Source organism: Actinoplanes sp. NPDC051470 (assembly GCF_040682035.1).
Lineage (GTDB): Bacteria > Actinomycetota > Actinomycetes > Mycobacteriales > Micromonosporaceae > Actinoplanes.
Genome location: NZ_JBFBAA010000001.1, coordinates 439,385 through 494,203, shown reverse-complemented (window position 1 = coordinate 494,203; position 54,819 = coordinate 439,385). Strand labels below are relative to the sequence as shown.

Genomic DNA, 54,819 nt, shown 5'->3' with positions numbered 1-54,819 from the left:
AGCGGCTGCGGCTGATCGGGCCGGGCGGCGCGGCGGTGGACCGGCCCCTGCCCCGGCCGGCGCACACCGTGCCGCGCCTGGTCTTCGACGAGCGGCTGGTGCGGGCGGCGGTGGCGGCGGGCGTCGAGTTCCGCCGGCACACCGTGCGTGAGCTGCGGCGGGAGGGCGGCCGCACGGTGCTCGACGGGCTGATAACGGCCGGGACGGTGATCGGGGCGGACGGCGCCGGCTCGACCGTGCGGCGGCTGTGCGGGCGGCGGCCCAACCCGCCGGGACACGTGGCGTTCGCGATCCGCGGCTACGCGCCGGCGACCGGCGCCGAACAGGTGATCATGACCACGGAGGCGCGCTGGCCGGCGTACGCGTGGTCGTTCCCGATCGGCGACGGCACCGCCAACGTCGGGTACGGCGAGGTCCTGCGCGGGGCGCCGCTCAGCCGCGCGTACCTCCTGGACCGCCTGGCGACGATGCTCGGCGTGACCGGAGCACAGCACGTGCGCGCCCACCACCTGCCGCTGTCGACCCATCGGCCGCCGCCCGCCGACGGCCGGGTGCTGCTGGCCGGCGACGCCCTCTCGCTGATCAACCCGCTGACCGGCGAGGGCATCTTCTACGCCGTGCTCTCCGGCGCGCTGGCCGGCGCGGCCGCCACCACCGCCGACCCGGGCCGCGCCTACACCCGCGCCCTGCGCGCCCGGCTCGGCCGTCACCTGCGTCACTCCGGCTTCGCGACCTTCCTCACCCGGCGGCCGTCGATGGTCGACGCGGCGGTCCGGGCGGCGGCCAAGGACCAGGCGGTCTTCGCCCGGATGACCGATCTGGGACTCGCTGACGGTCTTTTCGACTTTCGCACGATCGGTCGGATCGGCCGGGAACTGTACCGCCCCACTTGAGCGCTGGCGCGGGATGACTAGGCTTTGGGGCGATGAATCTGCGGTCCCTCATCTACTCGTTCTACGAACGGCGGCTGGCCAGGAAGCTGGCAGGCATGCCGGTGCCGCAGCATGTCGGCGTCATGTGCGACGGCAACCGTCGCTGGGCCCGCGAGATGGGCTTCGTCGACCCCAACGACGGCCACCGGGTCGGCGCGTCCCGCATCAAGGAGCTGCTCGCGTGGTGTGACCAGGCGACCATCAAGCACGTCACGCTCTACCTGCTCGCCACCGACAACATGCGCCGGCCGGCGGCCGAGCTCGACCCGCTGCTGACCATCATCGAAGACCTCGCCACCGAGCTGGCCGAAGAGGGCAACCCCTGGCGGTTGCGGATGGTGGGGGCGCTCGACGTGCTGCCCGCCACCACGGCCGCGGCGATGAAGGCGGCGCAGGAGAAGACCCGCAAGCGCACCGGCGGCGTCGAGGTGAACATGGCGGTCGGCTACGGCGGCCGGCGCGAGATCGCCGACGCCGTGCGGTCGCTGCTGCACGAGCAGGCGGCGGCCGGCCGGACCATCGAGGAGATGGCCGAGATCCTCGACGTCGAACACATCGCCGAACACCTCTACACCCGCGGTCAGCCCGACCCTGACCTGGTCATCCGCACCAGCGGCGAGCAGCGGTTGTCCGGCTTCCTGCTCTGGCAGTCGGCGCACTCGGAGTTCTACTTCCACGACGCCAACTGGCCCGACTTCCGCCGCATCGACTTCCTGCGGGCCCTGCGGTCCTACGGCACCCGCCAGCGCCGCTACGGCGCTTAGCCCGATCTAGAAGTGCCGCAGGCCCTCGCGGAGGAAGTCGGCCACCGCGACCGGTGACTCCAGCGTCAGGTCGGCCGCGCTGGACACCTCGGCGCCCGTCTCGGGGTTGGCCACGGCCACACACATGCCGAAGAAGCCGGGGTCGACCGCCTCGCGCGCGCGCAGCGCGTCGAACGCCTTGATGTCGCTCATGTCGTCGCCGAAATACCAGGCGCAGCCGGCCGCCTTGACACCCTCGCTGATCACCATGCCCTTGTCCTGGTCGACCGGGGGCTTCAGCTCGGACACCATGCGCCCGCCCTGGATCCGCAGGCCCAGCGCCTCGGCCTGCTCGTGGGCCCAGCGCCCGACCGCGGTCGCGAGCTGGGGCGCCGTGCGGTAATGCAGGGCGACCGAGAGCCGCTTGTACTCGACCAGGATCTGCGCCGGAAGCTCGGTTCGCGCGCGCTCGGCCAGGTCGGACATGGCCGGCACCCAGGGCAGGGCGGCCGGCTCGGTGACCACCTCGCCCTCGTGCCACACCTCGAGCCCGTAGAGCCCGTAGAGGTCGACCCGAGCCAGCCGCTCGAAGCGGGACCGCAGGAAGCTCACCGGGCGGGCGGACACGATGGCCACCCGGTCGACCACCCCGGCCAGGTCGTCGAGCACCGCCAGGACGGAGGGGACCGGCTGGGAGGCGTCGGGGTCGTCGGTGACGGGGGAGAGGACACCGTCGAAGTCGAAGAAGAAGGTGGAGTCCTTGGCGCGCTCGGCGGTGAAGCGCCAGGCATCGTCGGGGGCTGGTGGATGAGAGGGACGTGCGGTCTCTGCCACGACCCTCAGACTACCCGTACAGCCGGGTGGTTCATGCACGTGAAGTTCTCAACATCCACCGTCCGGCGCGGCGTGTGATCGTGCCACTACCGCGTTGCGCGGATGGACGCTAGCGTTTCAGGTATGGCCGGGGGTCAACCCCAGCCAGCCGGCCGCCCGGACCTGCGACAGAGAGCGCCACGGGGCCCGCATCCCGACCCCGTGCTTAGGCGATGGGCGCCGGAGGTGGCGGACCGCGGGCGTACCGGGTTGCACGCCCGCTGGAGCAGGCCTGTGACATCTCGCCGTACTGACGCCGGGAGCCCCTCCCTCGACCCGGCCGCCAAAGTCTCCGGCACTCGAGCCGCATCGGGCCGACGTAGGGCCCGTGACCGGCACACCGACCAGGAACCCGCCCCCACCGGGCGGGTTTTTGTGCTGGACACCTCGGTCCTGCTGTCCGACCCGGCGGCGTTCCGCCGGTTCACCGACCACGAGGTGGTCATCCCGCTCGTGGTGATCTCCGAACTGGAGGACAAACGGCACCACCCCGAGCTCGGCTGGTTCGCCCGTCAGTCCCTGCGCATGCTGGACGAGCTGCGCATCAAGCACGGCCGGCTCGACCAGCCGGTCCTCTGCAACGACGAGGGCGGCACGCTGCGCGTCGAGCTCAACCACGCCGACCAGAGCGTGCTCCCGCTGGGGTTCCGCAACGACTCGAACGACACCCGGATCCTCTCGGTGGCGCTCGGGCTGGCCGCCGAGGGCCGCGAGGTCACGCTGGTCAGCAAGGACATGCCGCTGCGGGTGAAGGCCGCCTCGGTGGGCCTGACCGCGGACGAGTACCGGCACGGGCAGGCGAGTGACCCGACCTGGACCGGCATGGCCGACCTGAAGCTGGCCGAGGACGACGTGAGCCGGCTCTACGGCGGCGACGAGCTCCAGCTGGAGGAGGCGGAGAACCTCCCGTGCCACACCGGCCTGGTCATCCACTCGTCCAAGGGGTCGGCGCTGGCCCGGGTCAACCCCGACAAGACCGTCAAGCTGGTACGCGGTGACCGCGAGGCGTTCGGCCTCCGTGGCCGCTCGGCCGAGCAGCGCATCGCGCTCGACCTGCTGCTGGACGAGTCGATCGGGATCGTGTCGCTGGGCGGCCGGGCCGGCACCGGCAAGTCGGCGCTGGCGCTCTGCGCCGGCCTGGAGGCGACGATGGAGCGCAACCGCCACAAGAAGGTGGTCGTGTTCCGCCCGCTCTACGCGGTCGGCGGCCAGGAGCTCGGCTATCTGCCGGGCAGCGAGGCCGAGAAGATGTCGCCGTGGGCGCAGGCGGTCTTCGACACCCTGGGCGCGGTGGTACACGCCAACGTGATGGAAGAGGTCATGGCCCGCGGGATGCTCGAGGTGCTGCCGCTGACCCACATCCGCGGCCGGAGCCTGCACGACGCCTTCGTCATCGTGGACGAGGCGCAGTCGCTCGAGCGGAACGTGCTGCTGACCGTGCTCTCCCGGATCGGCCAGGGGTCACGCGTCGTGCTCACCCATGACGTGGCGCAGCGGGACAATCTGCGGGTCGGCCGGCACGACGGTGTGACCGCGGTCATCGAGGCGCTCAAGGGCCACCCGATCTTCGCCCACGTGACGCTGACCCGATCGGAGCGTTCGCCGATCGCCGAGGTGGTCACCGATCTGTTGGAGGACATCCCTCAGTAGGCGGGTCTGTGCTCTCGGTAGTGACCCTCGAATGGGGGAATCTGCCCGCTTTTGATGCGTAACGACCTGTGAGCTACTTCACAAGAGCGCGCCGTCGTTTCACATCGACTTCACCTTGGGCCATGGTGTCTGGCGAGCGCCATCGCGTGGCCCACCTGGTTGAGATCGACTTCGTGGCCACCGCCTCGATCGACCCTGGTCGAGGCGACGGCCCTGGAGGGGGTCGCGGTGCTCGCGGCACGGTCCGCCACCGACGTGCGTCGTCGGTGACTCTCCGTGTCGCGCCATTGCCCCCTACGAAGGGATCCACTTCGTGAATCGGCTCTGGAGCCGGGTCGGAGTTCGCGTCATCTCGGTCGGACTGCTCGTCCTGGGCATCGTCGGCGGCGTGTACTTCGGGCAGAACCGGGTCACCCAGCAGCAGGGTTCGAAGGCGCGCCTCGTCGTCCAGGCGACCGTGGACGAAGAGCACCTGCTGAAGCAACGCCAGTCCCAGCACGCCGCCGCCCGCGCGTGGCAGCGCCAGGCCGAGAGCGACGCCGCCGCCAAGGCCGCCGCCGAGGCCAAGATCGCCGCCGGCAAGGCGCGGACGCTGGAGAAGAAGGCGATCGACAAGAAGGCGGCCGACAAGAAGGCCGACGAGGAGAAGGCCGCCGAGAAGGAGTCGTCGTCGTCCGGCGGCAGCGGCAAGGAAGTGCCGTTCACCGGCGACATCCCCGCTTCCTGTGACGAGTTCTCCGGCAACCGCGCGATCGGCTGCGCGCTGATGCTCGACAAGGGCTTCAAGATCGACCAGTTCCCCTGCCTGAACAAGCTGTGGCAGAAGGAGAGCGGCTGGAGCGTCAAGGCCTACAACTCGAGCTCCGGCGCCACGGGCATCCCGCAGGCGCTGCCGGGCAACAAGATGGCCTCCGAGGGCGCGGACTGGAAGACCAACGCGGCGACCCAGATCAAGTGGGGCCTCGGCTACATCAAGGGCCGCTGGAACACCCCGTGCGGCGCCTGGTCCCACTCGCAGAGCGCGGGCTGGTACTAAACACTCGACACGGAGAGGGAGGTACGCGGGCGCGTACCTCCCTCGTTTCTGCCCGGACTTTGGTCAAATGTCCACATGGTCCGGAAATTGATGGTGCTCCTGGTCGCCCTGCTCCTCGCCCCCGCCCCGGCGTCGGCCGCCGATGTGGTCGTCGGTGGTGACGCCGCGCCGCAGGGCAGATTCCCGTGGATGGTCCGGCTCTCGATGGGCTGCGGCGGCGCCCTGATCGCGCGGCAGGTGGTGCTCACCGCCGGGCACTGCGTCACCGGCAGTGGGCCGAACACCGACATCAAGGTCACCGCGGGCGCCACCGACCTCAAGTCGTCCAAGGCGGTCACCGCGCGATCGGTCCGGGTGATCCGCGCGGCCGGCTTCAAGGGCGAGACCAAGGGCGACGACTGGGCCGTGATCAAGCTGGACCGGGCGCTCGACCTGCCGACGCTCGAGCTGGCCGGCGTGGCGACGCCGGACGGACCGTACACGGTCATGGGCTGGGGTCTGACCAGCGAGGACGCCGACAAGCAGCAGCGGAAGCTGCGCTATGCGACCGTGCCGTTCATCTCGGACGACGCGTGTGCCAAGGCGTACCAGAAGGCCGACGTCGACCTGGTCAAGGACGAGTCGATCTGCGCCGGGCGCAAGGGCGTCGACACCTGTCAGGGTGATTCCGGCGGTCCGATGGTCGCCAAGTCCGGCGGCAAGTGGGTCCAGGTCGGCATCGTGAGCTGGGGCTACGGCTGCGCCCGCGAGGGCTATCCGGGCGTCTACACCCAGGTCGGAACCTTCCGTGCCGCGATCGGCGCGGCCGTCCACAAGCTGGGCTGAGCGGTGGCCGTCCGTGCGACGGCCTGTCACCATGGGCGACATGGCTATCGGGTGGGGCGACACGACCGACGACGCCGCCGCGACCAGATTCGGCACGGTGGCGTTCTACGCGTCGCTGGGCCGCGCGTTCGTGACGATGTGCGGGGTGATCCCGTTCCTGTTCCTGGTCGAGGTGCTCGACATCGGCATGGGCGGCCAGCTCGACGTGGCCGGCGGCATCATCCCGCACCAGATCGAGGGCCTCGACGGCGTGCTGTTCAGCCCGTTCCTGCACGCGGGCTGGGACCACCTGTACGGCAACGCGGTCCCGCTCATCCTGGTCGGCACGTTCGCGCTGGCCGGCGGGGCCAAGCGGTTCATCTGGTCGACGTTCCTGATCATGCTGATCAGCGGGCTGGGCGTGTGGTTCATCGGCGACCCCGACAGCGTGGTGGTCGGGGCCAGCGGCGTGATCTTCGGCTACCTGGGCCTGCTGGTCGCCCGCGGCTTCGTCGAGCGCAGCTGGTGGAACCTCGGCGTGGCCGCGTTCATCGGGTTACTCTACTGGTACCAGCTCTACAACGTGTTGCCGACCGACCAGCCGATCTCCTGGCAAGGACACCTGCTCGGCCTGCTCGGCGGCGCGATCGCGGCCGTCGTCTTCCGCCGCCGTCGCCCCCGGGCGGCCCAGCCGCTCCTGCCCGGCCCCAACCTCTACGGCGACTGACTCTCCACAGTCCCGCGATCGGGGTGTGATCTGAACCACGGATCGTGAACCTCGTGAATACACGGGGGAATCGTCTCTGGTCGTGGCTGGGGCATCCGGCCACGCTGATCGCCTTATTGGTGCTGGTCGTCAACGACCATCTGCTCAAGGGCCTCTGGCCCGGCCCGGTCACCGGCAAGCTCAGCGACGCCGCCGGCCTGGTCCTGGCGCCGCCGCTGCTCGCCCTGCTGGTCCGGCGCCCGGCCGCCGCGCTGTGGTCCGTCGGGGTGGGCTTCTTCCTGGTCAAGACTTTCCCGTACGGTGCCGAGCTCGCCTCCGCGGCCTGGAGCCTGGCGCACGGGCCGTCGATCGTCCGGGCCGACCCCACCGACCTGCTGACGCTGCCGTTCCTGGGGGTGGCGTGGTGGGCGTACCGGACAGCCGTTCCGGCCGCGCCCCGATGGCTGCGCGCCTTCCGCGTCGCGGTCGTCCTGCCGCTCGCCCTGGTCGGGGTGGCCGCCACCAGCGCGGTGCAGTGGCCCGAGGCCACGCGGGTGACCAGCGACCCGGACGGCATCCACCTCTACACCGAGGAGACCGTGCCGGCCGAGGTGGTCAGCCGCGATAACGGCCTGACCTGGACGGAAGTGGTTCGCCCGGCGGCCTCGCCGGTGCTCGCCCCGGTCACGCCACCGGTGCGGCAGACGCAGAACTGCTCCGGCGCCGAGCCGCTGGTCTGCTACCGGGTGGTGCCGAAGGCGCTGGGGGTCGAGCGCAGCGTGGACGGCGGCCGCACCTGGTCTACCGACTGGTTGGTAACCAAGGACGACCGCGCCCTGCTGGCCCGGCACTACCCGGACCTCGGCCGCCTCGACGACGAGCTGGCGTCGGTGGCGCTCGCGGTGCACGACCGCCGGTCGGGCGGGCACGTGGTGCTGGTGGCCGACGGACGCGACGGCTTCGCGATGCGTGAGCCGGGTGGTCGCTGGCAGCGGATCGGGTTCCCGGCGTCGTCGGCCGACCCGCCGCCGGCCCTGGGCGAGAAGACCGGATCCCAGCGGGTCTTCGAGCTCGGCACCATGATCGCGGTGATCGTCCTGCTCGGCGGCCTGGTGATCCTGACCGGCGGAGCGGTCGCGGCCGGCCGCGGCTCGAACGGCCGCAGCGTCTGGTGGCTGGCGCCGGGACTGGTCGCCGGCGGAGCGGTGATCATGATCGCCTTCGCCTACGCCGGCCTCGAGGAGTGGCCCCTGTCGATCTTCCTGGTGGTCGGCCCGGCGGTGACCGGCGTGGTCACGATCGGCCTGGCGATCACGGTGACGGCCCAGGTGAACGGCCGCGGCCCGGACCGTGGCCGCTGGACGCTGATCACCTGGGCGGCCGGCCTGCTCACGGCCCTGCTGGCGCTGGGGGTGTGGCTGGCGCCGGGATCGGTCGGGTCGCACCTGCTCGTCTCGGCGCTGTGCTGCCTGCCGGGCGCGGTGCTCGCGGTGCTGGCGGCTCGCCGGATCAAACCCGGTCCGCCGATGACCTCGAGCCCGATGCCGTACGGCGAATGGTCGTCCTCCCACTTCAAGGTATAGCGGAGTGCCCGTCTTGCGGCAAGACCCCGGGTTTGGCGCACAATCTCCCGCGTGACCAGCGAAATCATGGATCTGACGGACATCGGCTCGAACCAGATCGCCCGGGCCGGCGGCAAGGGAGCACACCTGGGGGAGCTTTCCCGGATCGAAGGCGTCCGGGTGCCGCCCGGCTTCTGCGTGACCACCGCCGCCTTCGAACGGATCGTCACGCCGCTGATCGGGGAGCAGGCGGGCGCGGAGATCCGCCGGATCGTCGAGGCGGTGGAACTCCCGGACGACCTGGTCGCGGCGATCACCGACCGGCTCTTCGCGCTGGGCGACAAGGCCGCCTGTGCCGTCCGGTCCAGCGCGACCGCCGAGGACCTGCCGACCGCCTCCTTCGCCGGTCAGCACGACTCGTACCTGAACGTGATCGGGGCCGACGCGGTCCTCGACGCCGTCCGGCGGTGCTGGGCCTCCCTGTTCACCGACCGGGCGATCAGCTACCGCGAGCACCAGGGCATCGACCACCGGACCGTGCGGATGGCCGTCGTGGTGCAGCGGATGGTCGTCCCGCGGGCGGCCGGCATCCTGTTCACCGCCGACCCGGTGACCTCGAACCGGACCATCGCCACGGTGGACGCCGCCTTCGGCCTCGGCGAGGCGCTGGTCTCGGGCATCGTGAACGCGGACGTCTACCGGGTGCGGTCCGGCGAGATCATCGCCCGGACGGTGTCGGCCAAGCGACTGGCCGTCCAGGCCCGGCCCGAGGGCGGTACGGAGGAACGGGCGGTCGAGCCGGAGCGTCAGGAACAGCCGGCGTTGACCGACGCCGAGGTGCTCCGACTCGTCCGGCTGGGCCGGCACATCGAAGCGCACTTCGGCCGGCCCCAGGACATCGAGTGGTGCCTGGCCGGTGACGAGTTCCAGATCGTGCAGAGCCGCCCGATCACCACGCTGTTCCCGGTGCCGGTGGCCGGCGACGACGGGAACCACGTCTACGTCTCGGTCGGCCATCAGCAGATGATGACCGACCCGCTGAAACCCCTCGGGCTGGCGTTCTGGCAGATGACCACGCCCCGGCCGATGGCCGAGGCCGGCGGGCGGCTGTTCGTCGACGTCACCCCGATCCTGGCCGTGCCCGCGTCCCGGGACGCGCTCATCGACGGCCTCGGCACCCGGTCGGACCCGCTGATCGGCGACGCGCTGCGGACCATCGTCGAGCGCGAGGGCTTCCTGCCGCCGCCGCCGGCCGAGGGCCCGCCGTGGACGCCGCCCGGCAGCACCGCGGCCGACCCCATCGAGGACGGTCCGGCCCTGGTCACCGAGCTGACCGAGCGGGTCCGGGCGTCGCTGGCCGAGCTGGCGCGCGACATCCGTACCCGGACCGGGGTTGATCTGCTCGACTTCATCCGGGCCGACGTCCAGGAGCTGCGCCGGATCCAGGCCGAACCGCGCAACATGCAGGCGATCATGGCCGGGATGGAGGCCAATTGGTGGCTGAACGACCACCTGCTGGAGTGGCTGGGTGAGAAGAACACGGCCGACACGTTGAGCCAGTCGGTGGCCGGCAACGTCACCTCGGAGATGGGGCTGGCGCTGCTCGACGTGGCCGACGCGATCCGGCCGTACCCGGACGCGGTGAACGCCCTGGAGCGCGGGTCGATCGAGGAGCTGCCGGCGGTGGCCCGTGACGCCGTGCGGGCCTACCTGGACCGGTACGGCATGCGCTGCGCCGGCGAGATCGACATCACCCGGCCGCGGTGGAGCGAGCGACCGGCCGAGCTGGCGCCGATGATCCTCAGCAACATCCGGAACTTCGAGCCCGGCGCCCATCAGCGGCTCTTCGAGGAGGGCCGGCGGCAGGCCGAGGAGAAGCGCCGGGAGCTGGTGGCACGGCTCCGGGAGCTGCCCGACGGGGAGAGCAAGGCGGCCGAGACCGAGCGGATGATCGACCGGGTACGCACGTTCAGCGGCTACCGCGAGTTCCCGAAGTACCACATGATCAGCCGCTACTTCCTCTACAAGCAGGCCCTGCTCGAGGAGGCCGACCGCCTGGTGCGGGCCGGGGTGCTGGCCGACCGCGAGGACATCTACCACCTGCGGTTCGACGAGCTCCGCGAGGTCGTGGCGACGCGGACGGTGGACGACCGGCTGATCGGCGAGCGCAAGGACGCCTTCGCGACCTACCGGACGCTCACCCCGCCCCGGGTGCTCACCTCGGACGGTGAGGTCGTGACCGGCAGCTACCGGCGCGGCGACCTGCCGCCCGGCGCGCTGGTCGGGCTGCCCGTCTCGGCCGGAACCGTCGAGGGCCGGGCCCGGGTCGTCCTGGACATGGCCGGTGCCGACCTCGAACCCGGGGACATCCTGGTCACCGCCTACACCGATCCCAGCTGGACGCCCGCCTTCCTGGCCGTGGCCGGGCTGGTCACCGAGGTGGGCGGCCTGATGACGCATGGCGCGGTGATCGCCCGGGAGTACGGCCTGCCGGCCGTCGTCGGGGTCGAGCACGCGACCCGGCTGATCCGGGACGGGCAGCGGATCCGCGTGCACGGGACCGACGGGTACGTCGAGATCCTCTAGCTGAGGGACGCGGCCAGGGCTTCCAGGTGTTTCGGGTCGGTGTTGCCGGTGACGATGATCGTGCGGGTCGGGTCGCTCAGGACCAGCGCGGTCTCGCCCGGCCGGGCCAGGTAGCTGCGCCAGGCCGCGTTGCCGGCCCGGACCGTGGCACGCGGCTTGGCCTCCTTGCCCAGCTCGGCCGGGAGCAGCTGGGCGGCCGGGACGTTGCTCTCGATCAGCAGGGCCGAGTCGTCGTCGGGCGCCACGTAGCCCAGGCGGAGGGTGGCGCCGTTCGGGTCGTCGCGCCAGGTGGCCGAGATGGTGTGCCAGTCGTCGCCGAGGTCGCCGGGCACCGCCACCGGGAAGACGGCCGCCGTGCGGGCCTGCTGGATGGCGTCGGCCGGGTCGACCGTGACCGGGGAGCCCCCGCCCAGCACCAGGCGGTAGAAGGCGAGCAGCAGCACGATCGGGATCAGCAGGACGATCAGGGAGATGGCCATGTCGCGGGGCGACCGGCCCTCGCGGCGGCCCAGCCGCACCGGCCTGTCCGCCGGCTCGACCGGCTCGGCCGGTCGACCGGCCTGCTCCTCATCCACGGGACCATTGTTAACCATGTCGCGTGCACGGGACTTTGCGGCTCGGCTCGTGTGAGGATCGGGACATCCACAATCGCAGAGTCGCGAGGAGGCCCTCCGTATGCCCGGCGCCCGTGTCCCGCAGGATCTCGACCGCAACATCGCCCTCGATCTGGTCCGGGTCACCGAGGCCGCGGCCATGGCCGCCGGCCGCTGGGTCGGTCGCGGCGACAAGGAGGGCGGTGACGGCGCCGCCGTCGACGCCATGCGCAAGCTGATCAACTCGATCCAGATGAGCGGCGTCGTGGTGATCGGCGAGGGCGAGAAGGACAACGCCCCGATGCTCTACAACGGCGAGCGGGTCGGCGACGGCACCGGGCCCGAGGTCGACGTCGCGGTCGACCCGGTGGACGGCACCACGCTGATGTCCAAGGGCATGCCCGGCGCGGTCGCGGTGCTGGCGGTCGCCGAGCGCGGCGCCATGTTCGACCCGAGCGCCGTCTTCTACATGGAGAAGATCGCGGTCGGCCCCGACTGCGCCGACGTGATCGACATCAACGCCGGGGCGACCGAGAACCTCCGCCGGATCGCCAAGGCGAAGCGCTCCACCATCGCCGACGTGACGGTCTGCATCCTCGACCGCCCGCGGCACGCCGACCTGGTCAAAGAGGTGCGGGACGCCGGGGCGAACATCAGGTTCATCTCGGACGGCGACATCGCCGGCGCGATCTCGGCGGCCCGGCTGGAATCCGACGTCGACGTGCTGATGGGCATCGGCGGCACCCCCGAGGGCATCACGGCGGCGTGCGCGCTCAAGTGCCTCGGCGGCATGATCCAGGCCAAGCTCTGGCCGCTCGACGAGTCGGAGCGCGAGAAGGCCATCGCCGGCGGCCACGACCTCGACCGGGTGCTGACCACCGACGACCTGGTGACCGGCGACAACTGCTTCTTCGTGGCCACCGGGGTCACGTCGGGCGACCTGCTGAAGGGCGTCCGGTACCGGGCCGGCGGCGCACACACCCAGTCGATCGTGATGCGGTCGAAGTCGGGCACCATCCGGGTCATCGACTCGTGGCACCGGCTCGAGAAGCTGGCGCTCTATTCCGCGGTCGACTTCGACGGCCACCTGCCGACCGTGGCCCTCGGCGCCGAGTCGGAGATCCCCTAGCCGGAGATCTCCTAATCGGTGTCGCGGGCGGCCCGCGCTTCCTCGATGCGGGTGCGGGCGCCGTCGAGCCAGGTCTGGCAGACGTCGGCCAGTTTCTCGCCGCGCTCCCACAGGGACAGCGACTCTTCCAGCGAGCTGCCGCCGGTCTCGAGGCGTTCCACCACGCCGGCCAGTTCGGTGCGGGCCTGCTCGTAGGTGAGCTGCTTGTCGTCGGTCATTCGGGCTCTCCCACCGTCACTTGCACCTCGCCGGCGGCCAGGCGTACGCGGAGCTGGTCGTCGGGTTTGACCTCATCGGCCGCGCGGACCACGTGGCCGTCGGCCCGCTGCACGATCGCGTAGCCGCGTTGCAGCGTGGATCTCGGGGACAGCGCGCGCAGCCGGGCCACCGTGTGGCGCAGGTCGTCGTCGGCGCGGCGGAGGCGGTGTTCCAGGCTGCGCACGGCGCGGTCGCGCAACCCGGTCACCTCGGTCGCGCGCTGGTCGATCAGGGTCTCGGGGCGGGCCAGGACCGGCCGCGAGCGCCACGCGTCGAGCCGGTGCTGTTCGCGGTCGAGCAGGGTGACCACGGCGCGGTCGAGGCGGCGGCGGGCCGAGGCGATGAGCTGGCGTTCCTCGTCGAGGTCGGGCACCAGCCGCTTGGCCGCGTCGGTCGGGGTGGAGGCGCGGGCGTCGGCCACGTAGTCGAGCAGCGGCGCGTCGGTCTCGTGGCCGATCGCGCTGACCACCGGCGTACGCGCGCCGAACACCGCCCGGCACAGCGCCTCGTCGGAGAACGGCAGCAGGTCTTCCACGCTGCCGCCGCCGCGGGCGATGACGATCACGTCGACCGTGTCGTCGCCGTCGAGCACCTTGAGCGCGTCGATGATCTGGGGCACCGCGGTCGGGCCCTGCACCGGCACGTTGATCACCCGGAAGTCGACGGCGGGCCAGCGCCGGCGGGTGTTCATCAGCACGTCACGCTCGGCGGCCGACGCCCGGCCGGTGATCAGCCCGATGCGTTGGGGCAGGAACGGCAGCCGCCGCTTGCGTTCCCGGGCGAACAGGCCCTCGGCCCCGAGCAGCTTCTTCAGCCGTTCCAGCCGGGCCAGCAGCTCGCCCAGGCCGACCTGGCGGATCTCGTCGGCGCGCAGGCTCAGCGTGCCCCGGGCCGGATAGAACTCGGGCTTGGCGTGCAGCGTGACCCGGGCGCCCTCGGCCAGCTCGGGGGCGCCGGCGTCGAGCACGTCGCGGTGGGCGGTGACGGTCAGGCTGAGGTCGGCCGACGGGTCGCGCAGGGTGAGGAAGACCACCGTGGACCCGGGCCGGCGGCTGATCTGGGCGACCTGGCCGTCGACCCAGACCCAGCCCAGCTTGGCCACCCAGGCGCCGACCTTCTGGCTGACCACGCGCACGGGCCACGGCTCGTCGGCGGTGCTCCTGGGCTCCTGGGTCACGGCATCAGGGTACGGAAGTGGTCCGACAGTTCCGCGCGCCCCGGGTTCGGTCATACTTCGTCGATGGCTGACGCGGCACCGGACGAACGGGAACAACCCGGCGATACCGCCCCGGGAGAGGACGAGCGCGGCGGTGGCGGCCGGTTCTGGAGCTGGGTGCTGGGCGCGGTGAGCCTGGTCGGCGGCCTGACCTGGATCCTGCTCAACCTGGGCGCGCCGATCCCGCCGGTCGACATCGCGGTGGGCGTGGTGGTCGCGCTGGGCGGTCTGGTCCTGCTCATGCCCCATCGGGTACGCCTACCGCTCCGTCCCGCCGGGCTGACCGGGCTGGGTGCGGGCGTGGCGGGCACGGTGGCCGGTCTGGCGGTGTCGGCGACGGCGGTCTGCTGCCGGTACGCGTACGTCGAGGGCCGCGGTTTCCCCTTCAAGTGGCTGTCCCGCGGTGGGGCGGCCGACGACCCCGAGACGGCCCGCCGGGTCGCCACGGGCGCGGGCTGGGACGTGGACTGGCCGACGCTGCTGATGAGCGTGTTCGTCTGGGCGTACGCCGGCCTCCTGATCCTGACCGTGATCACGCTGGTCCGGCGCAAGCGGTAAGTCCGTTTCGCCCCATAGCTTGGCTCTTCGGGGCGATACTCGGGCCGTGAGCAGCGCGGCGAACACCCAGGTGGACGAGTTCGAGGACGAGGCGCCCGGGCTCTGGACATCCTTCGCGACCGCGCTGCGCCTGATCGTCGGCTGGTTCTGCCTCGCCATCGGGGTGCTGAACCTGCTGGTCGAGGTGGACCGCAATATCGGCGACCCGCCGGACACGGCGTACTTCTTCTTCCACGTGATGCTCATCGTGGGCGGGATCACCCTGCTCGCGGTCAGCTGGCTGGGACGCAGCCCGGGCCTGTCCGGTTACCTCACCGGTGGCCTGGTCCTGGTCGCGGGCATGGTCGTGTCCGGGGTGCCCGTCTCGTCGTCGGTGTGCTGCATGACCGCCCTCGACATCCGGCACGGCTGGCCGTTCACCTTCGTGGCCCGGGACGAGGGCGTGGGCGCGGCGGCCGGCTGGCACATCGACAGCCAGCACCTGCTCGCCGACCTGCTGTTCTGGGGGTACGTCGGGCTGATCGCCCTGGTCATCGTCGCCCTGATCGGCCGGGCCGGGTCGCCCGAGCCCGACCCGGCCGGCGCCGAGCCCGCCTCGGCCCCGCCCACCCACGCCGAGCACCGCGCGCTGGCCACCGAGGCCGTCGACGACCCGGCCGAGCCCCGGCCGGGCGCTCAGTAGGCCGGTCCTGTGCAGGCTGTGTGCAGGCCTGTGGACAACCAGGCTCCGTACCACCAGGTCTGGCTACCATGGTCGGGTGACCGAATCTCGTAAGCGTGTGCTGCTGGCCAAGCCCCGGGGCTACTGCGCCGGCGTCGACCGGGCCGTGCAGACGGTCGAAGAGGCGCTGAAGCTCTACGGCGCGCCTGTCTACGTGCGCAAGCAGATCGTGCACAACAAACACGTGGTGACCACGCTCGAGGCGGCCGGCGCGATCTTCGTGGAGGAGAACGAGGAGGTCCCCGAGGGGTCGACCGTCGTGTTCTCCGCCCACGGGGTGGCCCCCGAGGTGCACGAGCAGGCCCGCGAGCGCAACCTCAAGTCGATCGACGCGACCTGCCCCCTGGTGACCAAGGTCCACCAGGAGGCGAAGCGATATGCCGCCGACGACTACGACATCCTGCTCATCGGCCACGAGGGCCACGAAGAGGTGGTCGGCACGGCGGGCGAGGCGCCGGCCCACATCCAGCTGGTCGACGGGCCCGACGGGGTCGACCAGGTGACGGTTCGCGACCCGAACAAGGTCGTGTGGCTGTCGCAGACCACGCTGTCGGTCGACGAGACGATGGAGACCGTGGCCCGGCTCCGCACCAAGCTGCCGATGCTCCAGTCGCCGCCGAGCGACGACATCTGTTACGCCACGTCGAACCGTCAGCAGGTGGTGAAGCAGATCGCCCCGGAGTGTGACGTGGTGATCGTCGTGGGCTCGACGAACTCGTCCAACTCGGTGCGCCTGGTCGAGGTCGCGCTGGGCGCCGGGGCCCGGGCCGGCCACCTGGTCGACTTCGCCTCGGAGATCCAGGACGAGTGGCTCGCCGGGGCGACCACGGTCGGGGTTTCGTCCGGCGCGAGCGTCCCCGAAGACCTGGTCATGGAGGTGCTGGTCCATCTGGCCGAGCGTGGCTTCGGCGAGGTGACCGAGTTCACCACGGTCGAGGAGCGCCTGACCTTCTCGCTGCCGAAGGAGCTGCGGCGCGACATGAAGGCGGCCGCGGCGGCGGCCCAGGGCTAACCGCTGACCAGTTTCTCCAGGTGGGGCACGATCGCGGCCGGTGCGGGCATGGCCGCGATCTCGGCCGCGACCTCTTGCGCCGCGGTGCGCACGGACTGGTCGGTCAGCAGGCGGTTCAGGTGGTCCGCGGTGATGGCGTCGGCGGGCACGGCCAGGCCCGCGCCACGCCGCGCCAGCATCTCGGCGTTGTGCTTGCGGTCGCCCGCTCCGGGCACGGCCAGCTGGGGCACGCCCGCGGCGAGACCGCCCAGCACACTTCCCGCGCCCGCGTGATGGATGAAGGCCGCGGCCCGCGGCAGCAGCTCGTCGAGCGGCACGCGGTCGACGGCCCGCACGTTCGACGGCAGCCCGCGGGTGCCGGCCGGCCGGACCAGCACGAACTCGGCGTCGATCCCGCCGGCCGCGGCGATCACGGCCGGGCCCGGATCACCGTCGTTGGGCCCGGTCAGGGTGCTGCGGCTGACCAGCACCCGCGGCTTGCCGGCCGGTTCCCGGAGCCAGCCGGGAATGGCGCCGCCACCCGAGAAGGGGACCGGCCGCATCGGCAGGGCGCCGGCCGGGGCCGGGCGCATCGAGGGCGGCGTCACCGCGATGGTCAGCTCGGGCGCCGGGACGTCGAGGCCGGCCAGGGCCGAGCTGGTGATCACCGCCTGGAACAGGTCGGGCGCCGGCCACAGCGTGTTCTCCTGGAGCACGGACGGGATGGCGAGCCGCCCGGCCACGATCGCGCCGGCCTCGCTCAGCGACTCGAAGACGATCAGGTCGGGGCGTTCCCGCCGGGCCAGCTCCATCAGCGGGTCGACCAGGGCCAGGTTGGCCCGGCCGAAGAGCTCGCCGACGAAGCCGTGCCCGGCGGTGCCCTTCATCTCGGACCGGGCCAGGCCGGGGCGTCGCAGCGAGACCCGGATGGCCGCGCGGGCCAGGCTGAACGACCCGCCGATGTCGGCGGTGCGCAGGCCCCGCACGTCGGGCACGTCGACGCCGCTGGCCAGGATCACCTCGTGCCCGGCGTCGCGGCAGGCCGCGGCGAGCGGGATCAACGGCAGGAGATGGCCCTGGAGCGGGGCGGCGACGAACACGATGCGCATGGACGCGTTGTATCACGGGGTGACTGAGCGGTCGCTGAGGTTGGCGACCGGCTCCAGAAGCTCGGGGGCCTGCGGCTGGCGCGGAGTCAGCTCGACCTGCGCGGGCGTGGCGATGTCACGCTCGGCCACGCCCATCTCGGCCAGCTTGCGCGCGCTCACCAGCACCCGCGACTCGAGCGAGCCGACCGCCTTGTTGTACGACGTGACCGCGCTGCCCAGCGCCGCCCCGAGCTTGCCGACGTGATCGCCCAGAGTGGACAGTCGCCCGTACAGCTCACGGGCCAGCCCGTGCACGGCCACGGCGTTGCGGGCCAGCGATTCCTGGCGCCAGCTGAACGCGACCGTACGCAGCAGCGCCACCAGGGTGGCCGGCGTCGCCAGCACCACGTTGCGCCGGAAGGAGTGTTCCATCAGCGTCGGATCGTGTTGCAGGGCCGCGTCCATGAACGCGTCGGCCGGCACGAACAGCACCACGAAGTCGGGTGTGGACTCGAAGGCGGTCCAGTAGCGCTTGGCCGCGAGCTGGTCGACATGCGTGCGGAGGGCGCGCGCGTGCTGGTCGAGATGATTGTCACGGGTACGTTCGTCACGCGCCTCCATCGCCGACAGATAGGCGTCGAACGGCGCCTTGGCGTCGACGACCAGGCTGCGGCCGCCGTGCAGCCGGACGACCAGGTCGGGGCGTACCCCCTGATCGTCGGTCGTGGCCGTGACCTGCTCGGCGAAGTCGCAGTGTTCGAGCAGCCCGGCCGCCTCGACGATCCGGCGCAGCTGATGTTCGCCCCAGCGCCCGCGCACCTGTGGGGCCCGCAGCGCCGACACGAGCTGGCGGGTCTCGGTGCGGAGTTCGCCGGACACCGCACCCATCGCGCGCACCTGCTCGCGCAGTTCGGAGTAGGCGTCGATCCGCTCGTGTTCCAGCTCGGTGACCCGCTGCTCGTAGCGGCGCAACGCGTCGTGCAACGGCGCGACGGCCCGGGCCACGGCCTCTTGCGACTGCGCGGTCGACTCGTAGGTCAGCGCCCGCATCGACTGTTCGAGCCGGGCCTCGCCGTCCCGCCCGGCCTGCAGCGTCGCCTCCAGCCGGGCGATGTCGGCGGCGGCGCGCAACCGGGCGGCCAGCCAGCCCAGCGCGGCGCCCACCGCCAGGCAGATCACCACCACGGCCAGCGTCGGGAATGTCACGTATAGCACTTTGCCACACGTGTACGACAAGATTTCCCCGGGTACCTTTGTGACATGAAGGCGTTTCTGCTGGTCATCGTCATCCTGATCGCGATCGCCCTGTATTTCACGTGGCGGCGTGGCCAGGCCGGGCAGGTCACCCGTCTGGAGGACGCCCGGGCCGAGGCCCAGCGGTGGTACGAGCGGCTCGGCGGCCAGGTGCTCAACCTGCACGGCGACGACGCGTCGGCCCGGCAGGCCCTGGCCGACGCCGGCGAGCGTTACAACGCGGCCGGCGGCCAGCTCCAGCAGGCCCAGTCGATCCGGCAGTACGAGCTGGCCAAGGAGACCGCGCTGGAGGGTCTGGCCTACGTCCGCGCCGCCCGCCTGGCGATGGGCATCGACCCCGGTCCCGAGGTCCCGGCGCCGGCCGGTGCGCAGGGCGTCGGGCAGCTCACCAAGGAGCGTGAGGTCGACGTGCAGGGCACCCACTACAAGGCCGGCCCGCAACCGGGCGCCGACACGCCCTACTACTACCCGGGCGGGCGCGTGCAGGGCCGCCCGGTGCCGGCCGGCTGGTATTCACAGCCGGTGTGGCGTACGGCGCTCGGCGCGGCCGGCGGCGCCCTGGCCGGCATGCTGATCTTCGACGCGCTGTTCTCGCCGGGCTTCGGCGACATGGGCTACGGCGGCGGCGACTTCGGTGGCGACATGGGCGGCGGCGACATGGGCGGCGGGGACTTCGGCGATTTCGGGGGCGATTTCTAGTCCCGGACGGGAGCATGGGGTCATGTCGGTAGAGCCGGACGAGGTCGCCGCCCCGGCGGACGACACGATCGTCTTCCACTCGTCCCCGGTTCGAACCTTCCTGGTCATGACCGGCCTGTTCATGCTCGCCTACCTGGTCGTCTCCCCGCTGGTCGACCTGCTGCTGGGCGCCGACGACGATCCCTGGTGGCTGACGCTGGTCCAGGCGGCCGTGATCTCGCTCGTCGTCGCCGGCGCTTTCGCCTTCTCCTCGAGAGGCTCGCTGTCCACCTGGGTGCGGGTGTCCAGCGCCGGTCTGGAACTCGCCGCCCAGGGCAGCGACCCGGTCTTCCTGACCTGGCCCGACATCGAGCACGTGGTGGTGCGCCGCTCCGGCACCCGCACCGTCCTCGAGGTCACCCCGGTCGACCTCGACCGCGTCCACCCGGTCGAGAACGCGGACGTGGGCGGGCCGGCGATGGACGGCAAGGCGTTCACCGCCGACCTCACCCAGCTCTGGCCTTCGCCCCGCACATTGAGGCGTGAACTGGAGCGCCGGATGCACTAGAACGCGCTGGCTATGACCAACTCAGGCGTCCGCTCGGGCAGGTAGTCGAGCTTGGTGATCCGCCCGGCCGCCTTCAGGTCGCCCTCGATCAGCGCCAGCCGGTCCAGCACCGCCGCCGGGCCCAGCGCCTCGGCCAGCGGCACCTCGGCCTTCATCGACAGCTTCCGGTCCGACTTGGCCCGCCGGATCTGCCGCAGCGCGTCACCGGCCAGGTCGATCAGCTCGGCGTCACCCTCGGGCGCGACCCGGGTCAGCTCGTACTTGGTCGGCCAGGTCGCCTTGTGCACCGACCCGTACCGCCACCACGACCAGACCTCTTCCGTCACGTACGGCAGGAACGGCGCGAACAGCCGCAACTGCACCGACAGCCCGGCCGCCAGCGCCGCGCGGGCCGAACCGGCGGCCGGCCCGTCGGCGTACGCCCGGTCCTTGACCAGCTCGATGTAGTCGTCGCAGAACGTCCAGAAGAACGCCTCGGCCGCCTGCAGCGCGTCGGTGTGCTGGAAGTTGTCCAGCGCCTTGGTCGCCGTCTCGACGACCGTGGCCAGCCGGGCCAGCGCCGCGCGGTCGAGCGGCTCGGTCACCGGCTGTCGTAGCGCCTCCTGCGCGCCCAGCCCGAGCGCGAACTTCGAGGCGTTGAGCAGCTTGGTGCCCAGCCGCCGGCCCACCTTGATCTGCGCCGGGTCGAAGGCCAGGTCGGTGCCGGGGCGCCCGTTCGCGGCCCAGTAGCGGACCGCGTCCGAGCCGTTGTCGACCAGCAGGCCCATCGGCGTGACGACGTTGCCCTTGGACTTGGACATCTTCTTGCGGTCCGGGTCGAGGATCCACCCCGAGAGGATCGCGGTACGCCAGGGCAGGACGCCGCGCCGCAGGTGGCTGCGGACGACCGTGGCGAACAGCCAGGTCCGGATGATCTCCTGGCCCTGCGGCCGCAGGTCCATCGGGAACACCTTGTCGAACAGCTCCGGGTCGGTGCCCCACCCGCCGACGATCTGCGGGGTGAGCGACGACGTGGCCCAGGTGTCCATCACGTCCGGGTCGGCCATGAAGCCGCCCGGCTGGTCGCGCTGCGACTCGTCGTAGCCCGGCGGGCACTCCGAGGACGGGTCGACCGGCAGCGACGACTGGTCGGGGATGAGGAAGTCGTCGTGGATCGGCTCGCCCGCGTCATCCAGCCGGTACCAGACCGGGATCGGCACGCCGAAGAACCGCTGCCGGCTGACCAGCCAGTCCCCGGTCAGCCCGTTCACCCAGTGCTCGTAGCGGTGCTTCATGTGCTCGGGCACCCAGCGCAGCTCGCGGCCCTTGGCCAGCAGCGCCTCACGCAGCTCGGGGTCGCGGCCGCCGTTCCGGATGAACCACTGCCGGCTGGTGACGATCTCCAGCGGGGAGTCGCCGTTCTCGTAGAACTTGACCGGGTGGGTGATCGGCTTCGGCTCGCCGAGCATCCCGCCGGTCTCGGTGAGCAGCCGGACCGTCTCGCGTCGGGCCTGGTTGACGTTGCGGCCGGCCAGTTCGGCGTACAGCTCGGCGGGGACGCCGGCCGGGGCGTCCGGCCGGAAGCGGCCGTCGCGCCCGATGACCACGCGCGTGGGCAGGTTCAGGTCACGCCACCAGACGACGTCGGTCAGGTCGCCGAAGGTGCAGACCATGGCGATGCCCGTGCCCTTGTCCTTCTCGGCGGCCGGGTGGGCGTACACCGGAACCTCGACCCCGAAGACCGGCGTGCGCGCCGAGCGCAACCCGGCGAATCGCTCGTCGTCCGGGTGATGGACCAGGGCGACACAGGCCGGCAGCAGCTCGGGCCGGGTCGTGTCGATCTCGATCGGCCCGTCCGGCCCTTGGAAGATCAGCCGGTGGTACGCGCCGGCACGCTCCCGATCCTCCAGCTCGGCCTGCGCGACCGCGGTCCGGAAGCCGACATCCCACAGCGTCGGCGCCTCGGCCGTGTACGCCTCGCCGCGCAACAGGTTATCCAGAAAGGCGCGCTGCGAGACGAGCTGCGACTTGCGGCCGATCGTGGTGTACGTCATTCCCCAGTCGACCGACAGCCCGAGCCGGACCCACAGCGCCTCGAACGCCTTCTCGTCCTCCTCGGTCAGCTTCCCGCAGAGCTCGATGAAGTTGCGCCTGGAGATGTTGATCGTCTCCTTGGCTTTCACCGACGGCGGTTCCCATGACGGGTCGTAGGGCAGCGATGGATCGCACCGGACCCCGTACACGTTCTGGACCCGCCGCTCGGTCGGCAGCCCGTTGTCGTCCCAGCCCATCGGGTAGAAGACCGACCTGCCGCGCATCCGCTGGAACCGCGCGATCAGGTCGGTGTGCGTGTACGAGAAGACGTGACCCATGTGCAGCTCGCCGGATACGGTGGGCGGCGGCGTGTCGATGCTGAATACATTCGTCCGCTCGGCCTGCCGGTCGAACCGATAGGTTCCGGCCTCCTCCCACCGTGCGGCCCACTTGCCCTCGAGGCCGTCCAGGGAGGGGCGATCCGGCATGCGGCCACGCCCAGGGTCAGTCATGCACCTCAGGGTAGGACCGCGCCGACCTCCCGGGCACCCGACTTACGTCTAACCGCCTTGCCCCGCCTGCGACGATGGCGACGTGAACAAGATCCCCACCGTCTTCCTCCGCGACCCGGCCGACCGGAAGCGCACCCTGCCCGAGGTCAACCCGGTCTGCCAGTGGGTCCTCGACGGCGAGGGCGTGCCGACCCGCAAGTACGACGGCACCTGCGTGCTGCTCGACGAGGACGGCGTGTGGTGGGCGCGCCGCGAGGTCCGGCCCGGCCGCACTCGCCCGCCCGGCTACCGCCCCGTGATGACCGACGAGGCAACCGGAAAGACCGTCGGCTGGGAGCCGATGGCCAATTCCGCCTACGCCCGCTACCACGCCGAAGCCGTCCCGGCCGGCCACCCTCGGGCCCCCGGCACCTACGAGCTGATCGGCCCGAAGGTCAACGGCAACCCCGAGAACGTCCCGGCCCACACCCTGGTGGCCCACGCCGAGGCCGAGGTCTTCGACACCCCGCGCGACTTCGAGGGCCTGCGCTCCTGGCTCCTGGCCCACCCCGCCTACGAGGGCATCGTCTGGCACCACCCCGACGGCCGCCGAGCCAAGCTCAAGCACCGCGACTTCGCCCCGTGACGCTCGCCCGCGAGAAGTCGGGCGAGCGTCACGGAATGCTACGGTGAGGTCATGACTGCGGTGCCCGACTGGATGCGGCCGCCCCGCCTGGAGGGGTGGTTTGCCGACGACCTCGACCACCTTCCTGAAGCGCCGCGGCACACCGAGCTGATCGATGGAGCACTCGTCTTCATGATGTCCCCCCAGCGTTCCTGGCACGGTCGGATTGTCACCGCGTTGGTGGTCGCCCTCAACGAACAGACGCCATCGGGTATCGAGGTTGAAAGAGAGATGACGATCAGGCTCGACGAGCGGAACCGCCCCGAGCCAGACCTCGTCGCGACGACGGCGCCTTATGAGCCGGACCGCACCTTTTACGTCCCTGACGAGGTTCTTCTGGTCGTCGAAGTCGTCTCGCCCGAGTCGGCGCACCGCGACCGGACGGTGAAACTGCGCAAGTACGCGGACGCCGGCATCGCGCACTACTGGCGGATCGAGGACGAGGACGGATCGCCGGTAGTCCACGCCTACGAGCTCGACCAGCCCACTAGGTCGTACGTACCGACCGGAATCCATCGACACGAGCTGGACATCACGATGCCGTTCGCCATCAAGCTCGATCTGGATGGGCTGGTGCCCGGCCGCAAGAGCTGACCGGGCGCCACTTTCCGTGATCAGACGTTGAAGCGGAACTCCACCACGTCGCCGTCCTTCATGATGTAGTCCTTGCCCTCGATGCGGACCTTGCCGGCGGCCTTGGCGGCGGCCATGGAGCCGGCGGTCATCAGGTCGTCGTAGCTGACGATCTCGGCCTTGATGAAGCCGCGCTGGAAGTCGGAGTGGATCACGCCGGCGGCCTCGGGGGCGGTCGCGCCCTTGGAGATCACCCAGGCGCGGGCCTCCTTGGGGCCGGCCGTCAGGTAGGTCTGCAGGCCGAGCGTCTCGAAGCCGACGCGGATCAGCTGGTTGAGGCCGGGCTCGGTCTGGCCGGTCGACTCGAGCAGCTCCTGCGCCTCGTCCGGCGGCAGGTCGATCAGCTCGGACTCGATCTTCGCGTCCATGAAGACGGCGTCGGCCGGCGCCACCAGGGCGCGCATCTCGGCGAGGAAGGCCTCGTTGTTGAGCTCGTCCTCGTCGACGTTGAACACGTAGATGAACGGCTTGATGGTGAGCAGGTGGAGTTCGGCCAGCAGCGCGATGTCGATGTCCGCGGCGGCCGCGCCCTTGTGGAGCGTCACACCCTCGTCCAGCAGCTTGAACGCGGCCTCGGCGGTGGCCGCCACCGGCGCCCGGTCCTTCTTGAGCTTGGCCTCCTTCTGCAGGCGGGGGATCGCCTTCTCGACCGTCTGCAGGTCGGCCAGGATCAGCTCGGTGTTGATCGTCTCGATGTCGTCGGCCGGCGAGACCTTGCCGTCGACGTGCAGCACGTTCGGGTCGGAGAACGCGCGGACGACCTGGCAGATGGCCGAGGCGTCGCGGATGTTGGCGAGGAACGCGTTGCCGCGGCCCTGGCCCTTGGACGCGCCGCGGACCAGGCCGGCGATGTCGACGAACGACACCGGCGCCGGGATGATCTTCTCGCTGCTGAACAGCTCGGCGAGCTTCCCCAGCCGATCGTCGGGCAGGCCGACCACGCCGACGTTCGGTTCGATCGTCGCGAACGGGTAGTTCGCGGCGAGAACGTCGTTCTTGGTCAGGGCGTTGAACAGCGTGCTCTTGCCGACGTTGGGCAGGCCGACGATCCCGATGGTGAGGCTCACAGCGGGCCAGTCTACGTGTCGGCCGGCAAGCCCAGCGCGATCATCCGCTCCGCCGGGTTGCGCCACAGCGACCGGACCGTCTTACCACTCATCGTCATGTCCGAATCCCGCCAGCCAGGTGACCCTCGGCCGGGGCAGACTCGGTGTCATGGAGTTGGACTTCGAGCGCTGTTACCGCGCCGTCAGCAGCCGCGACCAGCGGTTCGACGGCTGGTTCTACACCGCCGTGCGTACCACCGGCATCTACTGCCGCCCGTCCTGCCCGGCCGTCACGCCGAAACGCGAGAACGTCGAGTTCCACCCCAGCGCCGCCGCCGCTCAACGGGCCGGCTTCCGGGCCTGCCGCCGCTGCCGCCCCGACGCCGCGCCCGGCTCACCCGAGTGGGACGTGCGCGCCGACGTGGTCGGCCGGGCGATGCGCCTGATCGGCGACGGCGTGGTCGACCGCGAGGGCGTGCCCGGCCTGGCCGGCCGGCTCGGATACACCGAGCGGCACCTGCACCGCATGCTCACCGCCGAGCTGGGCGCCGGACCACTGGCCCTGGCCCGCGCGCAGCGGGCGCAGACCGCCCGGATCCTCATCGAGACCACCGACCTCGGGCTGGCCGAGATCGCGTTCGCCGCCGGTTTCGGCAGCGTGCGGCAGTTCAACGACACGATCCTCGAGGTGTACGCGCGTCCGCCCGGCCAGCTGCGGGAACGGCGGCCGAAGGCGGCCACCGAGGCCGGCACGATCTCGCTGCGGCTCGCCTTCCGGGCGCCGCTGCACATCCCGTCGCTGCTCGGATTCCTGGCCGCCCGCGCGCTGCCCGGCATCGAGGAGGTGACCGGCACCGCGTACCGCCGGGGTCTGAACCTGCCCCACGGAAGCGCGACCATCACGCTGCGGCCGGGTGATCGCTGGGTCTCCGCCGCGCTCAAGCTCACCGACGTGCGGGATCTCGCGCCCGCGGTGGCGCGATGCCGGCGGCTCTTCGACCTCGACGCGGACCCGATCGCCGTCGACGGCACGCTGGGTGAGGACCCGGCGCTGACGGCGTCGGTCGAGGCGGAGCCTGGGGTACGGGTGCCGCGCTCGGTCGACGGGTTCGAGATGGCCGTCCGGGCCGTCGTGGGCCAGCAGGTGAGCGTGGCGAGCGCGCGGACGACACTGACCCGCCTGCTGGCCTTCTCTTCACCCGGCGCCTTGTCGCCCGGCGTTTCGTCGCCCGATGTCTCCGCGCCTGGCGTCTCCGCGGCCGGTGCCTCCGCGCCCGGCGGCTGCTCGCCCGGTCCCTCTTCGCTCGGCGCCCCTTCGCCCCGGGCCGTTGATCTGGTCGGCTTCCCGTGCGCCGAGACGGTGGCCCAGATGCCCGATGAGGCCTTCCGGATGCCCGCGGCGAGGCGCGCGACGATTCGGGCGCTGGCCGAGGCGGTCGCGGACGGCAAGGTCGACCTGGAGCCGGGCGCCGACCGCGAGGAGGCGGTCGCGCGGCTCATGGAACTGCCGGGCATCGGGTCATGGACGGCAGGTTATGTCGCGATGCGAGCGATCGGCGACCCTGATGTGTTCCTCCCCACGGATGTTGCCGTCCAACGTGGAGCCGAGCTATTGGGGCTGCCCGCCGCGCCGAAAGCGTTGGCCGAGCACGCATCCCGCTGGCGGCCGTGGCGCTCGTACGCGGTCATGCGCCTCTGGCGAAGTTATCCACAGGCCGCTCCGGAGGCGACTTCGGCACGGCAGTCTGAGAACCCCCGATCGACGACCGAAGGAGCTTCCTGATGTTGCACTACGCGACCATGCCCACCCCGGCCGGCTCGTTCACCATGATCGTCAACGACGACGGCGCCGTGCTGGCCTCCGGCTTCACGCCCGACGCGGCCAAGCTGATATCGCTGATCCATCGCGACCTGGTGACCGACGTCCGGCCGGTCAACGACCTCGGCCCCGCCACCCAGGCGGTCAGGTCCTATCTGGCCGGTGACCTGACCGCGATCGACGACGTGCCGGTGCTGCAGAAGACCGGCGGCCTGTTCATCGCCAACGCCTGGAAGGTGATGCGCGACATCAAGCCCGGCACCCCCATCAGCTACACCGACTTCGCCCTGCTGTCCGGCCGCCCGACAGCGGTGCGCGGCGCCGCGCAGGCTTGCGCCACCAACGCGGCGGCCCTGTTCGCCCCGTGCCATCGGGTGCTGCGCAGTGACGGCAAGCTCGGCGGCTATCGCTGGGGCCTCCCGGTCAAGCAGTGGCTCCTCAACCACGAGTTCACGGCCTGACCAGCGCCGCGCCGCTTGGGTCGGCGCCGTGCCGCCTGACACGATGCCGAGCCGCCTGGGCCTGCGCCGAGCCACCTGGGCCGGGGGAGTCGGCCGGGCCGGGGGGAGTCGGCTGGGCCGGGGGAGCCGCCGGAACCGGGCCGGGAACCGTCCGCCGGCCCGGCGCGTCGGTAACGGCATGAGAAAGCGCGCCGGGCTGCTGATCGCCCTCATCATCGCGGGCCTCGTCACCGTGATCGCGGCTGATCCCGCTCCTGGCCTGGCGAAATTGAAGCGGCGCGACCGTTGGCCTGGGTGCGTTGGCCGCCCGCCGCCGACGCGGCTGATCCCGCTCCTGGCCTGGCGAAATTGAAGCGGCGCGCCGGAGCTCAGCGGCTACTGTCCGGGCATGGCAGAGATCTACGTGAGCACCGACATCGAGACGGACGGCCCGATTCCGGGGCGCAACTCGATGTTGAGCTTCGCCTCGGCGGCGTTCAACGGCAGCGGGGCGATGGTGGGTACGTTCACCGCGAACCTCGCGACACTGCCGGACGCAGTCCCGGATCCGGACACCATGGCGTGGTGGGACGGGCAGCCGGAGGCGTGGCGGGCGTGCCGGGTCGACCCCCGGGATCCGGCCGAGGCCATGGGTGACTACCGCGCTTGGCTGGAAGGGTTGCCGGGCAAGCCGGTGTTCGTCGGCTACCCGGCGGCGTTCGACTTCATGTTCGTGTACTGGTATCTCGTCCGGTTCGCCGGGCGCAGCCCGTTCTCACACTCGGCGCTCGACCTCAAGTCGTTCGCGATGGCGGTGCTGGGCACCGAGTTCCGGGGCACCAGCAAGCGGACCATGCCGAAGGAGTGGTTCGGGGCGGCGCGCCACACGCATGTCGCCCTGGACGACGCGATCGAGCAGGGTGAGCTGTGGTTCGCGATGCGGCGGGCGGCCCGTGGCTGACGAGACGCGGTTCCCGTGCCCCTGCTGCGGCTATCTCGAGTTCGGGGAGCCGCCCGGTTCGTACGACAGCTGTGAGATCTGTTTCTAAAAGGACGACTCGATCAAGCTTCGTTGGCAACAGGCCGTCGCTGCGGGAGTCGCGGCAGATCTACGCCGGCGACGTGGGACGCCACCTCCGCGCGGTGGGGGTCAGTCCTTGACGGCGCCGCCGAGGCCCTGGGACAGGTGGCGGCGGACCAGGAGGAAGAAGATCAGGACGGGGATGGTCATCAGGGTGGAGGCGGCCATGATGGCGCCCCAGTCGTTCTCGTCGGGCTTGAAGAAGATCAGCAGGGCCAGGGGCAGGGTCTGGCGGTCGGTCGCGCTGATGATGAAGGTGCGGGCGAAGAGGAAGTCGTTCCAGGCCGCGATGAACGAGAAGACGCTGGTGGCGGCCAGCCCGGGCGCGACCAGGGGGAACAGCACGCGGGTGAGGATGGTCAGGCGGCCGGCGCCGTCGAGGGACGCGGCCTCCTCCAGTTCGACGGGCACGGTGGCGACGAAGCCCCGCATCATCCAGATCGCGAACGGCAGGGTGAAGGCCGTGTGCACGAGCATCAAGGAACCCAGGGTGTTCAGCGCGCCCAGGTCGCGGACCAGGAAGAACAGCGGGATGGTCAGGGCTTCGATGGGGGCCATCTGTGCGATCAGGAACAGCACCAGGATCGTCGTACGGAAGCGGAATCTGAATCTCGACAGGGCGACCGCGGCCAGGAACGCGATCAGGCCGGAGGCGACCACGACGACGACCGCCACCAGCAGGCTGTTGAGGAAGTACAGCGCGAAATCGTCGACGGTCAGGACGCGGCGGAAGTTGTCCACAGGCAGCGCCGAGACGACCATCCAGAGGATCGGGAAGGCCGTGGCGAACGCGACGGCCAGGGCGAGGAGGTTCAAGAAGCGCTTCACAGCGGCTCACCGGAACGGCGCAGCGTACGCAGGTAGAGCAGCGTGATCACGAGCAGGATCACCATCATCACCACGCCGATCGCCGAGCCCAGGCCGTACTCGCCGGCCGCGAACGCCTGCTGGTAGGCCCAGACGTTGAGGGTGAGGTTCTGGCCGGCGATGCCACCGCCGGCCGTCATCACGTAGATCTGGGTGAAGACCTTGAAGTCCCAGATGATCGACTGGATCACCACGATGGCCAGCAGCGGCCGCAGGATCGGGACCATGATCTGCCAGAACGTGCGCCACGCCCCGGCGCCGTCGATCGCCGCGGCCTCCAGCACCGACGACGGGATGGCCTCGATGCCGGCGTAGAGGGTGACCATAACGAACGGGAACGAGTGCCACACCACCACGGCGCCGACCAGCGCGAACGCGACCATCCGGTCGTACGTCCAGTTGTAGGCGCCGAGCCCGAGCAGCTGATTGACCAGCCCGAGGTTGGTGTCGAAGAGGAACATCCACACGGTCGAGCCGGAGATCGCCGGCACCGCCCAGGCGGCCATCGCGGCCAGCGACAGCAGCAGCCGCGGCAGCCGGCCGATCTTGGTCAGCAGCACCGCGAGGCCGGCGCCGACCGCCAGCGTGGCGAGCACGCAGGCGGCGGCGAACACGACCGTCGCGCCCAGCACCGACCAGAACCGCGGGTCGGTGAACAGCGCGGCGTAGTTGTCCCCGCCCACGAACCGGGTCGGCCGGCCGCCGCTGACCTGCGCCTGGCGGAAATCCAGGGCCGAGATCAACCCTAACTGCCAGACGGGGTACGCGAACAGCGGCACCAGCACGACCGCCGCCGGCAGCAGCAGCCACAGCGGCGTGAACCGCCGGGTCACGGCTTCAGGGCCGCGTCGATCTGCTTGGCGGCCTCGTCGGTCGCCTGGTCGACGCCGGCCTTGCCGGTCACCACCTTCTGGATCATGGTCGGCAGCACGGCCTGCGCGTCGATCTTGCCCCAGCCGGGGTGCAGCGGCACGAACTTCGTACCCGCCTTGATCGTGTCGGTGAACGGCTTCAGGAACGGATCCTTGGCCGCGACCTGCTCCAACGCGGGCGTCAGGGTCGGCAGGTTGCCCATCGCGTCGTACATCTTGGTCTGATATTTGGCGCTCGCGAGCAGGGTGAGGAAGTCCGCGGCGAGAGCCGGACGCTTGCTGTTCCGCATGATGCCGAGGTTGTTGCCACCGGCGAACGCGGGCGCGATCGAGCCGGGCTTGGCGCCGGGCAGCGGGACCACGGCGTACTTGCCCTTGACCGCCCCGGCGTCGACGGCGCCACGGTTGAAGTTGCCCAGGATGGCCAGGCCGGCCTTCCCGGCGGCGAAGAGCTCGACGGTCTTTCCGCCGGTCAGGTCCGCGCACTGCTGGGCGGGGCAGATCTCCGGGGAGATCAGGCTGGTGTACGCGGACAGCCCGGCCCGGGACGGCGCGGAGTTGATCTGCGCGATGTCGCCGCCCGCGTCCCACACGTAGGGCAGGGCGGCGAACGTGTACTTGCCACCGGCGGCCACCCCGACCATGTCCGGCTTCCGGGCCCGGATCGCCTTACCGGCCGCCGCCACGTCGGCCTGGCTGGCGGGGGCCGTCAGGTTCAGCTCGGTGAAGAGGTCGGTGCGGTAGTAGAGCGCGCGGACGCCGACGTACCACGGCACGCCGAGCAGCCTGTTCTGGTAGGTGGCGCTGGCCTTGGCGTCGGCGCCGAGGTCCTTGCCCTCCGGCCACGCCGTCACGGCCGGGCCGAGGTCGGCCAGGCCGCCCGCGGCCGCGTACTCGGCCAGGTCGGTGTTGCCGTATTCGACGACGTCGGGCGCGCTGGCCGGGTCGTTGAACGCGCCCTTGAACCGTGCGCCGCGGGTCTCCACCGGGATGTACTGAACGTCCACCGTGGCGCCCGCGTGGCCGGCGACGAACTCGGCGATCGCCTCCTGGACGACCTTCTCCTTCGGCGCGCGGTTGGGCTCGTCGAAGAGCCAGACCTTGAGCGTTCCGGTACGTTCGCCGCCGTCCGACGGAGCGTCGGTGGGCGCCGAGGTGGACGGGGCACAGGCGCCGACCAGCAGACCGGCAAGCACGAACGGGACAAGTCGCTTCATGACGGAGCCTCCCAGCGCGGGTGTTGCCCATACGCGCTCAGAGCAGCTCTGAGCGCGTATAGGCAACACCTAAGATTTCGGGACTAGGTTCGTAAGTGGCTCGTTGATTCGGCTACTGTCCTCAATGGCCAAGCCATAGTCAAGGCTCGATCCCCTATCGATGCGGAGTTGAGTGTGCTCATCGGGGTGGTGCTGCATTCCGGGCATCGGGCGCGGTTCGCCGAGGCCGCCGCGACGCTCGGCGGGGTGACGCTGGCCTGGGCCACGTACGACCACGAGGACGAGATCCGCGACCTGGTCGCCGGCATGCTCGCCGCGCACCGTCCGGACGGCGTGCTGCTCGGGCTCGTACCCCATGCCCGGGCCCGTGATCTGCTGCCCGCCGACCTGCCGGTGATGGTGACCCGGCCGGCCGCGCTCGACCTGGCGCTGGCCTGGGCGCGGGCGCGCGGCGAGGGCCGGCCGGCCACCCCGGTCAGCGTGGACACCTTCACCGACGAGACGGTGGACGAGGTCGCGGCCGCGCTGGGGCTGCCCGCGGCCGAGATCGCGCGGCTGCCGTTCGACCCGTCGCAGAGCACCGACGACGTGGTGGCGTTCCACCGGTCGCACGTCGAGCGAACCCGGGCTTCGTACGTGATCAGCGTGCGCACCGCGGTCAGCGCCGCCCTCGACGGGTCGGTCCACGTGCTGAACGCGCTGGCCACCGCCGGGACCATTCGCGCCGACCTGCACGAGCTCGCCCTGCGCATCCGGTCGCTGCGCGCCGACCGGGGCCGGTTCGCGGCCGGCCTGTTCCTCGCCTCGGCCCCCGGCGGCGACTCCGACCGGGCCCGGATCGGCCTGCTCAACCTGCTGGTCAACGCGCCCGAGTTCGCCGACGCGTGGACCGGCGAGCGCGGCCGGCGTGGCGTCGTCGTGTTCGCGCCGGCGTCCCTGTTCGAGTCGGTGACCCACCAGTGGACCGGCCTGCCGGTGCTGGCCGAGGCGAGGGAACGTCTCGGCGTACGCGTCGCGGCGGGTTTCGGCATCGGCGCCTCGGCCAGGTCGTGCGTGGAACTGGCCGAGAAGGCCGCCTCGTTCGCCGAGCGTGACCCCGAACCGCGCGCCTACCTGATGACCGAGGAGGGCGTGGTGCTCGGCCCGATGGGAACGTCGTCGTCCCGCCTCGCCTACACCTACCGCGACCACGGCAACCTCGACGACCTGGCCGGCCGCGTCGGCCTCAGCGCGGCGACCCTGTCCCGCCTCGCGGCCCTGGAGCGTTCCCTCGGCGACCGCACCCTGTCACCCAGCGACCTGGCCCGCGCCCTCGGCATCACCGACCCGAGCGGCCGCCGCCTGATGCGCAAGCTGGTCGAGTCCGACCTGGCCATCGACGAGGGCAGCACCCAGCCCCACCCCAAGGGCCGCCCCGCCCGCCTCTACCGCCTCACCATCGCGGCCGCCCTCGGCCCCCGCTGAACGACGTACGGGTCCCTCGAGCACGACCGGGGTGGGCCGCGTCAGCGGCGGGCGGGACCACTTACGCACGTTGCAGGGAGGCGGCCGCGGAAGCGGAGCGTGCGGCCGCCGGACCGACCTCGGCGGGAGCAGCGGTCGGCACCACCCGCCCAGCTACGACCTGATCTTGAACTTGATCCAAGAAGGGGCTTGACGTATTCCGTTATGGGAATATGATTTCCCCATGGCGCGAGCGGCTACCACCACAGATGCGTTCAACGCGGTTGCTGAACCCCGGCGGCGGCAGATTCTTGATCTGCTGGCTCAGCGTGAGATGCCCGTCAACGACCTGGTCACGCTGCTCGGGCTGGCTCAGCCGCAGGTGTCGAAGCACCTGCGCGTCCTGCGGGAGGTAGATCTCGTGCGGGTTCGCGACGAAGGGCGGCAGCGGATGTATCGACTGAACTCCGAGCCGCTCAAACCTATCCACGACTGGCTCCGGCGTTACGAGCAGATGTGGGACGAGCGGTTCGATCTGTTGGAGCAGGTGCTCGATGAGCTCAAGGAGGAAGACGATGACAACGACGACTAGCGGTACGGCCAAGGTGACGCTTCCGGCCGACAACCAGATCCTGATCACGCGCGAGTTCAACGCGCCGCGTCACCTGGTGTGGAAGGCCTACACCACGCCCGACCTGGTCAAGCGGTGGTGGGCGGGGCAGCGCGGCAACGTGACCAGCGCCGAGATCGACCTGCGGGTCGGCGGCAAGTGGCGGTACGTGATGGATGCCGGCGCCGGCTTCGAGGTGGCCTTCCACGGGGAGTTCCGCGAGATCGACGCGCCCTCGCGGCTGGTCAACACCGAGGCGTACGAGGGCATCCCCGACCCGGACGGCCACGCCGGCCTGGTCACGGTGACGTTCACCGAGAAGGACGGGCGCACCCACCTGGAGATGCTGTGCGAGTACAACGACAAGGTCGACCGTGACGCGGTGATCGAGTCCGGCATGGAGGGTGGCATGCAGGAGTCGATGGATCAGCTCGAGATCGTGGCGGTCGACCTGTCCTGACTGCCCGCCCGGCCGGCCAGCGCCATCACGGTCAGCCCGATGGCGCTGGTGAAGACGAGAACACCGACGAAGGGGGCGCTCGTCACGGTCGCGAAGAGCAGGCCGGTGAGGGCGAGGCTGGTGCTGCCGCCGACCGCGTCCGTGATGCTCTTGGCCGCGGTGTTGAAACCCTCACGACCGGGTTCTGAGTACGCGAGGACGAGCGTGCTGATCTGCGGATAGAGGGTGCCCATGCCGAAGCCGCCCAGGAACCAGCCGACCGCCACCATGGCCGGTGGCAGGTGCAGGCCGGCGGTGATCAGTTCGGTGGCGGCGCCGGCGGCGAGCAGGACGGCGCCGGCACGCAGGGCGACCACGGGGCGCAGCCGGTCACCGACCCGGGCCTGCACGGCCGAGGCCAGCGCCCACGACACCGCCGCGGCGGTCAGCGTGACGCCAGAGAGCCAGGCGGGCAGGCCGTACCGATCCTGGAGCAGCAGAGGAAGGTAGACCTCGGTGCCGAAGAACACCGCACCGGCGGCGCCGCAGAGCAGGACGGCGGCGGGCAGGCCGCGTCGGGCGCGGTAGGTCCCGGGTGGGACGAGGCCCTTCGCCGCGACCACGATCACGGCCACCGCGACCGGGGCGACGGCCCAGGCCAGGCGCAGGTTGAGGTCGGCGGTGTAACTGAGGCCCACGACGGCGGCGGCGAGCAGGACCGCCGCGCGGATGCGAGCGGGATCGAGGAAGGAGCCGACCGACGAGGAGGGAGCGTTGCGCAAGGCGGGCAGGACCAGCACGGTGGCGACGGCCACCAGGGCGAGCACGCCGAGGAAGACCCAGTGCCAGCTCAGGGCGTCGGCCACCACGCCGGCGACGAACGGGCCGACGATCGACGGCAGCACCCAGGCCGAGGCGAACGCCCCGAAGATCTTGATGTGCAGGTCGGCGGGGTAGAGCTTGGCGATCAGCACGTACAGGGAGACGGTGATGCCGCCGGCGCCCAGGCCCTGGAGGAAGCGGCCGGCGACGAAGACGCCCATGGTCGGGGCCAGCCCGGCCACGGCCAGCCCGGCGGCGAACAGGGCGATCGCGGTGAGCAGAGGCTTCGCCGGTCCGCGGCCGTCGGCCCAGGCGCCGGAGGCGACCATCGCGATCACCGAGGCGGCCATCACGGCCGAGAACGCCAGCGAGTAGAGCGCACGTCCGTTCAGGTCGGCCGTGACCACAGGCATGATCGTGGTGACCGCCAGGGACTCGAAGGCGGCCAGGAAGACCAGGCTCCACGAACCGATCGTGGTCAGGGCGTAGGGGCGGCGGAGAATCACCCCCCGACGCTAGAACCTCAACCCCGATCGAGGTCAACGGACTTGCGTTGGGCGTCACGCGCGGCCCGCAGGCGGCCGGGCAGCGTGGCGGCGACCGAGAGCAGGCCGAGCCGCAACGCCAGCGCCCGGTGGGGGTGCTCGTGGCCGTTCGCCTCCAGCCGGGCCAGCCAGCGCTTCTCCAGGTGGCGGCGGCTGACCAGCATGCCGATGCTCAGCCCGCCCAGGACCAGGGTCACGGCGAGCCGCCGGGGGTCCATCGGCTCGGGCCGGTCATCCGCCATGTCGCCGTCAGGAGCAGCGCCGCCGTCAGGAGCAGCGTCGTCGGCGGGGGCAGCGTCGTCGGCGGGGGCATCGGCGCCGGCAAGCGCGTGAGCGGTGGTGGTGGCGGGCGCGGCGGTGGAGGCGGCGTTGCGGACGCCGGCGGCCAGGCCGATCGAGACGACCGAGGCGATCGCGCCGGCCCGGGCCAGCCGCCGCGGCCGGACCGGCAGCTCGCCGGCGGCCACCCAGGCGGCGGTCAGGGCTCCCTCGGCGAGGGCGGATCCGACGGCACGCACGTAGGTCAGGGCCATGTGTGCACGGTAGTGCGGCCGGACAAGCTTGACCCTCCGGCGGCCGGAGAGTGCAGAGTGATCCGTATGCCCGCCACGATCACGATCGGTGAGTTCAGCCGCCTCACCCATCTGCCGGTCAAGACGCTGCACCACTACCACGAGGTGGGGGTGCTGGTGCCGGCCGAGGTCGATCCGGCCACCGGGTACCGGCGGTACACGCCCGAGCAGGTGGCCGCGGCGCATCTGGCGCGCCGGCTGCGGGACGTGCGGATGCCGCCGGCCGAGATCCGGGCTGTGCTGTCCACCGCGGGTGACGATCGGGAGGCGGGGATCGCCGCGCATCTGGACCGGCTGCACCGCGAGCTGACCGAGACGGCCACGGCGGTGGCGTCGCTGCGGGCCTTGATGGCGGCCGGCCCGGCCCCGGCCGTGGTGCGGCTCCGGGAGTTGCCGGCGCTGGCGGCGGTGGGCACGAGCGCGGTGATCGACCGGACCGAGATCACCGCGTACTGCGCCGAGACCTTTCCCCGGCTGTTCGCCGAGCTCTCCCGGCTGCACGCCGAGCCGGTGGGCCCGGGCGCCGCGCTCTACGGACCGGGCTGGTTCGAGGACGGCGGCGGCCGGGTGACCGCCTACGTGCCGGTGAGCGGCCGCCCGACCGGCGGGCCGTTGCCGGACGACGACCGGATCGGGCTCGGCGCGGTCCCGGCCGGCCGCTTCGCGATGGCCCTGCACGCGGGCGCGTTCGACGACCTGGACCTCACGTACGGCCTGCTGGGGCAGCATGCGCTGAGCGGCGGGACGGCCGCGGACGGCCCGATCCGCGAGGTCTATCTGGTGACTCCGGCCGACACGGGCGACCCGGCCCGGTGGCGGACCGAGATCTATTGGCCGCTCCGCGAGGAAAACGAGAACGAGGGAGACAACTGATGCTGCGCATCGAACAGATCGTCATCGACAGCGCGAACGCGGCCGAGCTGGCCGGTTTCTGGTCTCGGGTGCTGAGTCGCCCGGTCGACCCGGGCGCGAACGAGTTCTTCGCCACCATCGGCAAGCAGTCGCAGGACGGCGGGCCGGCGCTGATGTTCCTCAAGGTGCCGGAGAGCAAGGCCGGCAAGAACCGGCTGCACCTGGACCTGAGCGGCCCGGACTGGCGGACCGAGGCGGACCGGGTGGCCGGCCTGGGCGCGGTGAAGCGGTCCGAGCACGCCGAGTACGGCACCGAGTGGATCACGTTCGCCGACCCGGAGGGCAACGAGTTCGATCTCGGCGCGGGTCTGGCCGCCTGATCCTGTCCGGTTCCGGCCATGATCTAGCGCCGTCACCGATCGGTAAGGGTTTCCGCGCTTTGAGCGGGATGTACTGGTGCCCATGAGCATGCGTGCAGTCCGCTGGCCCCTGGCGGCGGCCCTGGCGGCGGCCCTGGCGGTTCTCGTCGGGGCCGGCCTCTACCTGTTCCAGCCCTGGAAGCTGGTCACCGATCACGAGGTGAAGGAGACGCTGGCCGCCGTGCCGGCGCCTCAGGAATCGGCGGCCTCCCCGGAGGCCTCCCCGGAGGCCACGGCCGCGCGCCGGGCTGTGGTGCGGCAAGGCTCGTTCATCAGCCACGAACACGACACCAGCGGCCAGGCCCGGGTGGTCGCCGAGCCGGACGGCTCGCACGTGCTGGAACTGGTCGGCCTCGACACGTCGAACGGTCCTGACCTGCGGGTCTGGCTGTCCGAGCAGCCGGTGCGCACGGGCCGGGCCGGGTGGCGGGTCTTCGATGACGGCGACTGGGTGGAGCTGGGCCGGCTCAAGGGGAACCGGGGGGACCAGGCGTACGCCATCCCGGCCGGCACCGACCTGGAGCAGCTGGAGAGCGTGACCATCTGGTGCAAGCGGTTCTCGGTCTCGTTCGGCGCGGCCGGCCTCACGCCGCTATGAGCAGCCCGATCCCATCCCGTTCAGGGCCGCCGCCAGCTTCCTGAGCTCGAGCTCGGTGAGGTGGTCGAAGATGTGCCGGCGCACGCTGGCCAGGTGGGTCGGCCAGGCCTCGCGCAGCCGCTCGAAGCCGGCGTCGGTCAGCACCGCCTCGAGCCCGCGGGCGTCTTGCTCGCAGCGGACGCGTTCCACGTAGCCCAGCACCTCGAGCTTGCCGGCCAGCCGGGTCATCCCGCTCAGGGACATGTCGCAGGCGCCGGCCAGCTCGCTCATCCGCAGCCGGCGGCCGGGCGTCTCGGACAGGTGGCGCAGCGCGGAGTATTCGCTGAGCGTCATCCGCTCGCCGCGCTCGAGGTCGGCGTCGAGCTTTCGCGGCAGAACCATCATCAGTCGCCCCAGAGCGCGCATCACCGCCTCTTCCTCGGCGGTCAGCGGCTCGGGCGGCATGGTTCAGATGGTACGTCGCCGGCGGCTCCGGCCACTTGATCAGGGAAAGAAGGGCAGGGAAAGGAGGGAAAGGGTGGTGGTAGGTCCACTGTGGCGGAAGGCCGGCGCCGCCATCCTGAGAGCGACGGCTCGCCGGGGGCGGTGGCCGCTTGCAGGGGGAGGCAACGGTGCCGGATTCGAAGAAGCGTGTGGTGAGCCGTCGGGTCGTGCTCGGCGGAGCGGCGGCCGGGGTGGCCGGGGTGGCCGGCAGCTGGCTGGTCCCGCCGGGTGCGTCCTGGGCCGGCGAGAAGTTTTCGGACACCAGGATCGACGCGGTGGCGTCCCGATGGGATCGGCGGCTCATCGAGTTACGCCGTGACCTGCATCGGCATCCCGAGCCCGCCGGCGAGGAGCGGCGGACCGCGGACGTGGTGGCGCGGTGGCTCCGGGCGGCGGGACTGACCGTCACCACGGGGGTCGGTGGGCACGGCGTCGTGGGTGTTCTCACCGGGGCCCGCCCGGGCCGGACGGTGGCCTATCGCGCCGACATGGACGCGGTGCTGCCGAACGGCCAGCTCGGCGGTGGCCCGGACACGGCTCACGTGTGCGGCCACGACCTGCACACGACGATCGGCGTCGGGGTGGCGGTGGTCCTGGCCCGGCTGCGGGAACGGCTGGCCGGCCGGGTGATGTTCGTCTTCCAGCCCGCCGAGGAGGCGCTCGCCGGGGCGGCCGCGATGCTGGCCGACGGGGTGTTCGACCGGGTGCGGCCGGCCGAGATCCACGCGCTGCACTGCGGACCGTGGCCGGTCGGGAAGATCATGGTGATGCCGGGTAAGGGGATGCCGGGCCTGGACCGGGGGAGCGTCAGCCTCACCGGCCCGGACGCCCTGGCCCGGGCCGAGCGGCTCGCCGACGGCATCAACGCCCTGGGTACGGTGGCCCGGCCGCTGACGCCGGCGGATTCCGAGCGGTTCGTCGCCGACCTCGAGACGCCGCATGGTCCGCTGGAACGCTTCGTGGTCACCTCGGCCGACGCGAGCGAGTCGGCGGGTGGCGCCGAGGTGCGGGTGTCGTCGCGCTGCTGGCCGCTGAACCGGTACGCGGAGGTGCGGGAGGCAGTAAGCCGCCTGGCCCGGTCGGTCGGGGCGGCGTCGGTGGCGTTTCCCGATGCTCCGTTCCCCGGCCTGGCCACCCCTGAGCGGGACGCCCGGCGACTTCAGCAGTACCTGCGGCGGATGGTGGGACCGGATCGGACCGGGACGCTGTACGCGTCGATCCCGTTCAACGGCGAGGACTTCGGCCTGTTCCTCGGCCGGATGCCCGGCACCTACAGCTTCCTCGGCGTACGGACGCCGGGCGCCGGCATCATGACCAGCTACCCGCACGTCGGCACCTTCGACCCGGACGAGCGGGCCATCGGCCTCGGCGTCCGCGCGATGGCCGGCTGGCTGGCCGAGCGGGCCGGCGGCCACTGAGGGAAGCCAGCACAACGGACGGGCGGGCGCCAGGTGACGCGCTCGCCGGTCCGTCGTTCGGGGGACGCCGGGGTAGTTGAATCCGCCGCCGGACCCGGCACAATGCTCTGGTGCAAAACCAGACAACTAGTGACTCATGGCAGCATCTGCTCGAAATGCCACGAAAGTCTTGGTGGGCCCGGCTGCCGTTCGGTGTGCGGATGACCGCGGGAGTCAGCGCCGTGCTCATGGTGATCGGCGGGGGCACCGCCGCGATCGCTCAGTTGACCGAGGATGAGCCCCGGATCATCCGGCCGGTCGGTGACGATCGGGCCGTGTTCGCGGCCCCGCCCGCGGCGACGTCGGCCGAACCGGACACGACGAGCACGAGCGCCGCGCCGGCGAAACCCGAACCGGTGGCGGCGGCCCAGCAGCAGCCGGAGGCGGACCGGCCGCGGCAACCGGCCGGGGTCGCCGCGCCGGTCCAGCGGAAGGCAGAGCCGGCCCCGCCGGTGGTGAAGCCGCGGGCGGTCGAGCCGCAGCCGGTGACCAAGGTGGCGCCACGCATCACCACCCGCACGGAGACCGAACGGCGGATGATTCCCTTCCGTACCCGTCTGGTCCGTGACCCTGCCCTGCCCCGCGGGGCCAAGCGGATCCAGACGCCGGGCGTGCCGGGCGAGGAACTGCTGCGGTACGCCGTGACGATGACCGACGGCCGCCCGACCGAGCGCCGCCTGCTGGACGCCCAGGTCACCAAGCAGCCGCAGCATCGGGTGGTGGCCTTCGGGACGCGGCGCAACGACTGCCGCGACGACCGCTGTGGCCCGCTGTGGCGCAAGTCGGGCTGCGAGAAGACGACCGAGAGCGCCGCGGCCGACCTCGGCCTCACGGTCCAGGACCTGAAAGAGGTCGAGCTGGAGCCGGGGCTGCTCTGCTGAGACTTTAATAGGGAGCGTGACTGCCGACGCTCCCACCATTCTCGCCACCAGCGCCTCGTTCTGGCCCGGCCGCTACGGCCCGTTCTCCATGCGGCCGGGGCCGATCCACTACTACGCCGCCGAGCTGGCCAACGCGACCACCGCGCCGAAGATCTGCTTCCTCAACCAGGCGACCGGCGATCCGGAGGCTCGCATCGGCGCGATCTACGCCGCGCTGGCCGGCACCGAGTTCGTCCCGTCGCACCTGGCCCTGTTCCCGATGCCGAACATCGAGAACATCCGCGAGCACCTGCTGGCGCAGGACGTGGTCTGGGTCGGCGGCGGCAGCGTGGCCAATCTGTGCGCGGTGTGGCGGGTGCACGGGCTGCCGGACATCCTGCACGAGGCGTGGCAGGCGGGCGTGGTGCTCGGTGGGGTCTCGGCCGGGTCGATCTGCTGGCACACGGGCGGCAGCACGGACAGCTTCACGTACGAGCTGAGCGCCTTCACCGACGGCCTGGGCTTCCTGCCGTACAGCAACGGCGTGCACTACGACGGCGAGGAGCGGCGGCGGCCGCGGATGCACGAGTTCGTCAGCGACGGCACGTTGCCGGACGGCTACTGCACCGACGACGGCGCGGGGCTGGTCTACCGGGGCACGGAACTGGCCGAGGTGGTCGCCGACCGGGAAGGCCCCCGGGGGTACGAGCTGAGGCGTACCCCCGAGGGCCAGGTGAACGAGACTTCCTGGCCGGCCCGGGTGCTGCCCGACCGGTGGCCGGGCCGCTGGGGACAACCCACCTAGCCTGCGGGAACGGGAACAGGCTAGGGCAGTCTCCAGATCTGGTTGGCGCCCGCGGTGCACGTCCAGATGTGGATCTGCTGGCGGTCGGCGGGGTTGTTCTCGCTCACGTCGAGACACTTGCCGGACTGCGGGTTGACGATGGTGCCGTTGGACTGCGGCGTCCAGTTCTGGGCGCCGCTGGTGTTGCACGTCCAGAGCTGGACCTTCGTCCCGTCGGCGCTGGCGCCGCCGGAGACGTCCAGGCACTTGCCGAGGGCCCGGAACGTGTTGCCGGTCCGGGTCCAGCGCTGGGCCGTGCTGTTGTTGCAGGTGTAGAGCTGGACCTTGGTGCCGTCGGCGGTGCCGGCGTTGTCCACGTCGAGGCACTTGTTGGCCAGGCCGACGATCGGCCCGACGCCGGTCGGCGGCGTGGTGCCACCGAGTTCCTTGATCCGCACGTTGCGGAAGGACACGGTGTCGCCGTCACCGTGGTTCTGCAGGCCGATGTGGCCGGCCAGCGACCGTACCGGATTGGTGTTGGTGAAGTCGTTGATCTTGACGCCGTTGAGGAAGATCTGCAGGTGCTCACCCTCGACCAGCAGCTCGTAGGTGTTCCACGCGCCGGGCGGGTTGAGCGCCGCGTCCCGGGCGGCCAGGTCGGCCGCCTTGAACGTGTAGACCGAGCCGGTGGTCCGGTCGGTCGCGTCGGTGGCGTCGATCTGGATCTCGTAGCCGTTGTCCACCGCCGACCACGGATCGGTCGAGGGCGGGAAGCCGATGAACACGCCGCTGTTGTCGTCGTCGGCCATCTTCCAGTCCAGCTTGAGCGAGTAGCTGGTGAACTGCTTGGCCTGGTACCAGAACAGGCCCATGCCGCCGGTCGAGGTGAGCGTGGCGTCGGTGTTGGTGAACGAGCCCGGCCCGGCCTGGGCCCAGCCGGTCGTCGATCCGTTGTACAGCGCGGTGTAGCCGGTCTCGGGGCGGCAGTCGGCGTTGGCCTGGCCGGCCGCGTACCGGATACCGCCGAGCAGTTGCTGGCGGAACAGCGGGTCGGCGTACGACTCCTGGGTGTGGCCGGTGCCGGTGTAGAAGGAGCGGCCGCCGCTCAGCGTCTTGCACCACGTGATCGGGTGGTCGGCGCCCATGTTGCCGCCGCTGTAGGTGGATTCGTCCAGGGTGGACAGCACATGGGCGGTCGACCGCGGGTTCGTGCGGTAGTTGTACCACTCGTCGGTGCGGTTCCAGGCCTGCGGCAGGTGCGCGGTGGCGGCGTGCCCCCGGTCCTGCGTACGGATGGTGGCCGGCTGGATCGCCGGGTGCGAGTCGAACCAGGCGCCGACCAGCTCACCGTAGAACGGCCAGTCGTACTCGGTGTCGGCCGCCGCGTGCACGCCGACGTAGCCGCCGCCACCCCGGACATACGACTCGAACGCCGTCTGCTGGGTGGCGTTGAGCACGTCGCCGGTGGTGCTCATGAACACCACGGCCTCGAAGGTGGCCAGGTTGGCCGGGGTGAACGCGGCGGCGTCCTCGGTGGCGGTCACCGTGAACCCGTTGGCCGCGCCCAGGTCGCGGACGAGCTGGACGCCGGCCGGGATGGAGTCGTGCCGGAAACCGGCGGTCTTGGAGAAGACCAGGACGTCGTACGGGTCGTCGGCGGCCACTGCCGGCGCCGCCGCCGGGATCAGCAGCATCGCCGCGAGAATCTGACCGATCATGGCAACACCCACTTCTGGCTGGCCGCGCCCAAGCAGTCCCAGATGTGGATCTGCTGGCCGTCGGCGGGGTTGTTCTCGAGGACGTCCAGGCACCGGCCGGACTGCGGGTTCTTCAGCGTGCCGTCGGATTGCGCCGCCCAGACCTGCGCGGCCGAGTTGTTGCAGGTGTAGAGCTGGGCCTTGGTGCCGTTCGCGGTGGCGCCACCGGCCACGTCCAGGCATTTGCCGAGCGCCTGGAGCGAGCCGTTCGAGGCCACCGTCCAGTTCTGCGCGCCGGAGGTGTTGCAGGTGTAGAGCTGGATCTTGGTGCCGTCGGCGCTGTTGGCCCCGGCCACGTCCAGGCACTTGCTCGCCAGGCCGCGAACCGGCCCGGTGCGGGTGGCCGCGGTGGAGTTCAGCGTGAACGCGTCCAGGTCGTAGAGCGCCGCGGTGCCGCTGCCGGCGAAGGTCAGGTAGAGCGTGGTGGTGGCCGTCGACCCGCCGCTGATCGTGCCGGTGACGGTAGTGAAGGTCTCCCAGCCCCCGGTCACCGGGACGGTGGCCTGCCCGAGCACGGCGCCGGTGGGTGAACCGGCCCGCACCTGCAGCGTCCCGCCGGTGCCGCCGGACGACACCCGTGCGGTGAACGACGTGACGCCGGCCAGCCGGTAGGGCGTGAAGGCGATCCAGTCGCCGTTGTTGATGTCGCCGACCGTCTTGGCGCCCTCGGCGGCGCTCTTGTCGATGACGGTGACGCCGGACGAGGTCTTGAAGTGCTCGGCCTGCCGGTGCCGGGGCTGGAGGATGTGCTGCTTGTGCGTGGTCAGGCCGCCGGCGTCGGTGTACTCGGCGTCGAAGACCGCGAAGATGTTGGCCGCGCTGTCGTGCTCACCGTCGACCGGGATGGTGATCTGCCCGGAGCAGCCGGTGACCGAGGTGATCTGGTGGCCGTGGCTGTCGTGGCCCAGCACGTACGTCATCTTGGCCCGGGAACAGTTGATCGAACCGTCCTCCGGGTCGGTGACCGTGAACGAGAACGGAACCGTGTCGCCGTACGAGAACAGCGATCCGTCCGGCGGGCTGGTGATGGTGATGGCCGGCGCGGTGTTGCCGACACCGACCTGGACGCTGGCCGTGCCGGTGGCGCCCGAAGGGTCCCGTGCCGTCAGGGTCACGTTGTAGGTGCCATTCGTGGTGTACGTCTTCGTCGGGTTCGCCGCCGTCGACGAGGTGCCGTCGCCGAAGTTCCACGAGTAGGTGATCGCGTCACCGTCCGGATCGGACGAGCCGGCCGACGAGAACGACACGGTCAGCGGCGCCTGGCCCGAGGTCGGCGTGGCCGAGGCCACCGGGATCGGGGCCCGGTTGCCACCGGCCAGGTAGTCGAACCGGTAGAGCGCCGAGTTGGCGTCACCGTTGAAGTAGCCGGTGCCGTAGTCGAGCACGTAGAGCGCGCCGTCCGGCCCGAACGCCATGTCCATGACCTGCTTGCCGGCCCAGGGGAAGGCGTCGATGGCGCCGCGGGAACCGTCGCCGTTGAGGTGGATCGGCTTGATCCAGCCCCGGCCCAGTTCGCCGGCGAAGAACTGGTTGTCCATGTCGGCCGGGAACTTGGTCGGCGAGTTCAGGTTCGGGTCGAAGTGGTAGACCGGGCCGGCCATCGGCGATTCCGAGCCGCCGCCGAACTCGGCCGGGGTGCCGGCGTCGCCGCCGTACCGGATCCAGGCCGGCCGGGCCGCCGGCAGCGTGGTCTGCCCGGTGTTGCGGAACGAGTTGTTGGTCGGGCCGCCCGAGCAGTTGAACTTCGGGCCGGTGGCGTTGGTGGCGAAGTTCCACTCGTTGTAGGTCTCGGTCGACGTGTTGGTGCCGGTGCAGTACGGCCAGCCGTAGTTGCCCGGGCTGGTGATCCGGTTGAACTCGACCTGGCCGCTGGGGCCCCGGTTCGCGTCCGTGGTGCCGGCGTCCGGGCCGTAGTCGCCGAGGTAGACGACGCCGGTCTGCTTGTCGACGCTCATCCGGAACGGGTTGCGGAAGCCCATCGCGTAGATCTCGGGGCGGGTGTTCGCGGTGCCCGGCGCGAAGAGGTTGCCCGAGGGGATCGTGTAGGTGCCGTTCGGCTGCACCTTGATCCGCAGCACCTTGCCCCGCAGGTCGTTGGTGTTGCCGGCGCTGCGCTGGGCGTCGTACGCCGGGTTGCGGTTGGTGCGCTCGTCGATCGGCGCGTAGCCGGCCGAGTCGAACGGGTTGCTGTCGTCGCCGGTGGACAGGTAGAGGTTGCCGGCCGCGTCGAAGTCGATGTCGCCGCCGACGTGGCAGCACAGGCCGCGGTCGGCCTTGACGTCGAGCACGTCCACCTTGCTGGCCGTGTTGAGCGTGAAGTCGGCGTTCAGCGTGAACCGGGACAGCCGGTTGACGCCCTGCCAGGCCGACCAGTCGCTGCCGGTGGCGGGCGCGTCCCCGGCCGGGGTGCTCAGCGGCGGCGCGTAGTAGAGGTAGATGAACCGGTTGCTCGCGAAGCCGGGATCGACGCCGACGCCTTGCAGGCCCTCTTCGTCGTGGGTGTAGACCGACAGCCGGCCACTCACGGACGTGGTCCCGTTGGCGTCGGTGCGGCGGAGTGTGCCGTCCCGGGCGGTGTGCAGCACCGAGCGGTCCGGCAGCACCGCGATGGCCATCGGCTCGCCCACCTCGGCGACGCCCTTGGCCAGGGTCACCTGCTGGAAGTCGGCCGGATCGATGGTGTGCGCGGTGGCCGCCCGGGGAACGGCGAGCACACCGGCGACGAGGAGCACTGATCCAAGAGTGTAGATAAATCGATGTCTACGGCGCATAGCTCCGCCCTGAGGGGTGAGTCGCCGGCGTGGGGGATTGTTACCGGCGTGTGACCGACCCTAGGCGGCTTTGGGCAAAGCTGTAAATACTTTTGCGTTCCGAAACAAAAGTGTACGGATCTTCACGACGCGTAGTGCAAGATCACGTTGTGGACGTGGTGCGTCTTCTCGGTGCCACGGAACTCGACCTCGTAGATGTGGGTCCCGACCGTGATGGCGATCGTGCCGCTGGAGAAGTACTGGCCGGCCAGGCTCTTGTTGCTCACCACGCTGACGCTGCTGACCTTCGAGTACGGGATGCTCGTGATCGCGAAGCGCTTACCCATGAAGGACTTGTCCTGGATGATCACGCGGCGCGTGGTGAGCCCGATGAACCCGGTGCCGACGCCGACCGCGTCGTACACGGCGATGATCTGCTCGCCCTCGAGAAGGCCGCTCTCGATCTGCTTGTACTGGTCCTTCTTGTCGTACACCGGCTCGCTCATGATTCAAAGCCTAAGAGGCGCCGACCACCGTCTTGTACGCGTCCTCGATGCGGGCCGCGAGGGTCACCTGGCCATCGGTGATGGTGTCGCCTTCGCCCGCACTGAGGCTGATCTGGGTGTGACCGTCCGTGCGCCGGATAGCGGGGCGTATGCGCAGTGTGTCGGCCGCCACCTTGATCCGCTCGGTCAGTGCGGCATGCTGACTGTCGTCACACACCAGTTCCCGGCGGATTTCGATCCCGTCGCGCGTCCAGCCCTGTAACAGAGCGAGCGCATCCGACAAGTAGTCGGAAGAGTTGGCCCCGCGCCGTCTTCTGGCCCGCATCGCCGCACCCCCTTGGCGTCGTTGCCGGCTTGTGGCCAAACTGTCGCCGTGTCGTCATGGTCGGTCCCGACAGTCTTGTCTGCGGCGTCAACTATGTCCACGCCCACATATCCGTGTTCTCCCGACGATCGGGACGGCTTGGGGCAACCTGAACGGTGACTTTTTGTGGCAAGGTCTCACTCCATGCGCTCGGAACGCCCAGTCAGCCCCACGTCATCACCCAGAGTGATTGTGGCGGCAGTGATCATCACCGGCGGCCGGGTGCTGGCCTGTGAACGATCGGCTCCGCCCGAGGTGGCCGGGCGCTGGGAGTTCCCCGGCGGCAAGGTCGAGCCGGGGGAGACCGACGCCGAGGCGCTGGCCCGCGAGTGCGCCGAGGAGCTGGGCGTACGCGTCGAGGTCGGCGAACGCGTCGGCCCGGACGTGCCCCTCGCGCACGGCCGGGCCGTTCTCCGGGTCTTCGCGGTCACGCTGCTCGGCGGCGACGTCCCGCGCGCCCTGGAGCACACCGCGATGCGCTGGCTCGGCCCGGACGAGCTGACCAGCGTGCGGTGGCTCCCGGCGGACAAGCCGATCGTCGCCGAGCTGCCGAAACTCCTACTCGGAGAAGGTCTTCCGTAGCTCGCGCTTGAGCACCTTGAAGCTGGGGCCGAGCGGCAGCGACTCGACAAATCGCACCTGCCGCGGGTACTTGTGCCGGCCCAGCTTCTCCTTGCTCCACTCGATGAGGTCGTCCTCGGCCAGCCCGGGATCGGCCACCACCACCGCGCAGATCTCCTCACCCAGCGTGGCGTCCCGGACGCCGATCACCGCGACCTGCTGGACCGCCGGGTGCCGGGCCAGCGCCTCCTCGACCTCGCGCGGGTAGACGTTGAAGCCGCCCCGGATCACCAGGTCCTTCTTGCGGTCGACGATCGTGATGAAGCCCAGCTCGTCCTTGCGGCCCAGGTCGCCGGTGCGGAACCAGCCGTCGATCAGCGCCTCGGCGGTCGCCTCGGGCCGGTTGTGGTAGCCGGCGAAGACGCAGTGCCCGCGGATCACGATCTCGCCCAGCTCGCCGGTGGGCAGGAACTCGATCCGCTCGTCGACCTCGGCCCGGGCGATCTCGGCCTCGACGCCCCAGATCGGGTGCCCGATCGTGCCGGGCCGGGTCCCGAAGGCCGGCTGGTTGGTGGTCGCGGTCGGCGAGGTCTCGGACAGGCCGTACCCCTCGTAGATCGGGGAATGGAAGACCTCGGAGAACTTCTCGAGCACGGCCACCGGGAGCGAGGCCCCGCCGGAGAAGCAGAGCCTCAGATCGGGCAGCCGGTCGGCCTTCGGCGCCGCCTCGAGCAGGCCGATGAACATGGTCGGCACGCCGTAGAAGATGGTCGCGCCCTCGCGGACCATCAGGTCGATCGCGGCCTCGCCGGTGAACCGGGGCAGCAGGACCAGCGTGCCGCCGGCCCGGAAGGTGCCGTTCATCGCGACGCTCTGCCCGAACGTGTGGAACAGCGGCAGGCAGCCCATCGAGATGTCGTCGGGTCGCGGGTCGTGCACGTCGAACGTGTTCACGGTCGCGTTCATGACCAGGTTGAGGTGGGTCAGCAACGCGCCCTTGGGCTGGCCGGTGGTGCCGCTGGTGTAGAAGATCACCGCGGTGTCCTCGGCCTCGCGCGTCACGTAGGTGTGCAGCGGCTCCGGCTGAGGGACGTCGGCGGTGCCGACCAGCCGGACACCGGCGAGGGAGGCGGCCGCGCCGGCGGTCTCGATCTGGCTCGGGTGGGCGACCAGGAGGGACGCGCCGCTGTCGGTCAGGACATAGGCCATCTCGTCCGGCGTCAGCAGCAGGTGCACCGGAACGATGACCGCGCCGGCCGCCAGCGCCCCGTAGTAGGCGCGCGGGAAGTCGATGACGTTGGGGATCTGCAGGGCGATGGTGTCGCCCGGGCGTACGCCGAGCTCACGCAGCCCGGCCGCCCACGACCGGGCCTCGGCCCACAGCTCGGAGTAGGTCAGCCGGGTGCCCGCGTGGTCGATCACCGCGACCTTGTCCGGCCGCTTGCGCGCCGCCTCGGCCAGGATCGTCGCGAGCGAGAGAACGGTCATGCTGAGCCTCCTCAGGCCAGGTGTCCGCCGATTTTGGTGTACCCGCGGAGCAGGTCGCGGGAGATGATCAGGCGCTGCATCTCGTCGGTGCCCTCGTAGATGCGGATCAGCCGGACCGCGCGGTACCACCGCTCGATCGGCAGCTCCCGGGTATAGCCCATGCCGCCGTGGATCTGCATGACCCGGTCCATCACCCGGTTGACCATGCCGGCCCCGTAGAGCTTGGCCATCGACGAGGCGTGCCGCGGGTCGATGCCCTGGTCCACCGTCCAGGCGGCGCGCAGGATCAGCCAGCGGGCCGCCTCCAGCTCCACCTCGGAGTCGGCGATCATCCACTGGATCGCCTGGTTGTCGCCGATCTTCCGGCCGAAGGTCTCGCGTGTGTTGGCGTACTCGACGGCCATGCCCAGAGCGCGTTCCGCGCTGCCCAGCGCGGCCGATGGGATCAGGTAGCGGCCCCGGCCGATCCACTTCATGCCCAGCTCGAAGCCCTGGCCGATCTCGCCCAGGATGTTGCGCGACGGCACCCGCACGTCGTCGAAGGACAGCGAGGCGGGCCGGGCGTCGCCCATCGTCTCGATCGGCTCGGAGGTCCAGCCCATCGTGCGGTCGACCAGGAACGCGGTGGTGCCCCCGCCGCGGACGCCCTTCTCCTTGTCGGTGACCGCGACGACGATCGCGAAGTCGGCGTCGTTGCCGTTGGTGATGAACGTCTTCTCCCCGTTGAGCACCCAGTCGTCGCCGTCCTGGCGGGCGCTGAGCTTGATGTTGGCCGCGTCCGAGCCGGCGCCCGGTTCGGTGATCGCGAAGCAGGAGATGCGTTCGCCCTCGATGGTCGGGATCAGGAACTCCCGCTTCTGGTCCTCGTTGGCGTAGTACAGGATGTTGTCGGCCTCGCCGCCGAAGCTGAACGGCACGTACGTGCGGCCCACCTCGGTCCAGATCAGCGACTGCATCATCGCGGGAAGTTCCATGCCGCCGTACTGCTCGGGCGTGCCCAGGCCCCAGTAGCCGAACTTCTTCGCCTTCTGCCGGAGCTCGACCAGCTCGCTGCGCTCGAGCCCCCGCCCGCCCTTGCGTTCTCGCCGGAGCACCTCGGCCTCCAGCGGCATCACCTCCTTCGCGATGAATTGCCGTGCTGTATCGCGGATCGCGCGTTCCTCATCGCTCAGGGAGAAGTCCATATGGATAAACTAGCGGTGTAAGTTTTCACACGTCCAGTGCAACTTTGGAGGCCCCATGGCTCGGCCGCGGCAGGTTCTGCTCACCCGTGAGCGGATCGTCGAGGCTGCGGGCGTGCTGGTCGACGCCGAAGGGCTGGACGCGGTGTCGGTCCGCCGGCTCGCCACCGAGCTGGGCGTGGCCGGGCCCTCCCTGTACAACCACTTCGCCACAAAGGCCGAAATTCTCGACGCCGTGGCCGACGCGGTGATCGCCCAGGTCGACGTCTCCCCGTTCGCCGGCCACGAGTGGGGCAAGGCGCTGCGGCTGTGGGCCCAGTCGTACCACGCCGTGCTCAGCGAGCACCCGAACATCGTGCCGGTGCTGGCCCGCGGACCGGGCCGCAACCCGGCCGCGCTGGCCATGGCCGACGCGGTCTACGGCGCGCTGATCCGGGCCGGCTGGTCGCCGTCCCGGGCCACGCACATCGGCGCGCTGCTGCGTTACCTGGTCACCGGCTCCGCGCTGGGGTCGTTCGCGCTCGGCTTCCCCGGCGACCCGGAGCTCTACGCGCACTACCCTCATCTCCACCACGCCCACCACCTCGCCGAGCATCGCGAGCGGGTGGACGAGGGCGCGTTCGTCCTCGGCCTGGAGACGCTGGTCTCCGGCCTCGAATCCCAGCTGAAGAGCGAGGCGGAACGATGACTCGGGACAAGCTTCTGGTGAACGGCGCCTGGGTCACCCCGGCGTCGACCGGCGTGATCGAGGTGATCAACCCGGCCACCGAGGAGGTGCTGGGCACGGTGCCGGCCGGCACCCAGTCCGATGTGGATGATGCCGTGGCCGCGGCCCGCAACGCCTTCGACGGGTGGGCCGCGACGCCGATGGCCGAGCGGGGCGCGGTGCTGGACCGCCTGCACACCTCGCTCTCGGCGCGCGCCGCCGACATCGCCCGCACCGTCGGGCTCGAGCTGGGCACGCCGCTCAAGATCGCCCAGATGGTCCAGGCCGGTCTGCCCCTCACGGTTCTCCGGGGGTACGCCGACCTGGCCGTTCAACCGGTGACCGAGCAGACCATCGGCAACACGCTGGTCATCCGCGAACCGGTCGGCGTGGTCGGCGCGATCACCCCGTGGAACTACCCGCTGCACCAGGTCGTGGCCAAGGTGGCGGCCGCCCTGGCCGCGGGCTGCACGGTGGTGCTCAAGCCGAGCGAGCTGACCCCCCTGACCGCCTACCTGCTGGCCGACGCGGCCGTCGAGGCGGGCGTACCCGATGGGGTCCTCAATCTCGTGACCGGCACCGGACCGGTCGTGGGGGCGGCGATCGCCGGGCACCCCGACGTGGACATGGTGTCGTTCACCGGCTCGACCGCGACCGGCCGCGCCATCTCGCACGCCGCCGCCCACCGGATCGCCAAGGTGGCGCTGGAGCTGGGCGGCAAGTCGGCCAACGTGATCCTGGAGGGCGCCGACGTCACCCGGGCGGTGAAGACCGGCGTGAGCAACGCGTTCCTCAACTCCGGGCAGACCTGCACGGCGTGGACCCGGATGCTGGTGCATCGCAGTGCGTACGACGACGCCGTCACGCTGGCCGGTCAGGTCGCCGCCGCGTTCACCGTGGGTGACCCGTTCGACCCGGCCACCCGGCTCGGGCCGCTGGTGTCGGCGGCCCAGCGGGACCGCGTGCTCGGCTTCATCGAGCGGGCCGACGCGAAGCTGGTCTCGGCCGGCCAACCCCTTCCGGACAAGGGTTTCTTCGTCGCGCCGACGGTCTTCGCCGACGTCGACCCGGACAGCGAGCTGGCCCAGGAGGAGATCTTCGGCCCGGTGCTGTCGATCATCCCGTTCGACGACGACGACCACGCCGTGACGATCGCCAACAACTCGCGGTACGGCCTGGCCGGCGCCGTCTGGGGCGAACCGGAGCGGGCGCTGGCGGTGGCCCGGCGGCTGCGGACCGGCGCCGTCGACGTCAACGGTGGCCCGTTCAACCCACAGGCGCCGTTCGGCGGCTACAAGCAGTCCGGCGTCGGGCGCGAGCTCGGCCCGTTCGGGCTGGAGGAGTTCCAGCAGGTGAAGGCGATCCAGCGATGACCGCCCGGGTCTCCGCGGTGGTGGTGCGAGCGGCCGGTGCGTCGCCGGAACTGGCCGAGCTGCTGCTGCCCGAGGTCGGACCGGGCCAGGTGCGGGTGGCCATCCGGGCGGCCGGGGTGTGCCACTCCGACCTGTCCATGGTCAACGGGACGCTGCGCCCGCCGTACCCGCTGGTCCTGGGTCATGAGGCGGCGGGCGAGGTGGTCGAGGCCGGCAGTGGGGTGACCCGCGCCGCGGTCGGCGACCACGTGGCGCTGAACTGGCAGCCCGCCTGCCGGATGTGCTGGTTCTGCACGCACGGCCAGCCGTGGCTGTGCGCGACCACCAGCGGCATCGCGGCCCTGGAGAACGGCAGCACGATCGACGACGTCCCGGCCTACGTGACGCTCGGGCTGGGCGCGTTCGCCGATCAGGTGGTCGTCCCCGAGAACGCGGTGATCGGCGTACCCCCGGAATTGGAGTGGGCGCCGGCGGCGCTGCTCGGCTGTGCGGTGCTGACCGGCAGCGGCGCGGTCCGCAACACCGCACGGGTCGCCGCCGGGGAATCGGTGCTGGTGATCGGCCTGGGCGGCGTCGGGCTGTCGGTGGTGGCGGCGGCCCGGGCGGCGGGCGCGGCGACGGTCCTCGCGGTGGACGTCAGCGAGTCGAAGAGGGCGCTCGCCGAAGCGGCCGGGGCGACCGACTTCCTGCTCGCCTCGGAAACCCTGTCCAAAGAGGTGCGTTCCCGCACTGAGGGCCGCGGCGCCGACCACGCCTTCGAGTGCGTGGGCCGGTCGGCGACGATCCGGGCGGCGTGGCGCGCGACCCGGCGCGGCGGCCAGGTGACCGTGGTCGGCATGGGCCGGCACGACGACATGGTCGAGCTGAGCGCGCTGGACATCTTCTCGTCGGCGCGCACCCTGCGGTCGTCGGTCTACGGCAACGCCGACCCGGACACCGAGGTGCCGCGGCTGGCCGCCGACGTGCTGGCCGGCCGGCTGTCCCTGGACCACCTGGTCACCGACCGGATCGGGCTGGCCGACGTGCCCGCCGCGTTCGAGCGGATGGGCCGCGGCGAGGGCGCCCGCTCAGTGGTGCTTCTGGAGTAGCGCGGTGACGATGCGCTGGAGGATGGCGGCGGCGGCCTCGGTGGGCAGTTCCATCGGGGTGCGCAGTGTGTCCCAGGTGTTCCACATGCTGACCACGGTGACCGCGTTGAGCAGTTCCTGGTCGCCGTCGATCTCGGCGGCGAACAGGGTGGACACCTCGTCGCGGGCGCGTTGCAGGTGCGTCTTGCGGTAGCGCTGGAGGGCCGGCGAGAACGGCTCCTTCAGCGCCGAGGCGCGGGCGGCCGGCGCGACCAGGTCGTTGAGCCGGGCCCGTTGCTTGCAGTACGCCTCGATGCGCTCGGTCAGCGGCAGGTCGGCCGAGATCGGTTCGTGGGCCGCGTCCCGGCGTTCGAGTATGCGCTGGGCGCTGGCCGTCATCAGCGCCTCCATGTCGGCGAAGTGGCTCCACAGGGCGCGCAGGGACACCCCGGCCAGCTTGGCGATGCGGTCGGCGGTCGGGCGCATGTCGCCGTCGGTGATGAGGCTGACGTGCGCGTCCACGATGGCGTTGCGGGTACGTTCGGAGCGGGCGGTGCGCCCGTCCACCCGCGGCGTGGGTGTGGTCATCGTGGGCTCCGGTATCGGTTGAGCTCGCGCCGGGCCAGCGAGCGCTTGTGCACTTCATCGGGTCCGTCGGCCAATCGGAGCGTACGGGCCGACGCCCAGAGCCGCGCCAGTGGCGTGTCCTGGCCCACCCCGGCCGCGCCGTGGGCCTGGATCGCCTTGTCGAGGATCCACTCGACCGTGCCCGGCGTGATGATCTTGATGGCCTGGATCTCGGTGTGCGCGCCCTTGTTGCCGACCGTGTCCATCAGCCAGGCCGCCTTGAGCACCAGCAGCCGGGCCTGCTCGATCCGGACCCGGGCCTCGGCGATCCAGTCCTGCACCACGCCCTGCTCGGCCAGCGGCTTGCCGAACGGCTCGCGGGCCAGCGCCCGGGTGCACATCAGCTCGAGGGCGCGTTCGCCCATGCCGATCAGCCGCATGCAGTGGTGGATCCGGCCGGGTCCGAGGCGCGCCTGCGAGATGGCGAAACCGCCGCCCTCCGCACCGATCAGGTTCGTCGCGGGTACGCGTACGTCCTCGAAGAACACCTCGGCGTGCCCACCGTGATCGCCGTCGTCGTAGCCGAAGACCGTCATGCCCCGCTTGATCGTCACGCCGGGGGTGTCCCGCGGCACCAGGATCTGGCTCTGCTGCACGTGCCGGGCGGCGTCCGGGTCGGTCTTGCCCATCACGATGAAGATCTTGCAGTTCGGGTTCATCGCCCCGGAGATGTAGAACTTGTGGCCGTTGACCACGTAGTCGTCGCCGTCGCGGACGATCCGGGTGCCGATGTTGGTCGCGTCCGACGAGGCGACCTGGGGCTCGGTCATCGCGAAGGCCGACCGGATCTCGCCGGCCAGCAGCGGCTCGAGCCACTGCTCGCGCTGGGCCGGGGTGCCGAACTCGGCCAGCACCTCCATGTTGCCGGTGTCCGGGGCGGCGCAGTTCAGCGCGGCCGGGGCGATCGACGGGCTGCGGCCGGTGATCTCGGCCAGCGGCGCGTACTGCACGTTGGTCAGGCCGGCGCCGTGCTCGCCGGGCAGGAAGAGGTTCCACAGGCCGCGCGCCTTGGCCTCGGCCTTCAGCGGCTCCAGCGACGCCGGTGGTCCCCAGCCGTCCGCCTCGTAGGCCGCCTCGATCGGGTAGACGAACTCGTCCATGAAGGCGAGGAGCCGCTTGCGGTAGTCCTCGGTCTTCTCGTCGTATGCGAAGTCCATCTATCCCTCCAGAGCTTCGTGCCCCTGTGTGACCAAAGGCGCCACCATACGGCCGACCGTCTCGAATCCCGCACCGACGGTCTGTCCGTGCACATAGCGGTAATGGACGCCTTCCAGAATCACGGCGAGCTTGAAACAGGCGAACGCGATGTACCAGTGCAGATCGCTGACGTCCCGCTTGCTGCGCTCGGCGTACCGGGCGGCGATCTCGGGCAGGCCCGGGTGACCGGGGACGGTCAGCGGCGCCCGGGGCTCGCCGTTCTGGTCGAGCAGCGGGCGGCCGGCGTA

The 54,819-nt window shown here is 71.1% G+C and carries 56 protein-coding genes and 1 pseudogene (2 of these 57 only partly in view); 34 read left to right on the top strand and 23 right to left on the bottom strand.

Features of this window, described 5'->3' with window-relative positions:
* Together AB0M54_RS02395 and AB0M54_RS02390 are read left to right on the top strand one after the other, a co-directional pair.
* Positions 1-893 carry the 3' portion of an NAD(P)/FAD-dependent oxidoreductase gene (locus AB0M54_RS02395; protein WP_364468705.1) on the top strand. The gene continues 208 nt to the left of window position 1, outside the view, so the window shows 893 of its 1,101 coding nt (coding positions 209-1,101); its start codon lies beyond the left edge, outside the window; its stop codon occupies positions 891-893.
* A gap of 32 nt (positions 894-925) precedes the next feature.
* Entirely contained in the window at positions 926-1,696 is a 771-nt protein-coding gene (locus AB0M54_RS02390; RefSeq protein WP_364314127.1) for an isoprenyl transferase, read from the top strand.
* Positions 1,697-1,702: 6 nt separating this feature from the next.
* Here AB0M54_RS02390 and otsB read toward each other — a convergent pair whose 3' ends face one another.
* Positions 1,703-2,509: a trehalose-phosphatase gene (gene otsB / locus AB0M54_RS02385; RefSeq protein ID WP_364314129.1), complete on the bottom strand. Its 807-nt coding sequence runs from the start codon at positions 2,507-2,509 to the stop codon at positions 1,703-1,705.
* A gap of 273 nt (positions 2,510-2,782) precedes the next feature.
* Here otsB and AB0M54_RS02380 point away from each other — a divergent pair, with 273 nt between their 5' ends.
* From AB0M54_RS02380 to rph, 6 genes are all read left to right on the top strand, one after another.
* Positions 2,783-4,198 carry a PhoH family protein gene (locus AB0M54_RS02380; RefSeq protein ID WP_364314132.1) on the top strand — a complete coding sequence of 472 codons (1,416 nt, stop codon included), beginning with the start codon at positions 2,783-2,785 and terminating at the stop codon, positions 4,196-4,198.
* A gap of 313 nt (positions 4,199-4,511) precedes the next feature.
* The gene (locus tag AB0M54_RS02375; protein WP_364314134.1) at positions 4,512-5,234 is read left to right on the top strand and encodes a lytic transglycosylase domain-containing protein; all 723 of its coding nucleotides are present in this window, start codon (positions 4,512-4,514) and stop codon (positions 5,232-5,234) included.
* Between the two features lie 75 nt (positions 5,235-5,309).
* Entirely contained in the window at positions 5,310-6,059 is a 750-nt protein-coding gene (locus AB0M54_RS02370; protein WP_364314137.1) for a serine protease, read from the top strand.
* A gap of 40 nt (positions 6,060-6,099) precedes the next feature.
* Entirely contained in the window at positions 6,100-6,765 is a 666-nt protein-coding gene (locus tag AB0M54_RS02365) for a rhomboid family intramembrane serine protease (protein WP_364314140.1), read from the top strand.
* Between the two features lie 53 nt (positions 6,766-6,818).
* On the top strand, positions 6,819-8,327 hold the full coding sequence (locus tag AB0M54_RS02360) for a hypothetical protein (RefSeq protein ID WP_364468703.1): 1,509 nt from the start codon (positions 6,819-6,821) through the stop codon (positions 8,325-8,327).
* A gap of 66 nt (positions 8,328-8,393) precedes the next feature.
* Positions 8,394-10,892, top strand: a complete 2,499-nt coding sequence (gene rph / locus AB0M54_RS02355; RefSeq protein WP_364469176.1) for a rifamycin-inactivating phosphotransferase — start codon at positions 8,394-8,396, stop codon at positions 10,890-10,892.
* Here the strand turns inward: rph and AB0M54_RS02350 are convergent.
* Complete coding sequence (locus AB0M54_RS02350; protein ID WP_364468701.1) at positions 10,889-11,467, bottom strand: DUF4245 domain-containing protein; 579 nt, start codon at positions 11,465-11,467, stop codon at positions 10,889-10,891. The two genes, rph and AB0M54_RS02350, sit on opposite strands and share 4 nt — an antisense overlap.
* Before the next feature lie 100 nt (positions 11,468-11,567).
* On the opposite strand from AB0M54_RS02350, the gene glpX reads away from it, so the two are divergent.
* Positions 11,568-12,614, top strand: a complete 1,047-nt coding sequence (gene glpX / locus AB0M54_RS02345; RefSeq protein ID WP_364314148.1) for a class II fructose-bisphosphatase — start codon at positions 11,568-11,570, stop codon at positions 12,612-12,614.
* Between the two features lie 11 nt (positions 12,615-12,625).
* On the opposite strand, the gene AB0M54_RS02340 is transcribed toward glpX, so the two are convergent.
* A complete protein-coding gene (locus AB0M54_RS02340; RefSeq protein ID WP_364314150.1) occupies positions 12,626-12,832 on the bottom strand; it encodes an exodeoxyribonuclease VII small subunit in 207 nt (68 codons plus the stop codon).
* Positions 12,829-14,049 carry an exodeoxyribonuclease VII large subunit gene (xseA, locus tag AB0M54_RS02335; protein ID WP_364468699.1) on the bottom strand — a complete coding sequence of 407 codons (1,221 nt, stop codon included), beginning with the start codon at positions 14,047-14,049 and terminating at the stop codon, positions 12,829-12,831. Before xseA ends, AB0M54_RS02340 begins: the two co-directional genes overlap by 4 nt.
* 63 nt (positions 14,050-14,112) lie before the next feature.
* Here xseA and AB0M54_RS02330 point away from each other — a divergent pair, with 63 nt between their 5' ends.
* From AB0M54_RS02330 to AB0M54_RS02320, 3 genes are all read left to right on the top strand, one after another.
* Positions 14,113-14,646: a hypothetical protein gene (locus tag AB0M54_RS02330; protein WP_364468697.1), complete on the top strand. Its 534-nt coding sequence runs from the start codon at positions 14,113-14,115 to the stop codon at positions 14,644-14,646.
* Between the two features lie 46 nt (positions 14,647-14,692).
* The gene (locus AB0M54_RS02325) at positions 14,693-15,328 is read left to right on the top strand and encodes a hypothetical protein (RefSeq protein WP_364468695.1); all 636 of its coding nucleotides are present in this window, start codon (positions 14,693-14,695) and stop codon (positions 15,326-15,328) included.
* Between the two features lie 76 nt (positions 15,329-15,404).
* Positions 15,405-16,379: a 4-hydroxy-3-methylbut-2-enyl diphosphate reductase gene (locus AB0M54_RS02320; protein WP_364314160.1), complete on the top strand. Its 975-nt coding sequence runs from the start codon at positions 15,405-15,407 to the stop codon at positions 16,377-16,379.
* Here AB0M54_RS02320 and AB0M54_RS02315 read toward each other — a convergent pair.
* Positions 16,376-17,467: a nucleotide disphospho-sugar-binding domain-containing protein gene (locus AB0M54_RS02315; protein ID WP_364468693.1), complete on the bottom strand. Its 1,092-nt coding sequence runs from the start codon at positions 17,465-17,467 to the stop codon at positions 16,376-16,378. The two genes, AB0M54_RS02320 and AB0M54_RS02315, sit on opposite strands and share 4 nt — an antisense overlap.
* Positions 17,468-17,479: 12 nt before the next feature.
* The gene (locus AB0M54_RS02310) at positions 17,480-18,652 is read right to left on the bottom strand and encodes a DNA recombination protein RmuC (protein ID WP_364314166.1); all 1,173 of its coding nucleotides are present in this window, start codon (positions 18,650-18,652) and stop codon (positions 17,480-17,482) included.
* A gap of 54 nt (positions 18,653-18,706) precedes the next feature.
* Between AB0M54_RS02310 and AB0M54_RS02305 the strand changes: the two genes are divergently transcribed.
* Complete coding sequence (locus AB0M54_RS02305) at positions 18,707-19,399, top strand: hypothetical protein (RefSeq protein WP_364468691.1); 693 nt, start codon at positions 18,707-18,709, stop codon at positions 19,397-19,399.
* A 22-nt stretch (positions 19,400-19,421) separates the two neighbouring features.
* Complete coding sequence (locus AB0M54_RS02300; protein ID WP_364314172.1) at positions 19,422-19,946, top strand: hypothetical protein; 525 nt, start codon at positions 19,422-19,424, stop codon at positions 19,944-19,946.
* Here AB0M54_RS02300 and valS read toward each other — a convergent pair.
* On the bottom strand, positions 19,943-22,471 hold the full coding sequence (valS, locus tag AB0M54_RS02295; RefSeq protein ID WP_364468689.1) for a valine--tRNA ligase: 2,529 nt from the start codon (positions 22,469-22,471) through the stop codon (positions 19,943-19,945). The genes AB0M54_RS02300 and valS overlap by 4 nt on opposite strands.
* Positions 22,472-22,553: 82 nt before the next feature.
* On the opposite strand from valS, the gene AB0M54_RS02290 reads away from it, so the two are divergent.
* Both AB0M54_RS02290 and AB0M54_RS02285 read left to right on the top strand, forming a co-directional pair.
* A complete protein-coding gene (locus AB0M54_RS02290; RefSeq protein WP_364314177.1) occupies positions 22,554-23,096 on the top strand; it encodes a DUF5565 family protein in 543 nt (180 codons plus the stop codon).
* 51 nt (positions 23,097-23,147) lie between these two features.
* Positions 23,148-23,729 carry a Uma2 family endonuclease gene (locus AB0M54_RS02285; RefSeq protein ID WP_364314179.1) on the top strand — a complete coding sequence of 194 codons (582 nt, stop codon included), beginning with the start codon at positions 23,148-23,150 and terminating at the stop codon, positions 23,727-23,729.
* A gap of 20 nt (positions 23,730-23,749) precedes the next feature.
* On the opposite strand, the gene ychF is transcribed toward AB0M54_RS02285, so the two are convergent.
* On the bottom strand, positions 23,750-24,835 hold the full coding sequence (gene ychF / locus AB0M54_RS02280; RefSeq protein ID WP_364468687.1) for a redox-regulated ATPase YchF: 1,086 nt from the start codon (positions 24,833-24,835) through the stop codon (positions 23,750-23,752).
* Positions 24,836-24,983: 148 nt separating this feature from the next.
* Between ychF and AB0M54_RS02275 the strand changes: the two are divergent.
* The 5 genes and pseudogenes from AB0M54_RS02275 to AB0M54_RS02255 form a co-directional block, all read left to right on the top strand.
* Positions 24,984-26,519: pseudogene (locus AB0M54_RS02275) on the top strand (AlkA N-terminal domain-containing protein); the annotation flags it as partial.
* A gap of 77 nt (positions 26,520-26,596) precedes the next feature.
* On the top strand, positions 26,597-27,094 hold the full coding sequence (locus AB0M54_RS02270; RefSeq protein WP_364314185.1) for a methylated-DNA--[protein]-cysteine S-methyltransferase: 498 nt from the start codon (positions 26,597-26,599) through the stop codon (positions 27,092-27,094).
* Between the two features lie 178 nt (positions 27,095-27,272).
* On the top strand, positions 27,273-27,446 hold the full coding sequence (locus AB0M54_RS02265) for a hypothetical protein (protein WP_364314188.1): 174 nt from the start codon (positions 27,273-27,275) through the stop codon (positions 27,444-27,446).
* Positions 27,447-27,482: 36 nt separating this feature from the next.
* A complete protein-coding gene (locus AB0M54_RS02260; protein ID WP_364468685.1) occupies positions 27,483-28,034 on the top strand; it encodes a 3'-5' exoribonuclease in 552 nt (183 codons plus the stop codon).
* Complete coding sequence (locus AB0M54_RS02255; protein WP_364314192.1) at positions 27,964-28,122, top strand: CPCC family cysteine-rich protein; 159 nt, start codon at positions 27,964-27,966, stop codon at positions 28,120-28,122. Before AB0M54_RS02260 ends, AB0M54_RS02255 begins: the two co-directional genes overlap by 71 nt.
* Before the next feature lie 101 nt (positions 28,123-28,223).
* On the opposite strand, the gene AB0M54_RS02250 is transcribed toward AB0M54_RS02255, so the two are convergent.
* The 3 genes from AB0M54_RS02250 to AB0M54_RS02240 are packed head-to-tail and all read right to left on the bottom strand — an operon-like array spanning position 28,224 to position 31,110.
* A complete protein-coding gene (locus AB0M54_RS02250; RefSeq protein WP_364468683.1) occupies positions 28,224-28,982 on the bottom strand; it encodes a carbohydrate ABC transporter permease in 759 nt (252 codons plus the stop codon).
* Positions 28,979-29,854, bottom strand: a complete 876-nt coding sequence (locus AB0M54_RS02245; protein ID WP_364314197.1) for a sugar ABC transporter permease — start codon at positions 29,852-29,854, stop codon at positions 28,979-28,981. Before AB0M54_RS02245 ends, AB0M54_RS02250 begins: the two co-directional genes overlap by 4 nt.
* Positions 29,851-31,110, bottom strand: a complete 1,260-nt coding sequence (locus AB0M54_RS02240; protein ID WP_364314200.1) for an extracellular solute-binding protein — start codon at positions 31,108-31,110, stop codon at positions 29,851-29,853. The genes AB0M54_RS02245 and AB0M54_RS02240 overlap by 4 nt, the downstream gene beginning before the upstream one ends.
* Before the next feature lie 174 nt (positions 31,111-31,284).
* Between AB0M54_RS02240 and AB0M54_RS02235 the strand changes: the two genes are divergently transcribed.
* From AB0M54_RS02235 to AB0M54_RS02225, 3 genes are all read left to right on the top strand, one after another.
* Positions 31,285-32,574, top strand: a complete 1,290-nt coding sequence (locus tag AB0M54_RS02235) for a transcriptional regulator (protein WP_364317057.1) — start codon at positions 31,285-31,287, stop codon at positions 32,572-32,574.
* 223 nt (positions 32,575-32,797) lie between these two features.
* Positions 32,798-33,145, top strand: coding sequence for a metalloregulator ArsR/SmtB family transcription factor (locus tag AB0M54_RS02230; protein ID WP_364314202.1), 348 nt, complete (start codon positions 32,798-32,800; stop codon positions 33,143-33,145).
* Complete coding sequence (locus AB0M54_RS02225) at positions 33,129-33,623, top strand: SRPBCC family protein (protein ID WP_364314205.1); 495 nt, start codon at positions 33,129-33,131, stop codon at positions 33,621-33,623. The genes AB0M54_RS02230 and AB0M54_RS02225 overlap by 17 nt, the downstream gene beginning before the upstream one ends.
* Here the strand turns inward: AB0M54_RS02225 and AB0M54_RS02220 are convergent.
* Together AB0M54_RS02220 and AB0M54_RS02215 are read right to left on the bottom strand one after the other, a co-directional pair.
* On the bottom strand, positions 33,590-34,930 hold the full coding sequence (locus AB0M54_RS02220) for an MFS transporter (RefSeq protein ID WP_364314208.1): 1,341 nt from the start codon (positions 34,928-34,930) through the stop codon (positions 33,590-33,592). The genes AB0M54_RS02225 and AB0M54_RS02220 overlap by 34 nt on opposite strands.
* A gap of 17 nt (positions 34,931-34,947) precedes the next feature.
* On the bottom strand, positions 34,948-35,502 hold the full coding sequence (locus AB0M54_RS02215) for a hypothetical protein (RefSeq protein ID WP_364468681.1): 555 nt from the start codon (positions 35,500-35,502) through the stop codon (positions 34,948-34,950).
* 66 nt (positions 35,503-35,568) lie between these two features.
* On the opposite strand from AB0M54_RS02215, the gene AB0M54_RS02210 reads away from it, so the two are divergent.
* The 3 genes from AB0M54_RS02210 to AB0M54_RS02200 all read left to right on the top strand — a co-directional run bounded on the left by AB0M54_RS02210 (position 35,569) and on the right by AB0M54_RS02200 (position 37,410).
* Positions 35,569-36,414 (top strand): MerR family transcriptional regulator, encoded by an 846-nt coding sequence (locus AB0M54_RS02210; protein WP_364468679.1) that lies wholly within the window; start codon positions 35,569-35,571, stop codon positions 36,412-36,414.
* Positions 36,414-36,773, top strand: coding sequence for a VOC family protein (locus AB0M54_RS02205; RefSeq protein WP_364314217.1), 360 nt, complete (start codon positions 36,414-36,416; stop codon positions 36,771-36,773). Before AB0M54_RS02210 ends, AB0M54_RS02205 begins: the two co-directional genes overlap by 1 nt.
* An 82-nt stretch (positions 36,774-36,855) precedes the next feature.
* Entirely contained in the window at positions 36,856-37,410 is a 555-nt protein-coding gene (locus tag AB0M54_RS02200) for a DM13 domain-containing protein (RefSeq protein ID WP_364468677.1), read from the top strand.
* Here the strand turns inward: AB0M54_RS02200 and AB0M54_RS02195 are convergent.
* Positions 37,405-37,854, bottom strand: a complete 450-nt coding sequence (locus AB0M54_RS02195) for a MarR family winged helix-turn-helix transcriptional regulator (protein ID WP_364314223.1) — start codon at positions 37,852-37,854, stop codon at positions 37,405-37,407. The genes AB0M54_RS02200 and AB0M54_RS02195 overlap by 6 nt on opposite strands.
* 191 nt (positions 37,855-38,045) lie before the next feature.
* Here AB0M54_RS02195 and AB0M54_RS02190 point away from each other — a divergent pair, with 191 nt between their 5' ends.
* The 3 genes from AB0M54_RS02190 to AB0M54_RS02180 all read left to right on the top strand — a co-directional run bounded on the left by AB0M54_RS02190 (position 38,046) and on the right by AB0M54_RS02180 (position 41,015).
* The gene (locus AB0M54_RS02190; RefSeq protein ID WP_364468675.1) at positions 38,046-39,311 is read left to right on the top strand and encodes an amidohydrolase; all 1,266 of its coding nucleotides are present in this window, start codon (positions 38,046-38,048) and stop codon (positions 39,309-39,311) included.
* Between the two features lie 155 nt (positions 39,312-39,466).
* Positions 39,467-40,231, top strand: a complete 765-nt coding sequence (locus AB0M54_RS02185; RefSeq protein WP_364468673.1) for a G5 domain-containing protein — start codon at positions 39,467-39,469, stop codon at positions 40,229-40,231.
* A gap of 16 nt (positions 40,232-40,247) precedes the next feature.
* Complete coding sequence (locus tag AB0M54_RS02180; protein ID WP_364314231.1) at positions 40,248-41,015, top strand: peptidase E; 768 nt, start codon at positions 40,248-40,250, stop codon at positions 41,013-41,015.
* Positions 41,016-41,035: 20 nt separating this feature from the next.
* Here AB0M54_RS02180 and AB0M54_RS02175 read toward each other — a convergent pair whose 3' ends face one another.
* The 4 genes from AB0M54_RS02175 to AB0M54_RS02160 form a co-directional block, all read right to left on the bottom strand.
* Positions 41,036-42,712, bottom strand: a complete 1,677-nt coding sequence (locus AB0M54_RS02175) for a ThuA domain-containing protein (protein WP_364468671.1) — start codon at positions 42,710-42,712, stop codon at positions 41,036-41,038.
* On the bottom strand, positions 42,709-45,522 hold the full coding sequence (locus AB0M54_RS02170) for a PQQ-dependent sugar dehydrogenase (protein WP_364468669.1): 2,814 nt from the start codon (positions 45,520-45,522) through the stop codon (positions 42,709-42,711). Before AB0M54_RS02170 ends, AB0M54_RS02175 begins: the two co-directional genes overlap by 4 nt.
* Before the next feature lie 122 nt (positions 45,523-45,644).
* Positions 45,645-46,007 carry a PH domain-containing protein gene (locus tag AB0M54_RS02165; protein ID WP_364314239.1) on the bottom strand — a complete coding sequence of 121 codons (363 nt, stop codon included), beginning with the start codon at positions 46,005-46,007 and terminating at the stop codon, positions 45,645-45,647.
* Between the two features lie 10 nt (positions 46,008-46,017).
* Positions 46,018-46,332: a 4a-hydroxytetrahydrobiopterin dehydratase gene (locus tag AB0M54_RS02160; RefSeq protein ID WP_364314242.1), complete on the bottom strand. Its 315-nt coding sequence runs from the start codon at positions 46,330-46,332 to the stop codon at positions 46,018-46,020.
* A gap of 183 nt (positions 46,333-46,515) precedes the next feature.
* Here AB0M54_RS02160 and AB0M54_RS02155 point away from each other — a divergent pair, with 183 nt between their 5' ends.
* On the top strand, positions 46,516-46,953 hold the full coding sequence (locus tag AB0M54_RS02155) for a (deoxy)nucleoside triphosphate pyrophosphohydrolase (RefSeq protein WP_364314244.1): 438 nt from the start codon (positions 46,516-46,518) through the stop codon (positions 46,951-46,953).
* Here the strand turns inward: AB0M54_RS02155 and AB0M54_RS02150 are convergent.
* Positions 46,930-48,420, bottom strand: a complete 1,491-nt coding sequence (locus AB0M54_RS02150; protein WP_364314247.1) for a long-chain fatty acid--CoA ligase — start codon at positions 48,418-48,420, stop codon at positions 46,930-46,932. The two genes, AB0M54_RS02155 and AB0M54_RS02150, sit on opposite strands and share 24 nt — an antisense overlap.
* Positions 48,421-48,431: 11 nt before the next feature.
* Positions 48,432-49,604: an acyl-CoA dehydrogenase family protein gene (locus AB0M54_RS02145; protein ID WP_364314249.1), complete on the bottom strand. Its 1,173-nt coding sequence runs from the start codon at positions 49,602-49,604 to the stop codon at positions 48,432-48,434.
* A gap of 55 nt (positions 49,605-49,659) precedes the next feature.
* On the opposite strand from AB0M54_RS02145, the gene AB0M54_RS02140 reads away from it, so the two are divergent.
* From AB0M54_RS02140 to AB0M54_RS02130, 3 genes are read left to right on the top strand one after another with little or no spacing between them, the layout of a single operon-like run.
* The gene (locus tag AB0M54_RS02140) at positions 49,660-50,289 is read left to right on the top strand and encodes a TetR family transcriptional regulator (RefSeq protein ID WP_364314252.1); all 630 of its coding nucleotides are present in this window, start codon (positions 49,660-49,662) and stop codon (positions 50,287-50,289) included.
* Complete coding sequence (locus AB0M54_RS02135) at positions 50,286-51,680, top strand: aldehyde dehydrogenase family protein (RefSeq protein ID WP_364314255.1); 1,395 nt, start codon at positions 50,286-50,288, stop codon at positions 51,678-51,680. The genes AB0M54_RS02140 and AB0M54_RS02135 overlap by 4 nt, the downstream gene beginning before the upstream one ends.
* Positions 51,677-52,768: a zinc-binding dehydrogenase gene (locus AB0M54_RS02130; RefSeq protein WP_364468667.1), complete on the top strand. Its 1,092-nt coding sequence runs from the start codon at positions 51,677-51,679 to the stop codon at positions 52,766-52,768. Before AB0M54_RS02135 ends, AB0M54_RS02130 begins: the two co-directional genes overlap by 4 nt.
* On the opposite strand, the gene AB0M54_RS02125 is transcribed toward AB0M54_RS02130, so the two are convergent.
* The 3 genes in view from AB0M54_RS02125 to AB0M54_RS02115 are tightly spaced (each overlapping or abutting the next) and all read right to left on the bottom strand, a layout consistent with a single transcriptional unit that may run on beyond the window.
* Complete coding sequence (locus tag AB0M54_RS02125; protein ID WP_364314260.1) at positions 52,748-53,335, bottom strand: TetR/AcrR family transcriptional regulator; 588 nt, start codon at positions 53,333-53,335, stop codon at positions 52,748-52,750. The genes AB0M54_RS02130 and AB0M54_RS02125 overlap by 21 nt on opposite strands.
* Positions 53,332-54,531 (bottom strand): acyl-CoA dehydrogenase family protein, encoded by a 1,200-nt coding sequence (locus tag AB0M54_RS02120; protein WP_364314261.1) that lies wholly within the window; start codon positions 54,529-54,531, stop codon positions 53,332-53,334. The genes AB0M54_RS02125 and AB0M54_RS02120 overlap by 4 nt, the downstream gene beginning before the upstream one ends.
* Positions 54,532-54,819, bottom strand: partial view of a phosphotransferase family protein gene (locus AB0M54_RS02115; protein WP_364314264.1) — the end only. The gene runs 696 nt beyond the window's last position; the window shows 288 of its 984 coding nt (coding positions 697-984); its start codon lies beyond the right edge, outside the window; the stop codon is at positions 54,532-54,534.

What these genes read in the sequence shown, in the direction of transcription:
- AB0M54_RS02390 (WP_364314127.1), top strand. Translation starts at nt 926, where the DNA reads ATGAATCTGCGGTCCCTCATCTACTCGTTCTACGAACGGCGGCTGGCC.
- AB0M54_RS02370 (WP_364314137.1), top strand. Translation starts at nt 5,310, where the DNA reads ATGGTCCGGAAATTGATGGTGCTCCTGGTCGCCCTGCTCCTCGCCCCC.
- AB0M54_RS02365 (WP_364314140.1), top strand. Translation starts at nt 6,100, where the DNA reads ATGGCTATCGGGTGGGGCGACACGACCGACGACGCCGCCGCGACCAGA.
- rph (WP_364469176.1), top strand. Translation starts at nt 8,394, where the DNA reads ATGGATCTGACGGACATCGGCTCGAACCAGATCGCCCGGGCCGGCGGC.
- glpX (WP_364314148.1), top strand. Translation starts at nt 11,568, where the DNA reads ATGCCCGGCGCCCGTGTCCCGCAGGATCTCGACCGCAACATCGCCCTC.
- AB0M54_RS02340 (WP_364314150.1), bottom strand. Translation starts at nt 12,832, where the DNA reads ATGACCGACGACAAGCAGCTCACCTACGAGCAGGCCCGCACCGAACTG.
- AB0M54_RS02330 (WP_364468697.1), top strand. Translation starts at nt 14,113, where the DNA reads ATGGCTGACGCGGCACCGGACGAACGGGAACAACCCGGCGATACCGCC.
- AB0M54_RS02315 (WP_364468693.1), bottom strand. Translation starts at nt 17,467, where the DNA reads ATGCGCATCGTGTTCGTCGCCGCCCCGCTCCAGGGCCATCTCCTGCCG.
- AB0M54_RS02305 (WP_364468691.1), top strand. Translation starts at nt 18,707, where the DNA reads ATGAAGGCGTTTCTGCTGGTCATCGTCATCCTGATCGCGATCGCCCTG.
- AB0M54_RS02300 (WP_364314172.1), top strand. Translation starts at nt 19,422, where the DNA reads ATGTCGGTAGAGCCGGACGAGGTCGCCGCCCCGGCGGACGACACGATC.
- valS (WP_364468689.1), bottom strand. Translation starts at nt 22,471, where the DNA reads ATGACTGACCCTGGGCGTGGCCGCATGCCGGATCGCCCCTCCCTGGAC.
- AB0M54_RS02285 (WP_364314179.1), top strand. Translation starts at nt 23,148, where the DNA reads ATGACTGCGGTGCCCGACTGGATGCGGCCGCCCCGCCTGGAGGGGTGG.
- AB0M54_RS02270 (WP_364314185.1), top strand. Translation starts at nt 26,597, where the DNA reads ATGTTGCACTACGCGACCATGCCCACCCCGGCCGGCTCGTTCACCATG.
- AB0M54_RS02265 (WP_364314188.1), top strand. Translation starts at nt 27,273, where the DNA reads ATGAGAAAGCGCGCCGGGCTGCTGATCGCCCTCATCATCGCGGGCCTC.
- AB0M54_RS02260 (WP_364468685.1), top strand. Translation starts at nt 27,483, where the DNA reads ATGGCAGAGATCTACGTGAGCACCGACATCGAGACGGACGGCCCGATT.
- AB0M54_RS02255 (WP_364314192.1), top strand. Translation starts at nt 27,964, where the DNA reads ATGTCGCCCTGGACGACGCGATCGAGCAGGGTGAGCTGTGGTTCGCGA.
- AB0M54_RS02240 (WP_364314200.1), bottom strand. Translation starts at nt 31,110, where the DNA reads ATGAAGCGACTTGTCCCGTTCGTGCTTGCCGGTCTGCTGGTCGGCGCC.
- AB0M54_RS02230 (WP_364314202.1), top strand. Translation starts at nt 32,798, where the DNA reads ATGGCGCGAGCGGCTACCACCACAGATGCGTTCAACGCGGTTGCTGAA.
- AB0M54_RS02225 (WP_364314205.1), top strand. Translation starts at nt 33,129, where the DNA reads ATGACAACGACGACTAGCGGTACGGCCAAGGTGACGCTTCCGGCCGAC.
- AB0M54_RS02215 (WP_364468681.1), bottom strand. Translation starts at nt 35,502, where the DNA reads ATGGCCCTGACCTACGTGCGTGCCGTCGGATCCGCCCTCGCCGAGGGA.
- AB0M54_RS02210 (WP_364468679.1), top strand. Translation starts at nt 35,569, where the DNA reads ATGCCCGCCACGATCACGATCGGTGAGTTCAGCCGCCTCACCCATCTG.
- AB0M54_RS02205 (WP_364314217.1), top strand. Translation starts at nt 36,414, where the DNA reads ATGCTGCGCATCGAACAGATCGTCATCGACAGCGCGAACGCGGCCGAG.
- AB0M54_RS02200 (WP_364468677.1), top strand. Translation starts at nt 36,856, where the DNA reads ATGAGCATGCGTGCAGTCCGCTGGCCCCTGGCGGCGGCCCTGGCGGCG.
- AB0M54_RS02195 (WP_364314223.1), bottom strand. Translation starts at nt 37,854, where the DNA reads ATGCCGCCCGAGCCGCTGACCGCCGAGGAAGAGGCGGTGATGCGCGCT.
- AB0M54_RS02185 (WP_364468673.1), top strand. Translation starts at nt 39,467, where the DNA reads ATGCCACGAAAGTCTTGGTGGGCCCGGCTGCCGTTCGGTGTGCGGATG.
- AB0M54_RS02175 (WP_364468671.1), bottom strand. Translation starts at nt 42,712, where the DNA reads ATGATCGGTCAGATTCTCGCGGCGATGCTGCTGATCCCGGCGGCGGCG.
- AB0M54_RS02170 (WP_364468669.1), bottom strand. Translation starts at nt 45,522, where the DNA reads ATGCGCCGTAGACATCGATTTATCTACACTCTTGGATCAGTGCTCCTC.
- AB0M54_RS02165 (WP_364314239.1), bottom strand. Translation starts at nt 46,007, where the DNA reads ATGAGCGAGCCGGTGTACGACAAGAAGGACCAGTACAAGCAGATCGAG.
- AB0M54_RS02160 (WP_364314242.1), bottom strand. Translation starts at nt 46,332, where the DNA reads ATGCGGGCCAGAAGACGGCGCGGGGCCAACTCTTCCGACTACTTGTCG.
- AB0M54_RS02155 (WP_364314244.1), top strand. Translation starts at nt 46,516, where the DNA reads ATGCGCTCGGAACGCCCAGTCAGCCCCACGTCATCACCCAGAGTGATT.
- AB0M54_RS02150 (WP_364314247.1), bottom strand. Translation starts at nt 48,420, where the DNA reads ATGACCGTTCTCTCGCTCGCGACGATCCTGGCCGAGGCGGCGCGCAAG.
- AB0M54_RS02145 (WP_364314249.1), bottom strand. Translation starts at nt 49,604, where the DNA reads ATGGACTTCTCCCTGAGCGATGAGGAACGCGCGATCCGCGATACAGCA.
- AB0M54_RS02140 (WP_364314252.1), top strand. Translation starts at nt 49,660, where the DNA reads ATGGCTCGGCCGCGGCAGGTTCTGCTCACCCGTGAGCGGATCGTCGAG.
- AB0M54_RS02135 (WP_364314255.1), top strand. Translation starts at nt 50,286, where the DNA reads ATGACTCGGGACAAGCTTCTGGTGAACGGCGCCTGGGTCACCCCGGCG.
- AB0M54_RS02130 (WP_364468667.1), top strand. Translation starts at nt 51,677, where the DNA reads ATGACCGCCCGGGTCTCCGCGGTGGTGGTGCGAGCGGCCGGTGCGTCG.
- AB0M54_RS02125 (WP_364314260.1), bottom strand. Translation starts at nt 53,335, where the DNA reads ATGACCACACCCACGCCGCGGGTGGACGGGCGCACCGCCCGCTCCGAA.
- AB0M54_RS02120 (WP_364314261.1), bottom strand. Translation starts at nt 54,531, where the DNA reads ATGGACTTCGCATACGACGAGAAGACCGAGGACTACCGCAAGCGGCTC.